This is a genomic window from Rhodococcus sp. NPDC019647 (assembly GCF_044389235.1).
GTDB lineage: Bacteria > Actinomycetota > Actinomycetes > Mycobacteriales > Mycobacteriaceae > Rhodococcus_F > Rhodococcus_F oxybenzonivorans.
Genome location: NZ_JBIRXS010000028.1, coordinates 55,494 through 102,328, shown reverse-complemented (window position 1 = coordinate 102,328; position 46,835 = coordinate 55,494). Strand labels below are relative to the sequence as shown.

Annotated in this window: 38 protein-coding genes; 18 read left to right on the top strand and 20 right to left on the bottom strand. The window is 62.6% G+C overall.

All coding sequences use genetic code 11. The features are described 5' to 3' along the window. Nucleotides 1-235 precede the first annotated feature (235 nt). The 12 genes from ACH49N_RS31785 to ACH49N_RS31730 all read right to left on the bottom strand — a co-directional run bounded on the left by ACH49N_RS31785 (nt 236) and on the right by ACH49N_RS31730 (nt 15,465). Nucleotides 236-1,210, bottom strand: coding sequence for a DUF4192 family protein (locus ACH49N_RS31785; protein ID WP_317747459.1), 975 nt, complete (start codon nt 1,208-1,210; stop codon nt 236-238). 225 nt (nt 1,211-1,435) lie between these two features. After that, nucleotides 1,436-2,410, bottom strand: a complete 975-nt coding sequence (locus tag ACH49N_RS31780) for a DUF4192 family protein (RefSeq protein ID WP_317747458.1) — start codon at nt 2,408-2,410, stop codon at nt 1,436-1,438. A gap of 222 nt (nt 2,411-2,632) precedes the next feature. After that, nucleotides 2,633-2,848, bottom strand: coding sequence for a hypothetical protein (locus ACH49N_RS31775; RefSeq protein WP_358276617.1), 216 nt, complete (start codon nt 2,846-2,848; stop codon nt 2,633-2,635). Between the two features lie 128 nt (nt 2,849-2,976). After that, nucleotides 2,977-3,975, bottom strand: coding sequence for a DUF3560 domain-containing protein (locus tag ACH49N_RS31770; protein WP_397504833.1), 999 nt, complete (start codon nt 3,973-3,975; stop codon nt 2,977-2,979). A 201-nt stretch (nt 3,976-4,176) separates the two neighbouring features. Beyond that, the gene (locus tag ACH49N_RS31765; protein ID WP_317747456.1) at nt 4,177-4,710 is read right to left on the bottom strand and encodes a hypothetical protein; all 534 of its coding nucleotides are present in this window, start codon (nt 4,708-4,710) and stop codon (nt 4,177-4,179) included. A gap of 32 nt (nt 4,711-4,742) precedes the next feature. Beyond that, nucleotides 4,743-4,904, bottom strand: a complete 162-nt coding sequence (locus ACH49N_RS31760; RefSeq protein ID WP_317747455.1) for a hypothetical protein — start codon at nt 4,902-4,904, stop codon at nt 4,743-4,745. After that, nucleotides 4,901-5,386 (bottom strand): hypothetical protein, encoded by a 486-nt coding sequence (locus ACH49N_RS31755; protein WP_397504832.1) that lies wholly within the window; start codon nt 5,384-5,386, stop codon nt 4,901-4,903. Before ACH49N_RS31755 ends, ACH49N_RS31760 begins: the two co-directional genes overlap by 4 nt. 150 nt (nt 5,387-5,536) lie before the next feature. Further along, nucleotides 5,537-6,268 carry a terminal protein gene (locus tag ACH49N_RS31750; protein ID WP_317747452.1) on the bottom strand — a complete coding sequence of 244 codons (732 nt, stop codon included), beginning with the start codon at nt 6,266-6,268 and terminating at the stop codon, nt 5,537-5,539. Next, the gene (locus tag ACH49N_RS31745; RefSeq protein WP_317747450.1) at nt 6,268-11,646 is read right to left on the bottom strand and encodes a telomere-binding protein; all 5,379 of its coding nucleotides are present in this window, start codon (nt 11,644-11,646) and stop codon (nt 6,268-6,270) included. Before ACH49N_RS31745 ends, ACH49N_RS31750 begins: the two co-directional genes overlap by 1 nt. A 192-nt stretch (nt 11,647-11,838) precedes the next feature. After that, nucleotides 11,839-12,096: a hypothetical protein gene (locus ACH49N_RS31740; RefSeq protein WP_317747449.1), complete on the bottom strand. Its 258-nt coding sequence runs from the start codon at nt 12,094-12,096 to the stop codon at nt 11,839-11,841. Between the two features lie 1,213 nt (nt 12,097-13,309). Next, a complete protein-coding gene (locus ACH49N_RS31735; protein ID WP_208964440.1) occupies nt 13,310-14,278 on the bottom strand; it encodes a ParA family protein in 969 nt (322 codons plus the stop codon). Between the two features lie 902 nt (nt 14,279-15,180). Further along, entirely contained in the window at nt 15,181-15,465 is a 285-nt protein-coding gene (locus ACH49N_RS31730; RefSeq protein WP_397504831.1) for a hypothetical protein, read from the bottom strand. Between the two features lie 1,204 nt (nt 15,466-16,669). Between ACH49N_RS31730 and ACH49N_RS31725 the strand changes: the two genes are divergently transcribed. After that, on the top strand, nt 16,670-16,966 hold the full coding sequence (locus ACH49N_RS31725) for a hypothetical protein (RefSeq protein WP_317747447.1): 297 nt from the start codon (nt 16,670-16,672) through the stop codon (nt 16,964-16,966). Nucleotides 16,967-16,978: 12 nt separating this feature from the next. On the opposite strand, the gene ACH49N_RS31720 is transcribed toward ACH49N_RS31725, so the two are convergent. After that, the gene (locus ACH49N_RS31720; RefSeq protein WP_317747446.1) at nt 16,979-17,200 is read right to left on the bottom strand and encodes a hypothetical protein; all 222 of its coding nucleotides are present in this window, start codon (nt 17,198-17,200) and stop codon (nt 16,979-16,981) included. Between the two features lie 7 nt (nt 17,201-17,207). Beyond that, complete coding sequence (locus ACH49N_RS31715; RefSeq protein ID WP_317747445.1) at nt 17,208-17,735, bottom strand: hypothetical protein; 528 nt, start codon at nt 17,733-17,735, stop codon at nt 17,208-17,210. A 531-nt stretch (nt 17,736-18,266) separates the two neighbouring features. Between ACH49N_RS31715 and ACH49N_RS31710 the strand changes: the two genes are divergently transcribed. From ACH49N_RS31710 to ACH49N_RS31700, 3 genes are all read left to right on the top strand, one after another. Beyond that, a complete protein-coding gene (locus tag ACH49N_RS31710; protein WP_317747443.1) occupies nt 18,267-18,578 on the top strand; it encodes a hypothetical protein in 312 nt (103 codons plus the stop codon). Nucleotides 18,579-18,789: 211 nt separating this feature from the next. Then, complete coding sequence (locus ACH49N_RS31705) at nt 18,790-18,957, top strand: hypothetical protein (RefSeq protein WP_317747442.1); 168 nt, start codon at nt 18,790-18,792, stop codon at nt 18,955-18,957. A 10-nt stretch (nt 18,958-18,967) separates the two neighbouring features. Further along, the gene (locus ACH49N_RS31700; protein WP_317747441.1) at nt 18,968-19,552 is read left to right on the top strand and encodes a Shedu immune nuclease family protein; all 585 of its coding nucleotides are present in this window, start codon (nt 18,968-18,970) and stop codon (nt 19,550-19,552) included. 249 nt (nt 19,553-19,801) lie between these two features. On the opposite strand, the gene ACH49N_RS31695 is transcribed toward ACH49N_RS31700, so the two are convergent. From ACH49N_RS31695 to ACH49N_RS31685, 3 genes are read right to left on the bottom strand one after another with little or no spacing between them, the layout of a single operon-like run. Next, nucleotides 19,802-21,829 (bottom strand): cutinase family protein, encoded by a 2,028-nt coding sequence (locus ACH49N_RS31695; protein WP_317747440.1) that lies wholly within the window; start codon nt 21,827-21,829, stop codon nt 19,802-19,804. Between the two features lie 16 nt (nt 21,830-21,845). Next, on the bottom strand, nt 21,846-22,109 hold the full coding sequence (locus tag ACH49N_RS31690) for a hypothetical protein (protein ID WP_016880439.1): 264 nt from the start codon (nt 22,107-22,109) through the stop codon (nt 21,846-21,848). Next, on the bottom strand, nt 22,109-22,795 hold the full coding sequence (locus tag ACH49N_RS31685) for a sigma-70 family RNA polymerase sigma factor (protein ID WP_317747439.1): 687 nt from the start codon (nt 22,793-22,795) through the stop codon (nt 22,109-22,111). The genes ACH49N_RS31690 and ACH49N_RS31685 overlap by 1 nt, the downstream gene beginning before the upstream one ends. A 491-nt stretch (nt 22,796-23,286) precedes the next feature. Between ACH49N_RS31685 and ACH49N_RS31680 the strand changes: the two genes are divergently transcribed. The 13 genes from ACH49N_RS31680 to ACH49N_RS31620 all read left to right on the top strand — a co-directional run bounded on the left by ACH49N_RS31680 (nt 23,287) and on the right by ACH49N_RS31620 (nt 45,002). Beyond that, complete coding sequence (locus ACH49N_RS31680; RefSeq protein ID WP_317747438.1) at nt 23,287-23,550, top strand: hypothetical protein; 264 nt, start codon at nt 23,287-23,289, stop codon at nt 23,548-23,550. Beyond that, nucleotides 23,547-24,755, top strand: coding sequence for a conjugal transfer protein (locus ACH49N_RS31675; protein ID WP_317747437.1), 1,209 nt, complete (start codon nt 23,547-23,549; stop codon nt 24,753-24,755). The genes ACH49N_RS31680 and ACH49N_RS31675 overlap by 4 nt, the downstream gene beginning before the upstream one ends. A gap of 6 nt (nt 24,756-24,761) precedes the next feature. Next, nucleotides 24,762-25,112 carry a hypothetical protein gene (locus ACH49N_RS31670; RefSeq protein WP_317747436.1) on the top strand — a complete coding sequence of 117 codons (351 nt, stop codon included), beginning with the start codon at nt 24,762-24,764 and terminating at the stop codon, nt 25,110-25,112. A gap of 135 nt (nt 25,113-25,247) precedes the next feature. Next, nucleotides 25,248-25,868, top strand: a complete 621-nt coding sequence (locus ACH49N_RS31665; protein WP_317747434.1) for a hypothetical protein — start codon at nt 25,248-25,250, stop codon at nt 25,866-25,868. A 14-nt stretch (nt 25,869-25,882) separates the two neighbouring features. Beyond that, nucleotides 25,883-28,393: an ATP-binding protein gene (locus ACH49N_RS31660; RefSeq protein ID WP_317747433.1), complete on the top strand. Its 2,511-nt coding sequence runs from the start codon at nt 25,883-25,885 to the stop codon at nt 28,391-28,393. Next, nucleotides 28,390-30,669 carry a hypothetical protein gene (locus ACH49N_RS31655; protein WP_317747432.1) on the top strand — a complete coding sequence of 760 codons (2,280 nt, stop codon included), beginning with the start codon at nt 28,390-28,392 and terminating at the stop codon, nt 30,667-30,669. Before ACH49N_RS31660 ends, ACH49N_RS31655 begins: the two co-directional genes overlap by 4 nt. Beyond that, nucleotides 30,669-32,315, top strand: a complete 1,647-nt coding sequence (locus tag ACH49N_RS31650) for a M23 family metallopeptidase (RefSeq protein ID WP_317747431.1) — start codon at nt 30,669-30,671, stop codon at nt 32,313-32,315. Before ACH49N_RS31655 ends, ACH49N_RS31650 begins: the two co-directional genes overlap by 1 nt. Before the next feature lie 887 nt (nt 32,316-33,202). Beyond that, the gene (locus ACH49N_RS31645; protein WP_317747430.1) at nt 33,203-33,967 is read left to right on the top strand and encodes a TnsA-like heteromeric transposase endonuclease subunit; all 765 of its coding nucleotides are present in this window, start codon (nt 33,203-33,205) and stop codon (nt 33,965-33,967) included. After that, nucleotides 33,964-36,045 (top strand): Mu transposase C-terminal domain-containing protein, encoded by a 2,082-nt coding sequence (locus ACH49N_RS31640; RefSeq protein WP_317747429.1) that lies wholly within the window; start codon nt 33,964-33,966, stop codon nt 36,043-36,045. The genes ACH49N_RS31645 and ACH49N_RS31640 overlap by 4 nt, the downstream gene beginning before the upstream one ends. After that, nucleotides 36,036-37,094, top strand: a complete 1,059-nt coding sequence (locus ACH49N_RS31635; RefSeq protein ID WP_397504830.1) for a TniB family NTP-binding protein — start codon at nt 36,036-36,038, stop codon at nt 37,092-37,094. Before ACH49N_RS31640 ends, ACH49N_RS31635 begins: the two co-directional genes overlap by 10 nt. A 59-nt stretch (nt 37,095-37,153) precedes the next feature. Continuing rightward, nucleotides 37,154-38,008: a TniQ family protein gene (locus ACH49N_RS31630; protein WP_317747427.1), complete on the top strand. Its 855-nt coding sequence runs from the start codon at nt 37,154-37,156 to the stop codon at nt 38,006-38,008. Between the two features lie 1,209 nt (nt 38,009-39,217). Beyond that, complete coding sequence (locus tag ACH49N_RS31625) at nt 39,218-41,575, top strand: FtsK/SpoIIIE domain-containing protein (RefSeq protein WP_397504829.1); 2,358 nt, start codon at nt 39,218-39,220, stop codon at nt 41,573-41,575. A gap of 550 nt (nt 41,576-42,125) precedes the next feature. Beyond that, nucleotides 42,126-45,002: a TIR domain-containing protein gene (locus ACH49N_RS31620; RefSeq protein WP_317840518.1), complete on the top strand. Its 2,877-nt coding sequence runs from the start codon at nt 42,126-42,128 to the stop codon at nt 45,000-45,002. Between the two features lie 29 nt (nt 45,003-45,031). Here the strand turns inward: ACH49N_RS31620 and ACH49N_RS31615 are convergent, their stop codons facing one another. Genes ACH49N_RS31615 through ACH49N_RS31605 form a run of 3 tightly spaced genes read right to left on the bottom strand, consistent with a single transcriptional unit; the run spans nt 45,032 to nt 46,159 of the window. Then, nucleotides 45,032-45,325: a hypothetical protein gene (locus ACH49N_RS31615; protein WP_317840517.1), complete on the bottom strand. Its 294-nt coding sequence runs from the start codon at nt 45,323-45,325 to the stop codon at nt 45,032-45,034. Further along, a complete protein-coding gene (locus ACH49N_RS31610; RefSeq protein ID WP_317840516.1) occupies nt 45,322-45,795 on the bottom strand; it encodes a hypothetical protein in 474 nt (157 codons plus the stop codon). The genes ACH49N_RS31615 and ACH49N_RS31610 overlap by 4 nt, the downstream gene beginning before the upstream one ends. Then, nucleotides 45,785-46,159: a TIR domain-containing protein gene (locus ACH49N_RS31605; RefSeq protein ID WP_397504828.1), complete on the bottom strand. Its 375-nt coding sequence runs from the start codon at nt 46,157-46,159 to the stop codon at nt 45,785-45,787. The genes ACH49N_RS31610 and ACH49N_RS31605 overlap by 11 nt, the downstream gene beginning before the upstream one ends. Before the next feature lie 385 nt (nt 46,160-46,544). Between ACH49N_RS31605 and ACH49N_RS31600 the strand changes: the two genes are divergently transcribed. Further along, nucleotides 46,545-46,820, top strand: coding sequence for a hypothetical protein (locus ACH49N_RS31600; RefSeq protein ID WP_317840515.1), 276 nt, complete (start codon nt 46,545-46,547; stop codon nt 46,818-46,820). Nucleotides 46,821-46,835 lie beyond the last annotated feature (15 nt).

The following is a 46,835-nucleotide window of genomic DNA, read 5'->3' as shown; positions in this document are numbered from 1 at the left end:
CCGTCGGGGAGGGTACCCCGGGCTGCGCCCGGGGCCTGAACCGACTGGGCAGCAAGCCGCCCAATAACGGAATTCACCCACGCGCTGCGCGCTGGGTAACGGGTTAGGTTGCTGTATAACGGAATTCGGAACAAGCAAAATGATCACTTCGGAAGTGCTCATTACCAACAGGATTGACCGAATCCAGCGGTTGCGGAACCGTCCCCGTTCGATCACCGCACCGCTGTTTCGTTACCTACTGGTCCTGATGGGCGCGCACCGCCGCAGCACGCAGCTGCTCCCACAGTGCCGGGTTCATCCCGTGGTTGAGAAACTGCTCGAACAGCTTCCCGAAGGAGTGCGCGGGATCGAGCGCACGGCCCACGTTCACCGCCTCACGTGCCAGCGCGGCGTGACGGCTCACCCAATGAAACACTCCGGCAAGAATGATCACCGCACCGGCGAGATCATGGGGCAATACCGCCCCGACCTGGCGCATTACCTCGGCGGCGGCATCGGCATTGTGTGCGTCGATCCGGGCGAACAGCAGATCGCGCACCGGCACATCGTGCATCGCGGCCGCGATGATCGCGGCGTGCTCGTCCGTGACACTGATGCCCCGCTCCCCCGCTCCCGCGGTTCCCCCGACGTACGGTGCCAACGCGAAATCGTAGGCACGGTCGGCGGCGTTCTGCGGGTCCCTAGCGGCCAGAATCACGCGCTCGCGCCCGAAACCAGCGGCCACCATAGCGGCGCGGTCTCGACCATGCTGGGCCGGTGCGAAACTCGCTCGCATCTCGGCGCGGGTCATGAGCGTGGTGGAGCCGACCACGAGTGCCTCGGCGATGATCGGGTGCGCCGCCAGATCGACCGGCATGCCCGGCTGCCCGATCAAGGACCCGGCCCCGTGCCACTGACGCACCAGCCCATCGGTGAACACGAACACCGGGGTCACCGCATCGGGGCGAAGCTGCTCGAGGATCGCGCCCACCACATCACCCCGCTCGGCCGGGCCGAACACCACCGCCAGCATCGACTGGCTCTCCTCCAAGGGTGCGGCGCTCTCGAGGGCGTCCAAGATGCGCCCCGACTCCCGCTCCGCATCGTCACCCAACTGGACCAGCATCACCGCCGCCGGGTGGCGGTCAAGGCTCATCACCGCCACCTCGTCGACCGGAAGATGACCGCCCAACGCGACCGCACCGGCAACAACATCGGACGGCGAAGACATACGAAAAACACTCACAGCAAACCCCTTTGAGTCGGGTGGGTGAGTTGGTCAGACTCACCCGTGGATTGGACTTACGAACACCTCAGAACCTAGCCGAAACATCCGACAAAAACCCGCATTGAACTGCGCCTATGTCCCCGGCACACCCGGTGCCGGGGACATAGGCGCATACAGCTGTTGCCGGTGGCCGGTCGGGCGCCGGCAACAGCTCACAACAGAACTGGACTACTGGTCGGCGATACCCTTGGCCACACGTACGGCCGCGCACAACTGGTCCCACATCGACGGGTTCAATCCGGCGTCGAGCATCTGCTCCATCACCTGACCGAAGGGGTGATCCGGGAACGCCTCGAGTCCGGCAGAGATCGCCTCCCTGGCCGCTACCGCGTCCCGACCGACCCAGAAGCTGGCCCCGGCCAAGATCAGCGGGGCCGCCGCCGGATACCGCATCGTCACGGCCGCAACCTGCCGCCACATCTCGCCCAGCGCCCGGCCATGCTCGACAGTGATGCCCGACAGCAGCGCATCCCGCACCGGCGTATGCCAGGCCGCCGCCACCAACCGCGCCGCGTGCTCATCGCTGACGCACACCCCACGAGTCTCGTACTCCTCGAGATACCGGGTGATGACATCACGGGAGAGCTCCTCCGCCGCCCTGAACGCGTCCGCACGGCCCAGTCGGGTCACTTCCGCTGTGGCGGACTCGGTGACCGCCTGTGCTCGCTCCTCGCCGAGCTGAGCCGGTGCAAACCCTGCACTGATCTCCCCACGCGTCTGCAGCCGTACCTTGCCCTCCGTCAAGGCCAGCGTCACGACCGGATGCGACGCCAGGTCGCCGGATTCCCACTCCCCCGGCAGCGGATGAAACCGCCGAGCCTGGCCCTGGAAGTACGCGAAGACGTGAAACGCCCGATCAGGCGCAGCCTCGCGCAGCGCCTGCACCACCAACTCGGCGTGAGCCGGTGAGCCGAACACCACCACCAGCAGCACCTCGATGTCACCGACACGCTCGCGTGCGACCTCGACCCACTCCTCACGATCGGCCTCCGACACAACCTCGGGAAGCTGGGCAAGCAGCACCGTCCCGAACGCCTTCTCATCGAGCGGAGCCACCACAACCTCCGCCGTAGGCAAGTGCCCCGCCAGACTCACCGCCAACGCGGCCGCATCCACTGCCGAACTGATACGAATCGGTTCCATCACACAAACCCCTTTGGGCCGGTGGGTGAGCTGGTCAGACTCACCCGCTGAAATTTGGACTTACTGCACCTCGAAAACTAGCTGAATCCTCCGACAAAAACACCCTGGAACAGCGAAAACGTCCCCGGCACACCCGGTGCCGGGGACGTCGGCGGAAACTGACTCGGCGGCGCCCAGCGGTCGGCCGCGGCTACACGCTGGACACCACCAAGTGACGCTCAATCAGGCTGTGCAACTAAGCCATTTCCAGTGCGGCATGCGCGTGAGCCGAGCAATGCTCGCGCGCGCCCGATCGATCCACTCCGATTGCGCGTCCGGCGCCAGCGCTGACCAGTCCCGCCCGGTCAGCGTCGAGCAGTCCAGCGCAGCGACCGTCTCGATCGGCACCAGAAGGCGCCAGGCCGCCAGCCGGAAGACATCGGCGAACTGAGTGTTCACCGGAGGCCACTCCGAACCAGGCAAGCACTCGATAAACGCTTGTGCTGCGGCATCTTCCACCCGCCGCGAAACCGGGTAGTGCCGTGAGCACCGAAACTCGCCACTGTGGATCTCGGATCGGAACTGATTCATGACCGGGCGTCCTCCACGTCGACAAAGGTCTCCGCCGGCTCTTTCTGAGCCTCGGCACGGATATGGCCGCTGAGCTCGTGATACGCAACCTTGTCCGTCCAGCCCCCACCCACGATCGAGGGGATGCTCACGGTCTTCCTGTTCACACGAACGACCCTGTACCACTGGCCACGACGCTGAACCTGATCACCCTTCTCGATGTCTTCGGGCCCGTAGTTCGTTGCTTGCCCCGATGAGATCTGCTCCGCGCGAATCCCCTCCCAATACGAGATCTGATCTGCGCGTTCCTCCATCCGAGCAATAACCGATTCCCGGTAAGCACCCTCGACCGGCGCAGTCTTCTCGACCTGCTCCCGCACGACGAACAATGTCCGTTCGTGCCCGTCCAAAAGCCGCTGATCTGCACGCTGGCTCGCCTGCAGCGAGTCGATACGATTCTTGACCGTCTCCGGGTTGTACCGAGCCGACGTCGTCACCGCCGCCGACTCAGCCCGCCGCCGAGCCGCCTTCGCATCCTCCTCGGCAGCCACGGCCTGCCCGAGCGTGCGATGCGCGGTCTCGATAGCTCTCCGGTGTCGCCTCTGCGAATGGTGCCCCACGTGAATCGGCTCGCCACCCTCCGGAAGCGCATCGTGTGCGCGCCGGTCAGCCTCCCACGCTTGGTCGGCCTGATCGGCTCGTCGCTGTGCCTTGTTTTCGAGTGCAGCGACGCGGCCGGCCTGACGCTCAATCCGATCGGCCTCGACCTCGGCAGTTGGCCGCGCGGTGGCATCGATCTCAATCTGTACCTCGAACCCAGCAGCGCGCAACGCCGCCGCGGTGCTCTCGATCAAGTGCAACTTCGGCGCCCGATCCCGGCTCCCGCGGATTCCCCAAGTCCCGAGCGAACGAAACCACCGCCACCCCAGTGCTTTCAACGCCTCGTTCGTACCATCGCCGCGCGACGTCCCCTCTATCAAGGTCCCTTCGGCCGCACTATGTGAAATCGTCACCATGCCAGAACAACTCCCAAAACAAGGGGGCAGATGGTCAGTCCGCCCTTCAACAGGACAACACCGAATCTACCCCCACGCACCGTCAAAAACAGTCTCTGAACAGTGAAAACGTCCCCGGCACACCCGGTGCCGGGGACGTTTGTGTCTAGCGACTGACTGACGTTGTAACCGACTGACTGACGTTGTAACCGACTGACTATCTCAGCGTTGAGATCGGCGTTTCCGCGGTCCAGATCCGCCCAGGGACTGCTTCCGGACGCTGTCGAGTGTCGCCCACAGCGCTTCGTTGTCCAGATCGCTTCGGTGCTTCTCGATGGCAGACACGAGCTGGTCAATCACTACCCGAGCCGGCGGATTGAACGTCATGGCTGCCGCACCCGCCCAGGCGAGCGGTTCGTCCTCGCGCTTCAGGATCCGATCGAGCGCACCCTCACACCGGTCGAAGAACTTCTCGGTGCGCTTAGTCTGATTGTCATCCTGATCGCTGGCTTCGAGCGCTCCCTCAGCAAGATCGAGAAATCCATTGATGATCCCCGTCGCGCGGTCACGCAGCACCGGGTCGAACCCGACAGATGACCAGAATCCGTTCCACCGCGTGCGGTAACTGCGGTCCGAACTGAGCGGCACAAGGTGATCGCGTAGCAGCCGGCCGAGGCTGTTCGCGTCCAGCTCACGCAGCTGACGCGCCAAGAGTGCTGGCTTCGATGCCTCGGGCAACGGCTGCGGATCGTTCACGCGCAACCATGGGCGCGGCCCCACCGAATCGATCACGGCAGTGAGCGGCCCGACGATGACCACGAAAGATCGACCTCACGACGGTGCGCCCCCTCGGCGTTGTCATCGAGCGCGAACTCCGAAAGCAGCGCCTTGGCTCGTTTCTGGACAGAGCTAGCTTCGTTGTCCATGTTCATACCCTTCTCGTTTGTCATCTCAACTCCTTCGACACAGCTAACACCGACAGATCTACCGCCGGCGCGTCGTTTGACCACACATGCGTACGACCATGAGGAAGCAACTCCGGTAGCGGGTGCAACCTCCACGGCTCGATCTCATCGAGCACTTCCTGAGCAAGCACGACACCATGGAAACGCGTCGGCACCGTCGTGACATCGACAATGGAGCCGCGGCGTCGGAACTCACTCATCGAACGGGCCGAACCATTGCTGATCACAATCTGCTTCCAGGGCTTGCCAGTGATGTCAAGAATCGCCACGACGTGTGGCTCGAGCCAACCTCGCTCACGCCAAACAGGCAAAATTCCTTTGTCCTTCGGGAGAGCGATCTGGGCGATCGCCTCGCGGGCGTAGTCGGCCTGCTGCCGGCCCCGCAACTCAGACTCGGCGGCCGGCAGACGCAGCTGCTCGAGTCGACGATGTGGGACGGCCGCCAACTGTCGGTTGGAGCCGGCCAACCATCGCCTAACGGTGCGCGACGAGACATGCATAGCGTCCGCGACCGCCTGAACGTCAACACTTCCACGCGCAGTTTCGCCGTAACAGGTCCGGAGCATCGCCTCGAGACGTTTGCGCGTCCAGCGAGGCCCTCGATGGCCGACCACAACTTACCGTTCCACGTCGAAGCTGTTAATTTGAAAGAACTCCCACCCACCGAGGTAGTCCTGCGCTCGCGTGTTCATCCAGTCGGTCATTCCCTTGTCGCCACCGCGTTCATACGCACTCCACATCGCCTCGACCTGGTCGGGCGTCAGCGCCAAGGTGATCAACCGATCGCGGGCATACTCCCGCGGTCCCGGACCCTGAACAGCATCGATCCTGATCTTGCCGCCGTATTTGGCCAGCGCCTTACCTTGCTTGCTGCTTCGCATAATCGACATCGCCGCGCGACGTGCGCTCTGCGTAGATGCCGCTCGTTTGGCCTTGTGGGCTAGGGCCTTGAGGGTCTCAGCTCGTGGTTTGGCGATTCGCTGCCGACCTTCCGGGGCCAACCAGCGTTCCACGGTGCGTCGAGAGACCCCAAGATCGCGTGCTGCGGCGGCAGTGTTGATCTCGCTCCGTTTGCCGGGCCCGTAAGCGGCAAGCAGCTGAGCCTTCAGGTTGGCGGATCCAGGTCGACCGGAAGTGTCGGCGCCTCGACGTCCGGTCAGCTTGCCGAAGAATTCCGATTGCATCTTTCCGCGCTCAGCGCGCAGCACTTCACGCACCGCTGTCTGGGTAACACGAAGTTCCTTGGCAGCTCTTACGACATTGATCTGGTTGTCCACCACCGAGCCGTAGTCCGCCAGACTGTCGGCGATCCGCGAATAGGCAGTGCGGCTGAGGGGCTTCCGTGCCATCACGAGTCACTTCCCGCGCTGATGTCGGCAGACATCCACTCAGCCGGTGCGATCAGTTCCGACTTGCCCCGGTAGCCCTTGCCGTCCAGGTACTGCTGATGTTCAGCGAGAAGTGCGGATCCTTCCGGCTTGTACTGGCCGAAACCACGCCCGAATTGCTTCGGTCCTCCAGGCCACGCCAGCTGGGGATCGGATTCATCCGACACGTAGAGCACGGTGTCCTTGGTGACTGCGACGGGCCATTGTCCGGTGTCTTCGCCGATCTGAGCTATCCGGTACATGATGTTGGCCCGCGACTTGGCGACGATGTGGTGGTGACGCTCTGGTGAATATCCTGGACGTCCTGCCAAGTGCAGATCGGAATTGAGAATGCCGATCGTGTGCGTATAGATGACTTTGTTCTGTTCGCGAGCCAACTGCGCGTCGAGATCGTCCTTGACGTCCAAGGCGGTGCGCGCATCCCGGATCCGTTCGTACCACGGGACGAGGACCCGTCCGTGGTCAGGCCACACGTAGGCCTCCAGAATCTCTGGTTCGTACCCGAGACTGCTGGCGCGTTCGAGGGTGGGTGTAGTCACCCACTTTGGCTCAGAAATTGACAAGCCCATCGGGTTAAGTGGATTTGGGAGCCGCCAGTCCGCGCACTCGGGGATCTCCACGAGCCAGTACCCGGGGAGCTTGCGATCGAACGGTAGTCCATTCGAATGATGCACAGGTTCGCCGATCGGAAGTTCGAGGCCGGCGATTCCTGCCGCGTACGAACCGCCGCGGTCGAAGGCATGGACGTAACGGCACTTCGCTTCGTCGTCAGACAAGGTCCGTGACCAGTCGATATCCGCTTCGAAGATCTGGAACTTCTTGGCGAACTCGGCATCGGAGGATGCGAATACGCGCTTCCACTCCTTCGGCCGGGCGGCGATCATCAGGTCGATGCCCGTCGATGCCGGGCTCACAGCCCAGGGGAACCGCAGAGCACCTGCAAGCAGTGACAGGCGCCGCGCCAGAGTGGCGGGTGCCGGCGAGTCACCAAGGATGGGCATCTCCTTGGGGTCTTGGCTCATGCCGGAGACCAGTGCCACCCAGACACCACGCGTCTCGCCCTTCCACACGCGGGTCCAAGTGCCGAGCCGGTCCCCCTCCTTGCCGCCGAGCTGCCAGCCCTCGGAGAGAGCCTCTGTGACGAACGGAGATTGTGCGGTCAGTTCCTTGATCCGGTCGTTTCGGTTGCGCTTGCCCAAACTGCTGGTGTCGATTCCCACGTGCTGCGCCATCGCGTCGGTGATCCAGATCTGCCCAGGCACTGACCATTTGTCGGACGTCCACGTGCCGAGGTTCAACGTCGCTACGAGTTCCGCGACATCGCCGACATGGGTGATCGGCGCGGCAAGGTCGTGACGGGTGCCATCGGGTAGCCATGCGCCATCGACGTCGAGTACTGCCGCGGGTGCGGTGAAGGTGGTCGGTGCTTCTCCTGCTGCAGGATTCGGCGCCGGGGTTGTCGTGGTCGGCTGCTGCGTGGTCTCCGCCGTCGCGACGATGGACGGCGTTGCGGCAGCAGTGTCAGGAGACGTCGTTTCGACGGGAGCCGCCACCGGCTCGTCCACCATCATTGGCGAAACCTGGCCGACTGTGTCGCCGGTTGCTGCAGCTGCAGATCGGGTGGCGGCGGTGCTTTGCCACCAGCAGGGGAGGTGCATCACCAAGCCGTCGATCTGCCATCCGGCGTCCTCGCCGCCGCACAGGGCGCAGGTGGAAACCGGCGAAATCTGCACTCCATCAGCGGAATGCCCCTCGGCATCGGTCTCGATAGCCATCTCAGGCTCCTGTTCGGAATGAGAGCTGGTCAGGCTCATGACTTCGTTGGACGAATCACCCGAAGCTACGCCGGGGCCTGGACTGTTCAGATCGGCGAGCCAACCGTCGAACAGAGCCGGACTACCGGTTACATCAGGCGTGGACGAGTCGCTGGATTCGGCGCCGGGCGTCGGGTCACTTGATCCTGCATCGCTGGTTACTTGGTCTTCCGGATCATCGCTACCGAGTAACTTGTGTAGCCGCAGTGCAACCATGCGCTGCCTGCGGTTTTCGCACTTGACCATCCGCTGCACCGTGTACCGCGGCATCCGGCCTTTCCGTTCCTCCGCGATCAGCACGCCCTCGTCATAGAGAGCCCTCAAGGCGGTACCACGATCGATCTGCAAGGTATCGGTCATCGTCTGACCAGTGGCCTTCAACACCTGTTCGAGGGCCATCGGGTCCAACAAGACTTGTGGTTGACCATCGCACGGCCGCGGGTTGGCCACGACATATCCCAATCGAACGCCACGACCTTCCGCACGCCATCGAGGGGTGCCGTCGGATGTTTCACCCACCACACTGCGCCGCCATCCAAGACATGCAGCCATCGACCAATCCGCGGGAGCTTGCCCGGTGTCGACGTCCTCCACGTAGGCGTGGCCATTTCTCAGTGCGTGTACCAACAACTCCCGTACTCGCGCACCGGTCCGCATGGGCAGATCTGGGTCAGTCGCCGCAGCAGCGGCATCAGACAAGCCCATCGTGACCAGGTCTCCGACCTGCGCGACTTCGTTCTCTGTCAACGCCCCCACATCAACAAGGAAACGAGACATCGCATGCCAGCCCGCCCACAGAGACCCCAAAGCGTCTGCCTGACGAACACTTTCGCCACTCGTGCGCAAACGCTCGCTATACCGCTCACCTTCGGCAAACGCCTCAGCGCGGACACTGTCCAACCGAGGACATAACCACTGCAGGTACGTGGCCATCAACAAGGCACGGCCATGACGGGAATGCGCAGTATCGAGTTCCTTCAAAACGTTCAGTTCGATTTCCCGCGCCTGCAACGGCACCACGAGCATCCGCTGAGCTGCAGATCCTGGCCGCGGCATGATCTCGGAGGTGACCAAGGCAGACGCGCGGGGTGGGGTTCCGTCCAGAACACCGAGACCATCACGTGTGCTTCTCGAGCGTTGCTCACCGTTGTGCACCATGCGAGCGAACTCTTCGAGTGCCTTCTGCGCAGTCCCGAAGTCTCGGGTTGGTGCGACATCGTCCGCCCAGTACAGAGCATCTTTTGCGGCGTTAAGCTTGATTCGCAATGCATTCAATGTGTCGCCGTTGCCCGACATCGATGTCGCCGGTCGCCGGCGATCCCATTTCTCTCCCCAGTGGTGCATCGCCAATGATGCGAGTGATGTCTTGTAGCTGTTAGGCGATCCGACCAACGTAAGAACCCACGGGTTCGGACCCAATGCGGACCTGAATACCTGCCCAAGTAGAGCGGCCGAAACCCGCGTCGGGGTGCGTTCGAGCATCGAGCCGGAATGAAGAAGGAATGCTTCTCGGATCCTTACTGGGTCGGGCGTCGGTGCGGGAAGGTCATACATCTTCAGGGGGCCGGTCAGCAGAACGGGGGCTACCCGTCCGCCGTTCTCGTCGATGGCTCCCCCAGCATGAACGAAGAACCACTTTCCCTGATCATCGCGGCGCCACCCTGTGGAGCGGTATCGCACCACCCGTTGGATTTCGCGCCCACCTGCGCCCTTGAGTGCATCTCGCAGCTTCGCCACTCCGCTGGGGCGAGAGTCGTAGGCAGGCGGACCTGGCAAGGTATCGACCCAGCCGCAATCCCGGTACTCCTTCGCCGGGATCCGAATCCGCAGAAACTCTCGGCTCTCCGGATGGGTGTAGCCGATAACCACTGCGGTGAGTTCTTGAGGTGCGGCGGGGTTGACTTCACTCTGACCGGCCATCGGCGCTCGGCCCATCAACTCCGGCTCGTCGACGTCAATACCCGCTTCGGCAACCTCGAGATACTCCATCTCAACGATCCGGGCATCGAGGTCCAGTACGAGTTTCGCCTGTTGATCACCGCTCTTGGTCGTGACGATTTCGACCAAGTTCCCGTCAATGATCCGATACACCGGAGCAATAAAGTTGCGCCCCCGGATCGTGTTCAGTGGCGTGGCCAGGCTTTCCGAGCCGGACCGGACCGACTGTAAATCAACTGGGCTGAGCGATTCCTGAACCGCACCCGGTACGGGCTCAAGCTCGGGATCTTGCAGAATCGGCGGAATAGGAACTCGCGCGACATCGTGTGCCGCTCGCGCTGCAACACGCGCAGCACGCCATGCGGTCATGGCATTCTCGACCGCTTCTCCCGCCCAATCGGTGCCTTCAGCCGCGGCCTGCTGTCGAACTTTGTCCAGAAGTTCAGTCAAATCTTCGAAACGTCGCTCCGATTCGAGCGCCCAACGTTGTGCGCGTCGGAACTCTTCGTCTCCGTCCCGCCCATCTGCACGATCAGCTCTGGCGGTCGCCTCTGCCAGCGCAAGTTCGATTAGTGCTTGCTTCTCGATTACGTCGGCAGCAAAGCCGTGGGCAGCGACCTCCCCAGGCCGAACAGGGAGGAGACCACCCCACGTCGAGTCGGCCAACCAATGGCCGGCATCGACGTGGTCAGTGAAATCAGATTTAGGTGCCGCCGGTGCGGACAGCAAGAGCTGGACCTGGGCACCACTGCCACCCAACAGAGATGCGAGTTCGATACCCCGCTTCCATCCGACGGAGTCACGATCAAGCACGACGCGAACCTCAGCGCCTTCGAAAAGGTCAGCACACGAGAGAGGGAAGTTCAGTCCGCCTTGAGCATTGGTCGTGGCAACCAGTCCAAGCGACTCGGCTGTCTCGACATCCTTCTCCCCCTCGAGTAACCACACAGGCGAATGGCTCGAGATTGCCGACAGCAGTTCCGGTAGTCGATACAAGACCGGTTCAAAACCCTCCGGCTTACGCTTGAGCCGGGTCCCAGTGGCATCCACGAAAACCTGTCGGAACTGCTTGTGCCGGCCAGCTTCACAGCTCGTGCATTCCTCTCGGATCACTTCCTGCACCAAGGCACCGTCGGCTGATACGTACGGGTAGACCTTGACCCGATCCCACCGGTGGTGCGCGTCCGGTGTTACGTCTGGAAACGCGATTCGGGCGGGTAGCCGACCGCCTTTTGGCCTACGCCGCCCAGCACCACGTCGGTGCGGAGATCGGCCTACGCGTGTGAGCGCGTCACGACCGAACAGCGGTTCGTCGAAGAGATCGGTCATCGACAACCCCAGGCCGTCGGCGATCTCCGAGACGGGAGCTTCACAGCCATGGCAGTGAAGCAGCACCATTCCTCCCCGATGCCCATCGACCCAGGTCACGGACATCGACGCGTTACGATCGCCATGTATCGGGCACCGCGCCATCAGCTGGGTAGAGCCGCGTTCGTTCACCCCGCCATTGCGTTCGGCAGCAGCACGAACCCGGTCGAATGACGACATCCGACCGTTCTCGTTGGCCCCAGCAGTGATAGCAGTCACGAAGCCGCCTCAGACACACGCACCAGGAGATCTGGCAAGCGCGGTGCGGCCCGGGTTAGTATGGGCACAGGTCCCCTCCAGGACTCGTATTTATGAACCAGGTCCCCTCCAGGACTTCAGTTCGTAATCAACGGATCGAAGGACCCCCGCAGGCCGCCAAGCAGTGGGGGTCTTTCGCTATCTATGGCCAGGTCATGCCGAGATTGAAAATTCGCTATCGGACGAATCGCAGACCGTATAGCGCTCGTCGTGGGCCCGTAGTTTTTCCGGGTCCAACTTCTTGAGGATGTAGTCCGGGACATCCAGGTTGTACGCACGGGCCATGACGAGCAGGGCGTAGTCGCCGAGCTCAAGTCCGAGCTCTTCGGCGCGTGCTTCGTAGAAGCTGTGCTGTTGAAGGGGTGCACGAACTGATATGCACTTGCGCGTTCCCTTATGTGGCCGTCCCATGCGATGAGCCTAAACAGAAACTGCTTCGGAAACGTCGAAGGACGTGTTGTCGGTGTGTCGCCGTTCATCGTGCATCCCCTCACCTTCACCAAAAATCCGCTTCTGGTTAGAGGAAGATCCTTCGACCCAACGCTGTGTGACAGATGGGAAACAAGATCTTCGTCGCCGCATCATGCGGCGGAGCATGGACTGTTTCACCAAACTCGCCCGACCGCGGTTTCAGATGAACAACTACCCCTACGTGTGACCTGCGGGGCCAATCGGTGGGGAGTGGGGGGAGTGGGAAGAAATACCTGATCAAACGGTAAAAACCACTCCCCACGACGGTGGGGAGTGGCGTGGGGAGTGGGGTGGGGAGTGGGTTCAAAGACACCCGAAGTGCCTTCGCGTGCACCACCGATGAGCTGTCGGGAATCGACTGAGAGGTAGGCGGCGAGGTTCTACTCCCCCGTCGCCCTACCCCATCGTCACTAGCGAGACACCGTCCGAAGATGTAGCGACAAGACACCAGCAAGAAGCCGGCTCCTGGACTTCGACCCGACCACCTTCACCTGAGCGTCAAGCCAGTCCCGCTGAGCCGTCGTGAACCGGAACCACGTCTCAACGGGACCCTTGACCGCAAATGGCTCCTGATGCACCGGGATCCCGGCTGCGGATCGCCCGGCCACCGGCTGGAACAGGCTACGAAGTCCCGCGATCCCCACAGAATCGAAGGCCTCGATAACGACATCAGCGTGATCACATCTACGTTCGGCCGCGCGGCTCTGCAGTGCATCACGCGTGGCGCGATCCAGGTAAGCCGTCACGGTCACCTTCCCAATTTCCGTCGGAGGTTCGACATCATCGTCGGTGACCGGGGTCGGGTCCGGGGCCGGCTCGTAAATGGGAGCCTGCTTCTCGGTGGGTGTGGGTGTGGGTGCGGGTGGTGGGGTTGGTTCTGGCTTACTGACCGGCTCGGAGCGAACGGGCACGGGCACCGTAGTAGTAGGCGCGGGTGATTCGGCCTGAGCTTCTGGCGGCTCCTGCGCTGCAGGCGCTTTCTCGACAGGCCGAGACTTCTCCGCAGCTGGTTCTACCTCGGTGACCGGGGTAGAGCGCCGCGGCTGGGTGGGGCTGCCAGCAGTCGGAAGGAGGCCGGCCAAACCTTCCGCTCGGTTACCTTTCGGAGCGAAAGCACTGGCAAGGCTCTTGCGACGGGGAGTGCTGGTTTCGGTCATGCCGAAGCCACCTCCTCGCTGATGGTCGACAGGCGCACGAGGATTTCGCGTGTCAGTTCTGCGTAGTCCTCGGCCAATCCGGACGCATTGCGCGAAAGTATCTGATCCGTCGGTTTGGCGCCCTTCTTCAAAGCGGCGAAACGTGCGACTTTGGCGACTTCGGTCTGCTGTTCCAGCTCATGGACCAACAAGCCCTCCCGGCGGGCATCATAGGCAGTAGCTTCCATCGTCCGGATCCGGGATTCGAAGATCGGGGCGGCATCCCCGATCATCTCGTTGACGGATTGACGGATCTTCGCCGTGAGCTTGGTTGAACGCGAGCCCACACCGAACAAGCAAATACCTGCCAACTGCAGCCGCGGGTTGACAGCCGGCAGATTACGGTCTGGATCACCATCCCGTGTCGCCGAGAACTGGCCGGCAATAGTTTCCAACCCGTCGAGGCTTGCGTCGTCAGCCCTGACCGGGATGACCACAGCCTGGACGACCTCCATCAGTGCCTCCATGATGGTCAAATCACCGGGCGGGGTATCGAAGATGATCACGTCATAGTTGTGCGCAACCTGTAGGAGCATGGCGCGAACGAGCTGTCCGAGCCGCTTACCACCCTGACGCTGCTGCCGGGAAACCATGACGGCCGCCAGGTCGAACATCGCGGGACCACCCGGTACCACGTCGAGATTCTCGCGGCCCCCGACATTGTGGACGATCGGAGGCGCGGACCCTTGCAGGAGCGCGGTGAACAGTTCAGATCCGTCTCGCTTGTCGTAGCCCAGATCGCGGCACAGGTTCCCCTGGGGGTCGAAGTCACCGATCAGAACTCGGTATCCGGCGGCGGCAAGGAGTCCGCCGCAGTTGGCGGCACAGCTTGTCTTTCCCACTCCCCCCTTGCCGTTGAAGAATCCGAACGACACCGGCAGTTCCTGCTGCTCCGCAGTTGAGGTCTCGACGACATGCATGGACATGGCAGTTCTCCCATTGGACTTTGGTTGTGACGAGTGGTTCCCCAGTGAAGCTAGCAGGATTCCTGGACAACTTGCTGTATGCCACGCGGGGTGAACCGTAGGTAAATCTGCGTGAGCAAACGCGTGAGATGCGACGGGGTCAACCGTATGAGGTAAAGCGGGTTGTCAAGCGTGGTTTTAAGCGTGATGACCGGCGTGCGTACAGGCAAGGCTGCCAGTGTGAAAACAAGCGCGGGAACAGGCATGGCATACGGCGTGAGAACAAGCGTGAGAACAGGCCTATAGGCAGGTGGGAAAACACGCGGATCTAACTGCAGCTAGCAACGCGTGTATGCATGCGTGTGAATGCGCTTGGCGACAAGCGTGAAACACGACGGGACGTAATACGGTAGGTAATGCGTGTGAAGCTGCATGAATAGCTACGGGACCTTATACGTGAAGCACAACGTGAAGACACGCATGATGTCATGCAGGATGCGAAGCAGGACAACCTACGTGGAAGTAGGCGGGATTAACCGCGATGGATTGCACATGGCTGCATGCCAGTAATCACGCGTGTTGGAGTAAGTGATCAGACACTGGGAGGCGATGCCGGTACGTGCGCGTGAACTTGACCCTGTCGTCAATGCGGGCAACACCACTGGTTGTAAGACGTGAGCAGTTCCGTGCGCTGCTGCTGGTTTGAGCGCGAGGGGGTGAACTGAATCAGATGCGTGATGGGGTGCCGCAGTTCGGTGCTAGGCACAGTGCGTGAGAGCACGCTGGTGCCCGAGCGGAAGACTCTGCGGATCGAACGTCGAGTGCGGCACAGGGCAAATGCCCCGTTGGGATGGGTCTATGCGCGTGAACGTATGGGGAAGCCTTTGCGTGAACACATGCGTGAAGTGGTGCAGACTTGCGCTCTACCTGTACTGATGCGGTGTTCTGCGGGGATCGCCGACGACGCCGCGCTGGCTTCTCTGGAGGTCTACCCGATGACTGAGGCCCGCCACAGTGAAGACGCCGATCGCATCGGCAATGTCCTGAGCTCGACGATGTCCGTCGAGCTCGACAACGAGGTCGATCAAGGTGTCCTCGAGAATGTTCTCGGCGGCCGTGTACAGGTCCCAGAGCTGCTTGAGCTCCCAGGCCCGGATCAAAGGGTTCGAGAAGTAGAGGCCGTCGACAATCCGTTGAACACGATCCACCTGGGTGTTTGTTCTATCTGCAGGGCTCGACCAGGTCGCGAAGTGAGAGCTGGCCGAACAGTCGTCGACTGTCGAGTCCAGTTCGATGGCGACAGCGACCCAGGAAGTTGGGCAGATGGACCGACGCGCCTGCCTTGCAGCCTCTCCGAACGCGCGTTGGCAGACTGCGGCGTACTCAGTGGCAGCACGCCGGCATAGATTCAGCTCGCGCAGATCCATCAGTGAGGTGAAGTCCTGGCGCCCGTGGGTGAATTCTGTAGCCGCGAGGAGCGCCTCACTGCCACTCCATTGAAAGCGAGACTGTCTGTATTGATCGCGGTGCCAGCGCAGATCTTCGATCCACGGACGGCCAAGCTCGAGGCCCTCACCGTTTGGCACCGTCATACCAACATGATGACATCGGGCGATGGGTGTGTCATCCATAGTTATGCAATCGTCCCAAACGTTTTTAAGGCGTAGCTCAAACGCACATCACATAGATACCGAGCATGAAGTCAAAGCATCTAGGCAGGCATGCAACTAGTGCTACAAATCTCTCCCTAGATCGTCCAACGAGCGTCCCAGCTCCATCCCAGATTCGACTATCAATACAAGTTGATTTGATTGCAGCTCACCCTAAACCGCTAGCAGAGCCAATAAAAAACAAATCTGGGACGATTATGGTACGAGTTTGGGACGCTGTTGATGTCGATTGCACAGCGCCAGTCGATACCGCTCATGTGAAGTTGCGCTACGCTCTTCGGCGTATGTCATTGTTGGTCTATGTTCTTCTTACAACGTCACGTTTAACGTTGAAAGCGCGCCCTTCATGCAACTGTTTGTCGTATGCACTGTTGGTCGAAGTAGTCCAGGGCGGGCTGTATAAAGCACATCAAGATCATTTGGGTTCGAGCGAGCGCGCCTCGCTCCCTGTTCAGCATCGGAGTACATCGTCGTGACGCAGGAACATGGTCAACCTCGAGCCACCGGGGGACACCGTCCGTTAGCTTCGACCTTTCGGTCACCGGCTGCTCGATCGGTCGAACACGTCGCATCCCAGTTCATTGAGGGTGGGGAGGATTCGGGAGTTGACGAGCCGTCTCGAGAAGCGCCACCCGAACGAGGGCCCGTGGTGACGGATCCGGACAGCGGAGGGAAGTCGTCCAGCGTTCGAGTGCCGGCAAAGTGCCACGCGAAACTCGAGCAGCTTCGCGAGCAGACAGGAATGACCAACGGTCAGATCTTCATTGTCGCGATCGAGGCGACGCACGACAGTCTGCCCGAGTTGTTGTATCCCGGTGGCCGAATCGGGGGAGGGCTCTTCGCACCCCGAGGTATTCGCGCCAAAACGTCACGTGACGATGCCGAGACGCAAGTGACATACCGCCTGTTCAAGGCGGACTTCGATGTCATCGATCAACTTGTTATCGATCTTGCCGCGAAGTCGCGGTCGCATCTGATCACAGCGGCCCTGACGGGGTACTTCTTCGGGGACGACGAACGCACACAGGCGGCAAAGTAGCGCCGACGAGCCCTACTTCTTGTTCGCGACTACCCAGAGCGCAAGGACAATCATCGGCGCAACAGCGACGGGGACGGCGAGAAGTGAGTGGACGGTCGTCCCGGTTGCGGCGGCACCATCGATCGCACTGACGAGAAGGGCCGCAAGAACCCACAACCCTGCAATATGACGGCCGCGAAGGCGCCGGAAGATTCCGAGGATTCGCGGTGGGATCTGGAGATCGCGTCGGAGCATCTGGCTTTCAGTTCGTCATCGGGTCGACACTGGCAGTCCGACCCCCAGCTGCGAAATGTTCGAGCGCGTCGAAGCAAGCGGCGGCCGCCTTTGCCATCTGAGCGGCGCTGTGGCGGGCGTTCCTGACCGAAACGCCCCAGAGGTTGCACGTCTGTTTGGCAGTGGGTGTGTGAGTCGGTGGTATCCCTAGGGCGCCAGCTGTCAATTGCCGGATATCAGCGCTCTGATACCAGGTGGGGGAGAGGTTGACCTCGGCGAACAGTCGGGTGAGCAATTGCGCGTGCTCGTCGGGGTGGAATCCGCCGGCGATGTGCCCCTCCATGCTCCTCGCGAGAGTCCGGAGACCGAGTACCGCAGTTGCGTCCTCTGTGAGCTCGCTGTGACTCGGAGAGGTGATGTTCCAGTACCTTCCGGTGCTCGTGTCGATGGCAGCGATGTTCCCTACCTGGGGAATACCGTCACCGCCTACTGACGTCGTCACGTGTACGACGAACAGATCGCGACCACGGTATTCGAACTGTGAAGGGGGAGCCATGGCGTGCAGGGTAGGTGCGGGCTTGGACTGCTTCGTTCTCGATGAGTGTCCTGCCCACCGGGGCCCAGAGGGGTCTGTGCCCGACTAGCCCGTCGTCTTCGTCCGATTAGTGGGAAAGTCCGCAAGAACTGCTTGGACGAACGCCTCGTATTGAGTCTCGGCGAATCGAGCGAAACGAGAAGTTAGGGCGACTCCGTCGTATCGTTGTCCATCGATCTCGATCGAGGTGGTCGGCTGATCGCTGCCGACGATTGAGTACTCCGAAATCGGTCGATGGGTGACGATGTCACGCGTCCGCTTTAGAAGGCTCCGAGCCGCCGATCCAGTGACTTCCGCGCGCCAGCATTCCTGTTCGGCGTGCAGCAGAACACCATGGCTCTTAGCATCACGCAGGTGATCAAAATCTGATTCCCTGCCCCCGTGGGCGTCGTATTGGCCAGACTTTCGCAGCCGATAGGCCGCTGCGGCACAGAGGTCCAGACATGTCATCGCTGTACGTGAGGCGTAGTCGACCGGCGCCATGACAATGAGGTGGACGGATTCTTCGTCCCGCTCGATCCTCCCGACGACGACCCAAGTGCTGCTGACGGGACGCGGATACTCACCTTCTCGGGTGACAGTTCGGAGCTGCGTATCTTCCCTATCTACACGTTTCCGGACAACGAGAAGTATCTCGAGCCGAAGTATCCGCAGATTCACACGTTGACGATGAGCGTGCCGGATATGGACGTCGGCGTTCTTGATTCAGGGAGCTTCTTCTCGATTGGCTGCCGAGCGGTTTCGTCACGGACTACAAATTTGGTCTGGGGCTGGTCAAGGACTGCAATCGCCTCGTGCGACTGATCGAGAAGCACACCGAGTGCGACGAAATCTACTTCATGGGAAGAACGAACGTCGCGGTGGCCGGAAAGCAGCTGCTACTCGGCCGGGGGCGCTTCGAGGCGATTCTTCAGAGATCCGGCGAATCAACAGCCGCGGTTACGACGGTGCTGCGCGCGTCAAAGATGCATTCGTTCATAACGAACTGGCCGCTACCCTCAGCCTGGAGCCGGCGGTGTACAGCCTCGGCCGCCACCCGGTGTCGCAGGTGCTGACGAAGGCCGCTGATGGCGTCAAGGAACTGACCGAGCAAGAGCAGGACGCGCTGATCGACACCTTCGCATCCGAGTCCGCTGCACTGGCGCGGACACGGCCGGAGGCGGTTTCTGAAGCTCCACCGTGACGTCGAGCTCGTGAACCTTGATCGACTCATTCAGTCCTACGACGATGCCCTGGCTAGGGGCAAGAAGGAGGGGTTCTGGCAGAACTTCTTCGATAACAACGCCTTTGCACTCCAGCAGGTGTTCGGCACGCCAATGGTCAGTTTTCAGTCGAGTGCCTCTGTCAGTGGTGTCGGATTCGCCGGTAGTGGCGGCAAGGTTGCCGACTACCTCCTCATGAACCCACTGACCAATAATGTTGCGCTGGTGGAGATCAAGAAGCCGTCGACGTCACTGCTCAGCACTAAGGAGTATCGAGGGGGTGTGTACGGTCCGTCCAATGATTTCGGCGGCGCCGTGACGCAGGTGATGGATCAGGCGTATCAACTGATGACTTCCTTCGCGGGCCTGAAACTGGCTTCGCGGGCGGATCTGGAGGCATACGCGGTGTCGTGCTTCGTCGTTATCGGGCGAACTCCATCCTCGGATGACGAGCAAGAGTCGTTCGAGATGTACCGAGCAAACTCACGGAACGTGAAGATTGTGACGTACGACGAGATCCTGGAACAGCTCAAGCTGCTGCGTGAATTCCTTCTCCCGGAAGACAGCGAGCGCTAGCGGCGAGGGACCCCGAGACGCCGAGAACGGCGGACCCCCGAGGCGGGACGGTATCGAGTGATCGTCTGTCTGTCTCGGAATCGATTCGAATGAGAGACGACTCGAACTAGCGCATATCCCTGTACTTCACGACTGATCCCATGCGTTTGACCGGACGAGGCGGGACGCAGCGACGCAGTGTCGGGGTGGTCGGCCATTGTTCTCTCGACGTATATCGGACGACCGCCGTTTCGATAATGAACGACCGACTTAGGCCACGGCCTTAGCGATCGGATCGCGGAAGTGGTTGGTCATGTCCTGTATGGCCGTTGTGCCTGATGAATCGACGACGAACTCCCCGTAGTTCTGGTGAGTTCCAGAACCGATGAATGAGGCGAACTTGAGCCCTTCTGAACCGATCTGGGAGAGGGCGTCTGCACCGTCAGAGCCTGCCAATGCGGTGAGGCTCGAGGCGAGCCCTCCAAGGTCCCCAGCCTGTGACCGCTGGGTGATCTGCTGTCCGGTCCTCATGGACGCAGACACTGAACCGAGCTTGGACGCGTCGGTCCTCTGGCCACCGTTAAGTGTGGCCAACGCGATCTTCGCGAAGTCGAGGATGTGAGGGAGTGTGCCGAGGCCGGCTCCGATGATGTCGCCGGTCTCGATGGCGTGCCAGAGCTGCTTTTGGAGTTCGCCGGCGGTGTTGGCCAGACCGATGATGTCGAGGTTCCCGACGAGGCTGACGATCATCGAGATGATTTGTGCGGCGCCGGATGGGTCGGGAATCATCGCGATCAGGGCCGCCGCTGTCTTGTAGTCGAGTCCGGCGGCGAGCTTGATGAGTGGCTCGAATAGGAGGTTGATGCGGTCGAACTCGGCGTGGACTGCCTTGACCTTGGCCATTGGATCGAGACCCGGATCGAGAACAATGTGCGGGATCCGGTTGAACAAGATATCGAGGACTGCAGGGATGTTGTTGGCGAGGTCGAATGCGTTCGTCCCGATGTGCGTGACCTGGTTGATGAGAACGCTCGGCTTGATGATCGAGAGTGCGTCCGCCGCGAGTGACAGACCATCAGCCGGAGTGGTGGCCATGGGCGAGACCTGAGTGGACAAGGTGTCCACCGATGTCTGCAGCTGCTGCACCTGATCTGGCGTGGAGGCATTCTGAACCGTCCGCGCGATGGTGTCCGCGGCCTGAAATGCACTCCTCAGGTCGATGCCTTTGACCTTGTCGACGATCTGGCCGGCGGCGTATGCGGGAGTCGAAGCGTCCGCGGTCATGAGCGTCTGTTCCACGGCCGGATTCTGGGTAACCCAGCTGGTCGTATCGGCCACCGGAACAAGGGTGTTGGCTACATCTGTCGCCGCCGATTCCATGCTCTCAAGGTCCGGAGCGCCGGACTGCAGCTGCTGCTGCAGGGTCTCGATGTTGCCGGCCAATCCCGGAAGATTGACCTTCGAGTAGTCGGACACCAAGGCGTTCTGCAGACCCGCGGTGGTGGGCTGAGGTCTATCGCTCTGCTGCGGACCGGAAGCAGTCGGAGGCTGGGCAAGCACTCGACCAAGTCCTGCGAGCAATCCATCCTTGCCGGCGTTGGTCGAGCAGTAGAGGTCGTCGGGGGCGCAGTACGAACGCGTGACTGCAGCTGTCTTTCCGAACCCGCCCGGCCTGGCCCCCGCGATCCCGGCACCGTCGACGGGAGGACCGACGAGAGTGTTGTCGCCATTCGAACTCTGCCGTGGGTCGGCAACAAGACCGACAGCGATCAACTTCTCTGCCGGGATTGGACCTTTGTCGTGTCCGATCAACCATGCCAAGTCGCCGGCCACGTCCGCACCCTGGCTGTAGCCGCCGAGTGCGAACACAGTGTTCGGGCATTGCGTTGCACGAGTCTGCATCACGCGCGCGCCGGCTCCGATGCCAGTTGCCTTACTGGCGCCATAGGTCTTGCCCTTGTTGAAGGCGGACGCTTCGTACGCCGGATAGGTGATCTTGATGGAGCTACCGAACAGCTGGGAAAGAGGATCGGTGACCTGCTTGAGCAGACCCTTCGCGACGTCAGGATTAGCGGTCGAGTCCGTTTCGAACGTTCCCGGCATCATCACCACTTCCACTGCCGGGCAGCCCGAGGATGCCGGTGCCGCCCCGGCCTGACTTGGCGACACAACCGCGATGAGCGAGGCGAGGAGTGCAGCGAGCAGGGAGGCGACGAGCAGGGAGGCGACGAGCAGGGCAACCCGGCCGCTGTAGTTGGCGCGACCGTCCTTAGATGTTGGTGCGTGGAGGTTCGTCATGAGTGTTCTCTCTTCGTCAGCGATACAGCGCCGGCACGAGGACCCGACCGCTGTCGATATGAGTGGTGATGTCGCGGGGGAGAAAGTCAGCGACAGTGAGAGCGACTCTGCTCATCACATGCGAGGACTCGGCGAGCAGTCCGGGACGAGCGATTGTGGGGTGGGTGAGTGCAGCATCGAATCCTCGCGTCGCTTCGAGGAGCAAGGACGTTTCGGTCAGAAGAAACGCCGCCGCGATGAAGACCATGACGGTGAACAGAGGCGCGAGACTACGCGTCATCAGATCGCCGCAGTAGTCGTTGCAGCCCGACGACGACCACGTGCAAACCGGGGTCGAGGAGTCGGCTGGTTGGAGGCGACGACACTTTTACGAATGCGTATGACCGCGCGGTAGAGCCGCTGGCGAAGCGCCGCCGGAGTCATTCCAATCTCCGCGGCAATCACAGCCAGGTCGCAATCGGTCTGCTCAAGGTATGCCCGCTGAATCAGGGTGCGATCGAGGTCGTTGATGACCTTCTTTTCGACCGCCCAGGAGAGCAGCGCCGGAGCAGAGATGTCCGCTTCCGGCTCGTTCTCAGCACTGTCGGACTCGTCCATGACATCGGAGGCGGGGATCTCCTGGGCGAAGGTTTCCTCGCGCGTGATCTTCTTCAGCGTATGCAGGAAGAGCGCCGCGTAGACGTTCTCACCGGAGGGCCTGTAGGTGGCGATAAGTGACATGAACGTGGCCACAGTGGAGGCCGCTCTCTCATCGCACGCGTGATACCGATCGTGTCCACTGACCCGTGCGTGGCGCGTCAGGGAGATGAGCTTGCCGAGCATCAGCTGCAGTAGCGCTCGCCCGGCAAGGGAGCTTCCTTCCTGATGCAGTGTCAGCAGCGCCAGAAGCACACCATCACGATCTCGGCGGTGCGCCGCGGCGACATCGTTGAGATCCGCGACCTCACGGAGCGCGTCCTGGCTCACCGACCACGTCAAGACTTCGGCGGCGGCTGCGCGGCGAGCGCAGAGGTACATCCACTCGGTGTTCAAGCGGCTGTACAGATTGCTCTGCGCGGTGCTGCGAACCGGCGTTGCCGATGAAGCTGTGGTGGCGGTGGGTGCGTGGGTGGACGTTTCCACGATCGGTCTCCTCTGGGGCGCGGGCGAGGTGGTCTCGCGCCCAGTTCAGCAACCGGATATTGCCTCTGACCTGCGTGTTTGTTGTTGCCGGAGGCGTTGTCGTTATTGCCAGGGCGTTGTTGCCGTGAAGGTTCCGGCTGTGCGGCGGTGGGCCGGGAGTGCCCCTCACGTGCGCTCTTTCGGCTGAGGCAATAACCCCTTGGTGACTGCAGAAAAAACTTCAAGAAAGTTTCGCGAGCGATGTCACTCAAGCCCCGGACCCGGATCTTCCTCCAAGTAGAAGCCCACTTTTTCTGTGCGGCGCTCTTCCACACCCCAGTCGCCAGGAGGACCGGATGCACGAGCTCGACAACTCGCTGCAAGCCCAGCTGCACGATCTCGGCTACGTGCACGCCGTCACCGAAGAGATCCGCCGAGTCGCGGCAGCCCTGGCGGTGAACCCTCTCGATGAAGAGGCGAGCACTTCGCTGTGGCTGTTGGTGTTCGTCGAAGCGCCAGCCGCGCGCGCCACGCTGTCGCGGGCGTCCGCATTCGACATCGCGGATTCCGTCCCCGATTGCAGAACGTCCGACCCGACGACAGAAGCCGGCATCCGATGAAAATCGACCTCGCGAAAATCAACAGCTTCGGCCGCAGCCCCAAGAGCAAGACCGATCCCGCATCTGAAAATGTCGTCGACTCCGTTGTTGACGAAGCCGAGGAGTTGGCGCGCGCGGAGCGTGCACAGTGGGGCCTTCGGCAGGTGTGGACCACCCGACTTCTCAAGGCAGGAATCCTCGCCGCACTTGGCGCCGGAATAGTTGCGCTGATCCTCGTCGTCTTCGGATCCTCGCCCACCCCGAGCCTCACCGACAATGCCACCGAAGGCACCGCGGACGTCGACACAATCGGTCAAGCGAAAGCCGAAGATCTTGCTCGGCAGTTCGTCGTTGCCTGGCTCCAGGCATCGCGTGGGAATGGGCAAGAACTCGATCATTTCGTCTCGGGAAGCCCCAGCCTTCCGACCGCGCCGTTGTTTGCCGCGACTGATCCGGCCGTCGCGTCGATCGACTACGAGCAGAAGTCACTGACATACGCGGTGACGGTCTCGGTGTCAGTTCGAGCCGCCTCGGACGCGAATGCGGCCACAGTTCGTCGCTACTTTCAGGTGCCGGTTGTGGTCACCGAAGCGGGCGTCAGGGCCGCCGCACTCCCCGCCGAAGTAGCTGCCCCTTCAACGTCGATCGACGTCAAACTCGGCTACAAGTTTCGGGTCGCCAACCATCCCATCGCCACGTCCGCTCACGAGTTCCTGTCCGCGATGTTGACCGGCAACGGGGAAGTAGCCCGCTATCTCACGCCGGGGGTTTCGATCGCACCGATTGTTCCGGCGCCGTATCGCAGCGTGGCAATCACCGATGTCTATTCGTCGGAAGACCTGAGTGCTGCCAGTGCATCGGCACCGCTGCCTGACGGTGATGTGGTGCGCCTCCTGGTGACGGCAGCGCAGAAAGTCACCGAGGTCGATTCGGTCAGTGGGCAGTACGCGCTGACGATGACCTCCCGCGGTGGTCGGTGGGAGATCAGCGCAATTGACGCAACGCCGTTGTACCCGCCGGCGGCACCCCGAACACCATCCTCGTCAACGACCGCACCGAGCTCGACCACACCAAGTGCGAGTGCCCCGGAGCCGGCTTCATCTGATTCAGGTCGGGTTCCCGCATCGTCTGAATCAGGGCAGACGCCCGCACTTTCAGTGCCGTCTGCCGGCGACGTGCCGTTGTTTTCCCCGTCAGGAACCGATCCTCATTCATCCGGAAGGTAACCCATCATGTCCATTGCGCTCGCAGCCACCGATTCCAACAACGCGGTACTTGCCGTAGGGCTTTTCGACAAGGCGCAGGAGTTCACCAGCGATGGCAAGTTGCTTCTCCAGTCGGCCGCCGGCTGCCTCGTTTTGTTCTTCCTTCTCAAGAATCTGATGGCCTCATTCACAGTTGCCCGGCTCATCACATCAGCGCTCATCGGTGGTGCAGCACTGTGGGTCGTCTTCAACATGGACGTCCTGAAGGACTCGACAGGTGAGGAGTTGGAGAGCGCTCCCGCCGCGGTGCACCTCGTGGCCGAGCCGAGCGCCGGCTTAGACCTTCCGGTGTGGTCTCCGCTCGTTCGCACCGGCTGAGAGACGCCTTGTCGGCAATGACCTCATTGCGCGACCGACCTCTACAAGGAGGGCTCCAATGTTCGATGTAGCTAGCACTGTGGATGCGGGTTCGCGGCTTCGCCGGCATGAAGTCACGAGTGGGACGGTGCTGCGATGAGCGACGATGGCACCACCGGGGAAGTCATCAAGAACTTCACCCGCGCTCGCAAGGTGCCGCAGCTGATCGGGCGTACACCTGACGGAAAGAAGCTGCCGTTCGGTCCCTATACCGTTCCGCAGGCCGTCAGCGGCGCAATCGTCGGTGGGCTCCTGTGGCTCCTGCATCCACTGTGGCTTCGGGACAGCATTTCCTGGAACGTCGGTTTCTTCGCCTTCTGGTCACTGGGCACCGTCTTTGTCGTCGGCAAACTCCGGTTTGCCGGCCGGAGCCCCGCCTCAGTGGCACAGGGAATCTGCGCCGCAACCTTCGCGCCGGCCGGTGCCAAGATTCAGATCAACGGCCGCCGGGTGACCATCCGGCCACCCCACCTCGTGCGTCCGAGTGGCTACATCACTGCCGACCCCACGGCCGCCGAACTCAGCGCCACGGTCGTCCCGCAGGCAGTGCACATCGCCACCGCTGAGGTCACTGAAACCGCATCGGCGGAACCTGTCGCACCACGACCGCAGACCTCCGCTCCGGTGCTCCCACCGGCAAGCGGGCCCACCCATCGCGCCTCCCGATCGAGCGTCAAGGAACTCCTCGCTCTGGCTGCTGCAGGCACCTCCGAGTAGAAAGCACCGCCACTATGGAACAGCAGACACTGTCAATGGCCGCGAATATCCGGTGGACGAAGTCTGGCGTTGTCTGGGCGGACTATGTGCTCACGGGCATCGACTACGGTTACCGCCCCGACGTGGACAAGCGCACTGCTCGTACCCTGCACACGATGCTCGTCCGCGCCCTGCCGGGCGAGTCACTGTTGATGGGCATCGCAGCATCGTTGAGCGCCGAAGCCATCGTTTCCCGAATGACCGAAGGCGTCGATCTCGATGCACACCCGGACTGGGCAACCGAATGCGAAGCGACTCTCGACTCGATCGAGCTATACCGCCCGGGGCAGCGGATCTACTGGCTGAGCATTCCGCTGACCACACCCAAGGTCGTCGATCAGGTCAAGGTCGCGGCTCATTCGGCCTGGACCACACTCGCCGACTACATCGGGCTGCCGCGGACCGCAATTGACGATGACGAGATCCGGGCCCGTGTCCGGCAGGCCAACCGGATCATGGCCGACATCCCCGGTGTCTTCGATGCGCAACCGGCCACTCCCGCTCAGATGGTGTGGCTGTGGCAGCACGCGATGACGCGCGGACTGCAGGCCGACCCTGACCTGCCGGACGCAGCCGTGACGCCAGGAGCAAAGTCAGGTGCAGCCCTGTCCGCATGCCGGATCGACGAGGGCGCCCAATCGGATCGAGAGAAGGCTTCGGGTTGGCGAGGCAAGGTCCCGACGTTCAGTCGGGTCCTGAAAGTCGACCAGCCGTACGAATTCGTCGACCACCCTGCCTCCTACCAAGTGCTCCTCGCGCTCGCTGACACCCCCGCCGGTGGCGTCTATTTCCCCGGCTCGGAGTTCTTCACCCTCGCTGACGACTTCGGCGATATCGATGTCGATTTCGCCGTACGGCTCAAGGTCACCGCCGGTTTCGATGTCATGCGAGCGAACAAGCGCGCGCTTGAGAACCTGAAGGAGCAGTACGAACAGCGGGAAGGAGAGTTGGCCGGCGGCCAAGGTGTTCTCGACCTCGCTGCCGCCGCGTTGACCGAATACACCTCGTTGCTCGAGACGAACCGCGATGAGGTCGAGGTTTCCTGGACGGCGTTGTTCGCGGTAGGAGCTGATTCCGAGGAGCGTGCACTCGCTGATGCGAAGGCATTGGTGAAAGCGTTCGAACAGCAGGAATACAAGGTGGTCGCGCCGGTCGGCTACCAGGAAGACCTGTGGTGGGCGATGTTGCCTGGCGTTCCCACATCGAAGATCGTCCGCGAGTTCGCTCAAATCACAACGTCGACGCATTTCGCGGCGTACATGCCGTTCATTCGCAACGATCTCGGCGATGGCAGCGGTCCGCTGTTGGCACTGAACATCACCACTTCTCGGATCGGTGTGGTTCACCACGACGTCGCCGGAAAGTCCCTGCGCGACCAGTCCGGATCCTTCGCGGTCACCGGTGAGCTCGGATCGGGCAAGTCGGTCACCATGAAGGTGATCGCCGGCCAGGTCGTCGACTGCGGGGGGCAGGTCATCGGTATCGACCAAAGCGATCTCGGCGAGTACGCCAACTGGGCCCGCGCCGTCACCGAGGCAGTCGTGGTCGACCTCGTCGAACCCGAATACAGCATGGATCCACTGAGGATCTTCGAGGCCGGGGTCGCAGCAGAAATGGCTCAGTCCGTGTTGCTGACACTGCTCCGGATCCAGCCTTCCTCAGACCTGGGAATCGCATTGGCGAAGGTGCTCGAGCCCGTATACCGCGCAGAGCACCCCTACCAGGGTTTGGGCGATCTGACCGAACACCTCCTGTCCGGTGCTTGCCCGATCGCCCACGCCCAAGATCTCGGCGAAGCGATGAACGTCTACGCCCGCCGCACCTACGCGGCGGCACTGTTCGGTAAAGATCTACCCCCGCTGCCCATTACTGCTCCCGGCATCATTTTCCGCACCCACAAGGTCGACTTGCCGACCCAGCTGCAAACCGAGAAGCAGCACCTCTACGAGAACCTGCCGCTGGAGAAGCGGTTCGGTCACGCGGTGTACACCCTGATTGCGAAGGTCGCCCGCGGACAGTGCTTCGCCGACCCCGACCAGATGGCGTTGTTCCTCGTCGACGAGGCACACCACCTCCTCAACGCCGACGACGGAGTCGACATCGTCGAGGACTTCGTGCTGCAGGGCCGCAAGTCCTCTGCCGCGGTGGGACTCGGCGACCAGGACTGCGCGTTCGGCACCCCGAAACTGCGCGGACTGATCAAGACCCGCATCGCGCACCGTCATACAGACGAAACCCTCGCCAAGCGCGCCATTGAATGGCTTGGCCTCGACCCGGACGACTACGGACTGGTCAAGCAATACATGGAGCAGACAGCTCCGGTAACCGGAAAAGACAAGTACGTCGAACCTCACCGCCGCGGTGAAGGTTACATGCGTGATGGCGGCGGAAACGTCGGTCGTATCAAGACGCTGCTGCCGGCAACCGAGTCTCGCCGAATTGCAGTGTCGACCACTCCGAAGGACAACAAGCTGGTGAAAGCATGACCGCGGCCGCGGCGTCCTCCCGTGAACGGGAGGTGGTCGGCGCCCCCGAACCCCGGGAGTATTTCAGTGTTCGCGCCGCGGCCAAACGCTCACTGCTGTGGCTTGTCACCGCATGGATTCCGCAATCCTGGTTGACCGCACTGATACACCTGACCCGTCCAGTAACCCGCTGGCTGTGGGCACGCTGGTGGAGCCGGCTACTCATCCGTCTCATCGCTGGCTGGCACGCGGCCGGCGCCCTCTTGATGATCGTGGCCACCCCGGCTCTCGCCGATCCCGCCGGCGGCGGCGGTGCGAGCCCGTTCTTCGCCTGGATGAATCTGAAAGATTCGCACGGCATCGACGCGTGGGGCTACTTCCTGTCCATCGACAAAGGCAACGCCTCGGTGGGCGGCGGTTGGCGCATGATCTGGGCGTACATCATCACCCTCGAGTACGAGGTCTTCCGCTTCCTGATGGCAACGGCCATCTGGTTCATCACCTGGGTGCTCTCGTTCGAATGGCTCGAGTTGATCCTCACGCCCGTGCGCACCATCGCCGACTCGGTCACCTCCATCACCGACCAGTTCGCGCTGACCCCGCTGATGCTCACAGTCGCCGGACTCAGCGTTGCCATCTGGATCATCCGCGGCCGATTCTCCACCGGAATCTACGAGCTCCTCATGTCCTGCGTCATCGCGGCCGCGGCCGTGGGGGTTCTCTCGAACCCGGTCGATCGCGTCCTCGGGGACGACGGACTGGTGCTGTCGGCGCGAGATGCAGGCCTGGAAGTCGCCTCAGGGCTCGCGAACGGCGGTGATACCAGCGGAAACCCGCAGACAGAGATCGAAACGATCGAATCGAAACTCATCGATACGTTCATCCGCCAACCAACGCAACTGATCAACTTCGGAGTCGTTCTCGATGCCCCGGAAAACAACGGGAAATGCGTCAAAGAGTTCGACGCCGCGTACCTCGCGAAGCCCAAGGAGCCTGGACTCGCGGACAAAGCGCAGGACGTCGTCTCCGAGATCGCCCCTGGGGCAGGCGTAGCCCTTGACCTGATCAATCCCGACGCGAAACCGGAAGACCGCGTCAAAGATGCCATCGCCACATGTGAGGGGGAGGAGGGGCCGATGAAGGCCTATGCCGACAACCCCGGTCCCGGACAAGCGATGGGCCTGTTTTTCCTGATCTTCGCCGGCGCACTCCTCATGGCCTTCGCGATCTACCTCGCCGGCCGATTGATCATCGCCGCAGGTGTCTCGATCGGCAATGCCATCAAATCGATACCAGGAGTCGTCCTCGCCATCGCACCCTCGATGCGCGGGCAGTTCTGGCGGACCATTGCCAACGTCGCAATGGCGTTGCTGCAGATGATCTTCGCCATCGTCTTCCTCGTCGGATACGTCATGGTCGTCGAGGATCTCTTCGCTGCAGACGAATCGAACCTGATCCGCACGGTGTTCTTCGTCGACATCTTCCTGGTCATCGCACTTCTCCTCTTCCGCCAAGCGGTCAAGGGAATGAAGCGAATGTCGGACAACCTGGCAACAATTCTGGCTAAACGGCCTAACGCCGCACCGACCGCCATTAGTCGCTCAACGCCCACCACAGCGCGCGACATCGCTGCGATGGCCGCCAACGGACGCCACATGTACCAGGGTGGAAAGACCGTGGTAAAGGGGGCAGGAGCACTAGCGAAGAAGTCCGGCACTGCCGCGGCAACGACCGGAAAAGTCGCAGCCGGAGCCACGTCGACCGCAGCAACCGGCGGGGCAGCTGCCGTGCTGGTTGCTGGACGGGTCCTCTCCTCGACGGCGAAGAGAGCGAAGAACAAGGTCGACTCGATCGCCGATCCCGACAGCTACCCGAAGTCCACCTCAGGCACGATCGGTGCCCAGTCCAGTCGTGGAACCGCCGCTACGAACGCTGCTGCCGACGCTGTCCGGAGTCGACTGTCGAAGACGGCGGTGTCGGACAAGGCCGGCATCAAGCACCCCATTGGGGTCGCCCCGTCATTGCCGGTTGCCAACCCTGGCCAGGTCCGCGCCTCGGCCACGACAACAAGTGGTCCTGACGGTCGCCGATTCCGCGAATTCACCACCACATCTGGGGCGCCGGTGATGTTGCCGACTACACCGAGCCGCACCCCGCGACCAGTCAAACCAGCCTCTCCTGAAACAGGGATCCCCAACGGTTCAGGGTCGAAGACTGCTCAGCTGCTCGCTGCCGCCGCGCAGTCCGGATCCGCGCCGGTAGTCAAGCCGAGCGCACTGGCCCACCGAGTTCGCTGATGACGCTCCTCGACACACCACCGTCGACCCCGGACACACAGGAAGGCAGCCCGAAAAGGTGGTGGTGGCTGCTCGCCGGAATACCCGCCTTCGCCATGGTCATCATGATGGCTCCGATACTGGTCATCCTCGCGACGACCGGTAGTGACACGAACTGCGGTCAACCTGTGCCAGACGCCGGCGGCCTCATGGGAATCAAGCCCGGATCCCTCGCGGTCCCGATGGCCGAAGGCACCTACACAATCAGTTCACCCTTCGGTATGCGCGAGACAGGCATGCACGACGGCCAGGACTACGCAGCACCACTGGACACCCCGTTCTACGCCGCCGGTGACGGCGAAGTCATCGCCGCCGAGCCCGCCGCCGGCTACGGACACTGGATTCGGATCCGGCACACCATCGATGGCCAGATCGTCGAATCCCTGTACGGGCACATGCAGGGGGCCGGGGTCCTCGTCCACACCGGAGACAAGGTCACAGCGGGCCAACTGATCGGCAAGGTGGGGAGCGAAGGACAGTCGAGCGGACCGCATCTTCACTTCGGCATCTACCCCGGAGGCTGGTCACTGGGCGGCGGCGTAGATCCCATTGCGTGGCTCAAGCAACAAGGAACCATCTCGTCGAGTGGAGGACCAGCAGAGCTGGTCGCACATACCGATTCCACCGGTGGAGATCTCCCGCCGCTGCCCGCTGACAAAGGCAGCGAAGCGCACATGCAGGTCGACTCGATCCGCGTCATGCGCACAATCGCGGCGGCCTTCCCCGAAGTAAAAACCATCGGCGGATGGCGCCCAACGGACGACGTCGCCCAGGACCACCCCGACGGGCGCGCGGTCGACATCATGATTCCCGACTCCGCGAGCGCCCAAGGGAAGGCGCTCGGCGACAAGATCGCCCGGTACCTCCAACAGAACAAAATGGCCCTCAATGTCGAGTACGTGATCTGGCAACAGCGTTACTGGGATGGCACCGGTGACTGGTCGCTGATGGAGGACCGCCACGGCTACACTGCAAACCACTTCGACCACGTACACGTGACACTCAAGGGCGGCGGGATGCCGACTGGAGACACCAAGTACGGCAGCGCTCCGGGCGGTACGACCGCCGCTGAGCCGTGCCCGCCAGAGATCGGCGATCAGACCAAAGTCGCCCCTGGCAGCATCCCGCCTCAATACACCAACGCAGTCTCGGCTGCTGGGTCTCTGTGCCCAGAGGTGAGCCCGGTTCTGGTTGCCGGCATCGTTCAACAAGAGTCCGGGTTCAACGAAAAGGCGGTCAGCAAGGGCGATGGCGTAAACCAGGGCGGCGCCGAAGGAATTAGTCAGTTCATGCCGGAGACCTGGAAGGCTTTCGGTACGGATTCAGGTCTAGATCGAAGCGGAAAAGCGGAACCACCGAACGCTGCCGACACGTTCAATCCGTACGACGCGATCGCCTCGGAAGGGCGCTATCTCTGCCACATCGCCGACTACCTTCGACCGCATCACGACAGTGGAGCCGTCAAGGGCGACTTCACCGATCTGATCATCGCCGCTTACAACGGCGGGGAGGGTGCCGTCGTCACCTACGGCGGGATTCCGCCATTCGGCCAGACTCAGGCATACGTACCGGCCGTGCGTGAGCACATGAAGAAGTTGGCGGCCTGACACTCGCTCGGACGTGATTGCCACACCGAAGATCGGCGCCCGGCACTAAGGCCGGCCACCCACCGCTCGGTAGTAGTGGAAAGTGCGCACTCGGGCAGGGTGAGGCGAATTCATGCCCGTCCCGGGTGAAGTCCGACCCCTTGGCAATAAGGGGGTAAGCGGTCCCGCCTCGGGACATCAGCGCAGACCTTCAGAGACACGAAAAAACCCCTGGCGGGGGGTGTTTTCGCGAGGAGGACTTGGCAGGTCCTCCGCTTATGACCTTGGCCGGGCCGTCACTTTTCTGAGGTGAGGTCGAAAGTTGGCGCTTTCGAGAACTCGTGAAACTCGTACTGCAAACCCAGGCCCAGGGTAACTGACTGCTGCCCGGCCGGCAGCGTTACTCGGACTGGCGGAGCAACCATTTCTTCCGCCCCTGCCGCGAGCGAGCGGCGACGCCGAGCTGTTCGTTCAGAGGAGCCCTGCCGGTTGACCCCGTTAACGGATGCCGGCGGTGGCGGGACGGCGTTGGGACGGGTTCGCGATCGTTGTGCGAGACCAGCGAGATCAGTGGCATGGCGCCAAGGACAGGTACGCAAGCGAGGCTCAAGGAGGAACGGATCAACACGCGTGAGATGGGTTGTTGCCTGAGCGGAAGTATACCCCTACGCGGGGGATTCGCTCCATCCATGCTCTCTTCGTTGCGCTGTTTGGAGCGTAAACCACGTGTCAAGGGGCGGTGGTGCAAATCGGGGATTTTGTCCTGTCTCGGCGAAGTTGGCGACGACTCAGTGAATCTGGCGAGTGGGACAGACTATCTGGCGCATGACTCAGTGAATCTGGCGAATCTGGCATGATCACCCGGGCGGTGGGGGCACCGGTGTACCGAGGCGAACGGGTGGTGATGGGTGGCTGACGCGGGAACAGCGCTGCGCGCCGTGTCGGGTGGTGTTTCTGGAGGGGAGCTGCGGGGTTTCGAGGTGGCATTCACGGACCCCGATGGCGACGAGGTGCGTGGGCCGTTGTCGGCGGCTGCGGCTGTGGCGTTCGAGAGGGTTTCACCGGTTCGACGGTTCCCGTCGTATCGGGGGCAGCGCAGCAACCCGGGTTTCTATTACTCGGAGACGACCGGCGCGCATGTGCCGTTCGAGTCATGGCTGGAGCGGGACGAGGCGATGGCGCTGGATTTCGACGAGAATGTGGTGGGGTTTGCTGCGCAACCGTTGTGGCTGTTCTGGTCGGATGGGGTGCGAGCGCGGTCGCATGCGCCGGACTTCTTTGCCCGCATGTCCGGCGGCCGGGGCGTAGTGATCGACTGTCGTCCTGCAGAGCGGATCAAGCCGAGGGATGAGGCCGCTTTCGCCGCGACCGGGCGTGCCTGCGAGCAGATGGGGTGGGGGTATCGACTGGTGACCGGGCATGATCCGGTGTGGTTGGCGAATGTCGTGTGGCTGGCCGGGTATCGACATCGCCGGCACCGGATCGAGCCGACTGTGTCGGCGCTGCTGGCAGCATTCACCGAACCGCGGCCGTTGATCGAGGGAGCCCGCTCGGTGGGTGATCCGATCGCCGTCCTGCCTGCGCTTTATCACCTGCTGTGGTCGAGGGAGCTGGTCGTGGATCTGGCGGTCCGTCTGGAGGGGTGGTCGATCGTGGCGGGGGTGGGCCGATGACGCGGGTGCTCAAGGTCGGTGACCGGGTGGTGTTCGACGATGACGAGTACCAGGTAGCTGGTGTGTCCGGAACGATGGTGCGGCTGGTGAATTCGGGCGGGGAGCCGTTGGCGGTGTCACTGGTGCACCTGGTCGCGTCCGACGGGTTCCGCATCGTCGGAGGGGGCGGTGCGGCGCGATCTCCGGGCGGCTTGGCCGGTCACGGGCTCGATGATCTGCCCCGGGAACAGGCTGAGCTTGCCCGGTTTTGGGAACGTCACCTTGTCGAGTTGGAGACTGGGCTGCCGCCGGGTGGCGCCCCGGATGGCCGACCGCGGCCGGAATACGATCCTGGATCGCGGCCCCTGAGCGAGCGTGAGGCAGCCAAGGCCGCCGAGCTCACTGCCGCCGGGACCCCGACCAGCGTGAGAACCGTGCAGCGGATGCGGGCACGCTACCGATCCGGTGGAGTGCGTGGGCTGGTCGACGGCCGTTCCGCGCGGTCGACGTCGGTCTACGGGCGCACCGATGAGCGGGTGGTGGACGCGATCCGGGACGCGCTGGACGGCGAGACGAGGCGGTCGACCGGCACCCGGGACCGGCTGCGCCTGCGGGTGGAAGCGATCCTGGCCGAACGGCACGGGGACGGGGTGGTGGGGTTGCCGTCGAAGGCGACGTTCAATCGCCTGGTCGCGGCGATGTCCACGGGCCGGCACACCTTCGGTGCCGCCACGACGCGGCGGTCGGCGGCGAATCGGCCGGCCGGACCGTTCACGGCGACGTGGGCGTCGCGTCCGGGCCAGCACGTTCAGATCGACACCACCCCGTTGGATGTGTTGGCGGTGTTCGACGACGGGATCGCGCGGCGGATCGAGCTGACGGCTGGGGTCGATGTCGCGACCCGCACAATCACCGCCGGGGTGTTGCGGCCGATGGGAACGAAGGCCGTGGATGCGTCGTTGCTGCTGGCGCGGATGCTGGTGCCGGAGCCCATGCGCCCGGGTTGGGCGGAGGCGCTGCGGATGTCGGTCTCGCGGCTGCCGCATCGCAGCCTGGCCGATATCGATGCCCGGATGGAGCAGGCCGCGGCGAAACCGGTGATCGTGCCGGAAACGATCGGCTGCGACCGTGGCAAGGTCTTTCTGTCGGAGACGTTCGTGCGGTCCTGTGAGACGCTCGGGATCTCGCTGCAGCCGTCGCATCCGCGCACCCCGACCGACGACAGCGTGATCGAGCGGACGTTCCAGTCGATCAACACCCTGTTCTGCCAGCACGTCGCCGGCTACACCGGCCGGGATGTGACCCGTCGCGGCGCGGCGGTGGAATCGGAGGCGGTGTGGTCACTGGCGCAGCTGCAGGACCTGTTCGACGAGTGGGTGATCCACTGGCAGCGCCGACCACACGAGGGGCTGCTCAGCCCGGACACCGGACGGGCGTGCTCACCCAACGAGATGTATGCGGTGCTGGTCAGCGCCGCCGGTTATCTACCGCTGATGCTGACCGGTGAAGACTATCTCGAACTGTTGCCCTCACACTGGCGCACGATCAACGACTACGGCGTCCGGATCGACCGGCGCACCTACGACGACCGCGCACTCAATCCCTACCGCCGGCAGCATTCCGGTGTCACCGCCCGAGGCGGCGCCTGGGAGGTCCGCTACGACCCCTACGACCTGACCCAAGTGTTCGTCCGCAACCACCATGACGGCGGTTGGATCCGGGCGGCCTGGACGCATCTGCCGATGGTGTCGGCGCCGTTTGCGGACTTCACTTGGCGCCATGCCCGTCAGATCGTCGCCGACTCCGGGCGGACCGAGGAACCGGTGGAGACGGCGGCCGCGCGGGCGTTGGCTGACCTTCTGGACCGCGCGTCAGCGGGCCCAGACACCGAACCGGCGGCCGGGACCAAGGCGGATCGCAAGGTCGCCGCCCGCACCCGAGCAGCGACCCCTCACCGGCCCTCTCCTGAGCCGGTCGATCTGCGCGAGCTCGACGACGATGACGACTTCGACGAGGACGGCGGCGATGACGGCGAGTTGGGCACGGTGATCCCGTTCGGTGTCTTCGACGCCGCAGCGGAGGCGGAGCGGTGGCTGTGACCAGGAGGAGTGAATTCGACCCGCCGCCGGACGCACCGCTCACCACCAAGGAGGGCTGGACGCGTTGGGTCGGCCGCGACCGCACTGCCCCTGAGCTGCGTGAAGACTGCCGCGAGTTGGCACCGCCCGAACGCGCCGACTACGACGACAGCCGGCTGGATTATCACTCCGATCTGATCGTGGTGAACACCCCGACGATTCAGGACATCACGAAGACCGTTCGGCGACTGTTGATCCTCAATCGCCGCCAGATCTCGGCGCGGCGCGGGTTGATCGTCACCGGCGGCGCGGGCACCGGAAAGACCACTGCGTTGACTCAGCTCGGGCTGGCGCATCAGCTTCACACCCGGCTGCGCAATCCGGTTCGGGGGAAACGGATTCCGGTCGTTTACATCACCCTGCCCCCAGCCGCAACCGCACGGATGGTCGCGGTCGAGTTCGCCCGGTTCCTCGGCCTTCCGGTCACCGGCCGCTCCAACCTCACCGATATCACCAACTCCGTCTGCGCGGTCCTCTGCGACGTCGGCTGCGACCTGGTCCTCGTCGACGAGATCCACAACATCTCGCTGACCACCCGCGCGGGCGCGGAAGTCTCCGATCAACTGAAGTACTTCTCCGAACGCATCCCGGCGACATTCGTCTACGCCGGAATCGACGTCGAGCACGCCGGCCTGTTCTCCGGCATCCGCGGCCGCCAGATCGCCAGCCGCTTCGCCACCATCTCCACCCACCCGTTCGCCTACGGCAGCAGCGGGCAGCGCGAACACTGGCGCGCCCTCGTCGTCACCCTCGAACAGGCGCTGCGCCTGCACCAGCACAAATCCGGCACCCTCGCTCGCCAGGGTCAGTACCTTTACCAGCGCACCCACGGGATGCTCGGCAGCCTGTCCCACCTCATCCGCGGCGCCGCCATCGACGCAATCCTCGACGGCAGCGAGAAGATCACCAAAGCCCACCTCGACGCCCAGCGACTCGACCGGGCCGCCAACATCCAGCCGGAGTCCGCGCCGAAGAAGCGTTCACCCAAACGGCGAGGCAGCGTCGCGTGACATCGCGACGGCCCGCGCTAGGCCAAGCACGGCAGTTACCCGTTCCCATCCCACCCGCAATGAACGAGACGATCGAGTCCTACCTGCGTCGCCTCGCCGTCATCAACCACATCAGCTACGAGACGCTGACGGTTCATCTCGGGCTCACCCCCGACCGGCGGGGACCGCGCATCCGGCCCGACAACCTCGCCAGGCTCGTCACGATCACCGGCTACTCGCGCGAACACCTCACTCGCGCACTTCCCCAACTGGCGAACCGGCACACCGACTCGTCCCTCCTCGCCGACTGGCCGAGACCGGCATGCCCAGCCTGCACGAACCGACACCGCGGTGGCCGAGTCACCCGCTACTACCCGTCCTACGTCCACGCCTGCCCGAAACACCGACTCTGGGTCAGCGGCGGCGAATTCCAGCGCGCCCATCGCCGCGACGTGCTCGACATCAGCGGCACACCCGCCGTCCTGGCCGCTCATTCCAAACACCGCCGCCTCGCCCTACAGCGCGGACCACAACCAACCCAATACGCCTTCACCGTCGCCCGCGCATTCTGGAACAACCTCGCCTCCATCCCCACCCACAGCGGCGTCACCGAAAGACTCGGCATCCTCAAACCGGTTACGCGACCTGTCATCGCCCTCGACGACCTCGAATACCTGGCCGCCAGCTACCCCAACGTCGTCAACATCGCCGCACTACTCGCCTCGCCGCACTGGCGTCAGGTCGCCTCCAGGCAGCAAACCTGCACCCGATTCCTCACCGAGCTCGGATGGCGGACATCCGGCGAACGGCATCCCTACTGGCCACGCCACAACAGCGACCCCATCGCACAATGGATCGACCGTCTCACCCACGCCAGCATCGACTGGCCCAAGCGCCGACCACCCCGAAACTTCTACGCGCCTCAAATACTCTGAGTCACGAAGCCACCCATCAGCCCGACCGGAATGGGCCGACTGCCGTCCCGACCGACGCAACGAACAACACAGCACCAGTTCCACGCTCGCCAGATTCTTTGAGTCACCGGCCACCGCGGCGACTCAATGAACATGGCGAACAGCAGGTGAGAGACTCGGTCATCTCGCCAGATTCACTGAGCCAGGACAGATTTGTCCTGACTCAGTACAGTACATCTGATGCCGACTCAGCAGATCTGATACGGCTGGCGGTCTATCTGATGCGGGTCCCCCAGGTCACGGCCGACGTCCTCGTGCGTCGGACTATCGGCCGAGTGCAATCGGTCAGGCGGCACGCCAAACAGATTCCACGCGCATCAGATTCAATGAGCCGGAGTCGAACATTGCGACTCAGACAATCTGACGCACCGCAGGTCGGAGCGTCGTTGCGGCATCAGTTTCACTGAGTCGGGACAGGATTGCCGTACCGGCATGGCGGTGTCGCAAGGTCGGGTCATGTCCTGTGACAGTTGATCGTCCGCTTTGTCAGTGAATCTTGCTCGTTCTCGTGTTTCTGCCAGTACAGTTTGCTCCTTTCGAGATCACTTCATCTGCGAGGGGGAGCCTGGCGGCCAGGGCGCTCTCGCCAACAGCGCAACCCACCTGGCGCGATCGGCCTCACTGCGCTCAATTGGGATGCCCGAGCAACCGACTGCTCCGAACGATGTTCAAGCAACATCCAATGGCGAAACCCTCCGGATCCCTCCGGTTCAACAGCAGCGTTGACCAGGTCCCCGTTCGCCACTAAAAATTGCTCACCCCAGGTCCAGGCGTCGGCTTCAAGGACGATTCGCTGGCACAGGACAGGTCAATGGGATGAGGATGGGACGCCTCCCAGAGGACTCCACCATGAGGCGATCAGCACACCGCTTCCAGATGTGGAGCGAGCACGGACCAGAAAACTTGGCCAGCGCGTGTCACACAAGCTCCCTTACCGAGATCTTCCTCCGAGTAGGAGAGATCAATCAGCGGCGAGGTGGTGTGCTCGCTCGCGCAGGAGGGAGCAGCGTGAAAATGCGAACTGATCAGCGAACTGCGAACGCAAGGTGGCCGCGGCACGGATCGGCAGTTGGATACGCCGAGTCAGGAAGTACGAATCGGCGAGCGGAAGGCCATCGCAGTGCCGGCACGCTCGATCTCCGCGCCGACTGGTGAAGGGGAGGCCTGGCGATGACAACCACCACACCTCCGCAGCAAATTGGTGCGCGGTTCGCACGCTCTCCCCGAATCAGTTCCTTGCCGCCGCGGCCGCACACCTGGCTTCGCGACAGTTTCTGCTTGGGTACCACCGCGGTTGGTGCCAGCGCCGCCGCTCCGCTGTTCGGATACAGCGCCCTCGCGATGCCCGCCGCGGCGGGCTTGTCGATCGCTGCCGTCTACGCCGGAGTAGCCGGCAAACGTAAGCAGCTTCGCGATGTCGACGTCGACGAGGTGATCGAAAGGCTGTGCCCGATCGTGGGACTGCCGGAGGCCACCCGGGCGGTGCTGTCGACGTCGAAATGGAGTCGTGGATGGCCGGGACTTCCGGGGAAACTCATCGTGCACTACGACTCGACACAGGCACTGAATGACGAGACGTGGCTCGCTGATATCTGCGGGGTCTTCGAAGATCAAGGGTGGGGTTTCTTCGAACTCGACAAGCACGACCCCGCCCGCCGGCGCCTGATCTTCACGCCTGCTGCCGAGCCGGAACGAGAAGTCTCCGACACCGACCAGGTTGTGCGCGCGAAGCGGATCATCGCCCAGCTGTTGGGCCCGACCGCGACCGTAACCGCGATCGACGTCGCCGCCGAAACCGGCGAAGTGACCTCAATGGAAGTACGTCACGAACTTGGTCCGAAACTGGAATCGGATGGCTACCGGACCCGCGTCGAACGAGGAATGAGTGCGACGTTGCCCGGTCGCTGGCGAGCACGGTGGAACCTTGAAACGGATTGGGTTCGATTCGAGCAACGCACAGCATTCCCGGACAGCGTCTGGTTGCCGGCGCCGGACCTCGATCCCGGTGCCGATCTCTTGGCCAGTTACGACTCGGTGGAAATTCCGTACGGAATCGACGAAGACGGCAACGAGGTTGTGTGGCGGCCGGCGATCGACCCGAACCTGATGCTGATCGGCCCACCCGGAAGCGGTAAGACCGTGACCGCACACAATCTGTTGGTCAACTTCTCGCGACGTGGATGGCCGATCTGGGTCCTCGACGGCAAGTACGTCGAATTCCTGGGATTCCAGGACTGGCCCAACGTACAAGTCGTCGCGACGACCATCGAGCAGCAAGTGGCGTTGGTCCACCGCGCCCGCGATCTCATGGAGTTCCGCTACCAGAAGATCGTTACCGGCGAGGCGACAGAAGCGGACTTCGAACCAGTACTGGTCTTTCTCGACGAATGGGCGGAGTTCCGCGGCAACGTCGAAGATTGGTACTCCAGGGTCAAACCGAAGGGCGGCGCCCGACAGCCACCGGTGCTCAACATGCTTGCGTCGATGGCACGCAAGGCCCGCACCTCGCGAGTGCATCTGGTCTTCGGAACTCAGCGTCCCGACGCGCAGTACTTCCTCGGCGACATGCGTGACAACTTCGCCATGCGTATCTCCATGGGCCGGCTCTCACCACAAGGGGCGCTCATGATGTGGCAATCACCGACGATCGGTACCAGCGTGCCCCGCAAGTGCCGCGGCCGCGGCACCACCGTCACCGACAACTATCAGCCCATCGAGATCCAGTGCTACCGCGTACCCGACCCGCGCAAGACGCGCGCCGGCACCTTCGAGTCCGATCTGCTCGACACCCTCCGACCCTCGATAACACGCCATCCGCGATTGCTGATCGTCCCGCCGGACGAACTTCCGGACATCGACGCCACCGATGACACGTCCGAACCGGCGCCGCTAACGTACTTCGACTACATCGAGGCCGAATGGGTACTGGCCAGCGACCGGCCCGACCTCGATCCGGTACTCAGAAGAGCGAAGATGACCCACGAAACCGATCGGCGTCTCGCGTCACCGACGGCGCTTCTCGGGCTACTCGGGGGCCGCGCCGAGCCCACCAACGAAGCGACGGTAGAGCTCGACGACTACCGCACCCCGACAGCCGCCGGCGCGACCGATGCCGCCTCGTTCCTCGATCAGCTCTCTGCTCCACAACTCGGTGAATCCTCCGCCGCGCGAGGGGAGTCCTCACGCGCTCGACTAGCCCTGGTCAAAGAACGGGCAGCAACCGAACCAGAGATACCGGCGGACGGCGGAGCCGAGGGCTTCGACATACCGGACGATTCACCTGACACCTACGAGGACCAGTACGGGTCGGTCCGCGATGTTCGCGCTGCCGATGTCGCACTCGGAGACCTGTTGCTGATGGAGGACATCGACGAATGGGTCGTCGTAGACACCGATCCCGAACCGGACATCATCGAAGACTCATTGCTGTCACTGACCTGGCGCAGCGACACCGATGAGTACGGCGACCTCGCCTTACCTGACAGTTCCTACGTATCAATCCGCAAACCCATCCAGATATCAGGCTGAAGGGGGTTCAGCGAATATCTCGGCCGACCGACAACTTAGAGCAGCGAACCATTGGTGACACCGGCACAGACGGGGGAGCACGATCGAATGAACCGACCAGTCTTTCCTGTGAAGAAGGTGGAACCGATGGTTGACCTGGCAGTTGGATCGAAGATGGCGGTTCTCGGAAGGTGTGGAGGAGGCCAAGAGGGTGTTCGCCTTCGCTCGGCGGGGCGGCGACCAACCTCGTCCCCTTCCTCCCGTCCACCCCCGCAACGACGACATTAACTGTCCGGCCCCGACGATATTCCGAGCGGCGCACCGCAACGGATTGCCGCATTCAAGTCGATAGCGGCCAGGGAATTACAGGCAGTACTTCGAGGACAGAAGCGAGCGATGCTGCGGGAAATATCTAACACCGGCACGCCCCCAAAGTCAGTGTGACTTCTTGTTCTTCTTCACTCGGTCAACGGTCGGACTGGGGTCGAGAAGCCCTGGTGCTTCCTCGTTGGGAGTAAGGGAAGGTCGTACGATGACCGTAAATCGGGTGACACCCAAACGGACTCGGACAGTGAGGCGTTCGGCTTTACCGACACCGCCGCGGAGCCGAGAGACCGAACACCTAGGGGAGTTCGACTACGACGCCTTCATCTCCTACACCCACCATGATCGGCCTGTTGCTGCTGGTATTCAGAAAGGCTTGCACCGTATCGGTCGGAAATTGGGCCGATTGAATGCTCTACGGGTGTTTCGTGATGCCACGGACGTCACCGCCAGCCCCGACTTGTGGGGCAAGGTCTGTGAGGCGATGGATCGTTCCCGCTACTTGATTGTGGTGCTTTCCCCGGACTCGGTGGCCTCCGTCTGGGTCAACAAGGAGGTCACGTACTGGCTCCAGCAGCGAGGGCCGGATCAGTTGATGTTTGTCGTGGTTGCTGGCCACCTCACGTGGGATGAAACGACTGGCAGGTTTGATCCGGACAAGTCCGATGTTGCTCTCCCCGTGCTGACGCAACCGGGCGCCCTTGCCGCTGAGCCCTTTTACGTCGATGTCACTGAGGATTCGCCGTGGGATCCCCAGACAGCGATCTTCCGCGAGAAGGTAACGGACCTGGCCGCCCCCATCCATGGCAAGCCTAAGTACGAACTGGCGAGCGATGATCTGCGAGAGTTGCGCCGGTACCGCCGTGTGCGGCGCGTCGCGGTCGCTGGTCTCGTTGTACTGACCGTCATCGCTCTTATCGCTGCAGCGGTCGCGATCGTTCAACGACAGTCCGCGATCGATCAGCGGCAAGAGGCAATACACCAGCGCAATCAGGCGATAGCTCTCGCATTGGCGGCCGAGTCGCAGTCCATGCTCGCTGGCATCCGTCCCAGCGATGCCCGCGGGCTGCAACAGGTGCTCGCCGCCCAGGCCCTCGCGCCGAGTTCGAATGAGGGCGCCCTCCTTGATGCTGTGATCGCTCGCCGCTACCTACTCAAGGTTATCGAGCCGGTTGGACGTCCGACGAATGCGGTATTCAGTCCGGATGGGAGGCGCATAGTCTCCGGCAGTAACGACAAGAGCGTGCGCCAGTGGGACATTGCCACCGGCCTGCAGATCGGTTCGGCGATGACCGGACACCAGGGGATTGTGGGCAGCGTGGCGTTCAGTCAGGATGGGAGGCGCATAGTCTCCGGCAGTAACGACAAGAGCGTGCGTCAGTGGGACGTCGCCACCGGGCTACAGATCGGTTCGGCGATGACCGGACACCAGGGTTTGGTGTACGACGTGGCGTTCAGCCCTGATGGGAAGCGCATAGTCTCCAGCGGTGAGGAGTACATCACGGGTCAGGGTCCGTATGACCCAGACACCAAAGACGCCGTGCGTCAGTGGGACGTAGCCACCGGCCGGCAGATCGGCCCGGCGATGCGCTGGGGGGGCGGGAGTGTGGCGTTCAGTCCGGACGGGCAACAAATCGTCGGAGCTGCTGGCCGCACGGTGCGTCAGTGGGACGTTGCCACCGGCAACGCGGTAGCCCTTCCAGTGCCCGGGCGCCAAGGACCAGGTTGGAGCGCGAAACTTAGCCCAGACGGGCAACGCGCCCTCGGAACTGACGACGTAGATACGAGGGACGAACGGTCGGTGCAGCTTTCGAATACGGCGGTGCGGGTGTGGGATACGGCTACCGGTCAGCCTGTTGGTCCACCGATGGTGCATCAGGAGCCAGTAACCAATTTCGCGTTTAGTCCGGATGGGAAGCGCATAGTCTCCGGCAGCCGCGACCGTACCGTGCGGATTTGGGACGCGGCCACCGGCGAGCAGATCGGCCCAGCCATGATTGGGCACGGAGACTCGGTGGGGGGTCTGGCGTTCAGCCCGGGTGGGGAGCGCGTCGTCTCGACGAGTTACAACGACCGCACAGTGCCTGTATGGGATGCAACACCCGAGCCGATGGGTGTACCCATGACCGGGCACCAGGGACCGGTAGATGCTGTTGCATTCAGCCCGGACGGGCGTCGTGTTGTCTCCGGCGGTAGTGACGACACCGTGCGGGTGTGGGATCCGGCCACCGGCCAGCAGATCGGTCCATCGATGACCGGGCAACCGGAATCGGTGACCAGCGTGGCGTTCAGCCCGGATGGTCGCCGTATTGGCTCTGGCAGTTACAAAGGCATGCAGATGTGGGATGCGACCACTGGCCAGCAGATCGGTCCACAGGTGGCCCGCTCTCCCAAAATCGCATTTAGCCCCGATGGGCAAACCTTCGTCTCCGGCGGGGTCGACGGCACGGTTCGAGTGTTGGGCGCGACTACCGGTCAGCAGGTTGGCCCGACGATGACCGGACACGAGAATGAGGTGACCGGTGTGGCGTTCAGTCGGGACGGTCAGCGCATTGTCTCGGGTAGTTATGACGGCACTGTGCGGGTGTGGGACGCGACTACCGGAGCGCAGATCGGCCCGCCGATGGCTGAACACGCTGGCCAGGTGTGGAGCGTGGCGTTCAGCCCAGATGGCCAGCGCGTTGTTTCCGGCAGCCGAGACAACACGGTGCGGGTATCGGACGCCACGACGGGTGAGCAGATCGGTCCGACGATGGTTGGGCATCAGGAGAGGGTGGTAGGGGTGACGTTCACCGCGGACGGTAACCGCATCGTCTCGGGGAGCTGGGACGGAACCGTGCGCGTCTGGGATGCGACCACTAGTCAACCAATCGGCCCACCGATGACCGGACACGCGGGAGCGGTGACGAGCGTCGCGATCACCTCTGATTCTCGCAAAATTGTCTCCGGTGGCGTGGATGGCACCCTTCGGGTCTGGCCCGGCCCCGAGACATGGCCAGAGGAATTGTGCGCCAAGCTCACTTACAACATCAGCCACCAACAATGGGACGACTGGGTCTCGCCAGACGTTGACTATATGGAGGTATGCCCCGGCCTTCCGGTCGCGCCCGATGGTTCTCGTTAAGCAGGAGCGGAAGTCCGCCTCGTGAACCCCTACTCGTGAGCTAATTGTGACGAGACCTTTCGGATCGCGTCGAGAAAGGGAGCGTCTTCGCTCTGCTTTTCCTCGGAGAGTTCGTCAAAAGGGACGATCGCTGGGTGCTCGGGTTTTTGAGTGATCATCCATACGGACCAGGCGTTATGGACGTCTGCGAGCCTGGTGTTTATGCCTTGTCCGAGAGCGAGGATCGCGTACAGCCGGTAGAGGTCGGCGCCGTGTGTGTCCGGCCTGTAGGAAGGATCGAGCGTGTCTTCGATCATCGCGGCTACGCGGTCGATGTAGTTCACGTCCGGGCCGCCAACACGAGTACTGCGAGGTTCATCGCGGCGAAGATGCCTGGAACAACCCGTTCAACAGTTCCGAGTTCGGCGTAACGCGGCCTCCACCTCTCCACGTGGTCCGATTTCAGGGACTTCCACTCGTCCGAGAATATTCGGATTGTCATGTGCTCGCCCTCGATGCTGTTGATGACATCGAACTTTGCCTTGTTGAGCTGCCGGTAGCTGCGGAGTTGGAGCCACCATACGAGTGCGACGACGATCCCGAGTATCGACAGGATCGATGCGCGTCCTTCCCCGAGAGCGGGGCCGTTGTCCGAAACCTGTAGCAGTGCGGGTACACCAAGGATCAAGGTCTCAAGAGAGAGATAGAACTGGTTCGCCAGACCTCGCCGTGCCGATACCCGGTCCGCCATCTCCACTGCGAGCTTGTATACATCGAGAAGCTCTGAGGGAGGGAGACTATCGCTACCGGGCACCGTTGATCAAGGCTTTCAAATTGGGCCATGTCCAGTTGTAGAGCTTGTCGGTCGATAGTGCGGCCGATGGCTTGAGCGAGCCTGTCTGATAGCCGGCGAGGAGGAAGTAAGGTGTTCCTTCCTCACGCGTGATTCTCATCTCGACGTCGATACCCGTGGCGCTGCTGGTATTCCTTCCGCACAACACGATCACCTGATCCGCTCTCCGGATCCGACTCCGAGCATCGTCGCGCCATCCGGGACTTGCTGTCTTGATGGACCAGTCCGCCACCTCGAACGGCGAGTCATCGTGTCGGGCCTGCCCGATTAGTAGATCCTTCAGTCGCGCGTCGTTGTCGTAGTCGAAGCTGACGAACACATCCACTGCCATGCCGCAGTATCCCCTCTTCCATTCATCCGCCGCCCGTACATACGCGTGGCGTCCTGGAGCCTACGAACCTGCGGCCCGGCCTGTCTACGCGGGCGGTCGAGTCGTACGAGTGGTCGCGGTGCAGGGGTCTTCCCTCCGTGTTTTCCCTCCGCCGCTTCCCCCAGTCTTCTTGGGATGAGTGGCACGGGAACTCATGTATCTGGGCATTTCGAAAAAGATGCCTACGTCTGTCACTCAAGGCTGCTCGATCGGATCTTCCTCCTGATAGAAGCCCATTTCAGGAGGAGATTTTTCTATGCACCCGACTCAGCCGCAGCGGTCCGTTCAACCTGTACAGAGTGCCGCAGGCCTTTCTGACCAGGATCAACTTTCTTTGTTGATGGTGGCCCCATTGATTCTGGGCCTCCTTGTCGCGGCTCTTCCAGCGATGTCGACCAAGGCAACTGCGTGGCTGCTCGCTCACGATCTCATCGTTGCGGCCTCGGCATCACCGCTGGTGACTATCCCTGGCACGGAAGGTGCCGGCCTCGACTTCCGCCGGCTGATCATCGTCGCGGCAGTTCTGGTGCTCGCTGCGACTCTGGCTCTCAGCGGAGCGCGGCGCTCGCTCGATCGTCGCCGGCAGCAGCGGTTGCGCCGCGGGGACAGTGCATGAGTACGGGGGTGATTG

Excerpts from the sequence above, each read along its gene's own strand:
- ACH49N_RS31600 (WP_317840515.1), top strand. The coding sequence starts at position 46,545 with ATGGTGGCCCCATTGATTCTGGGCCTCCTTGTCGCGGCTCTTCCAGCG.
- ACH49N_RS31680 (WP_317747438.1), top strand. The coding sequence starts at position 23,287 with ATGCACGAGCTCGACAACTCGCTGCAAGCCCAGCTGCACGATCTCGGC.
- ACH49N_RS31695 (WP_317747440.1), bottom strand. The coding sequence starts at position 21,829 with ATGACGAACCTCCACGCACCAACATCTAAGGACGGTCGCGCCAACTAC.
- ACH49N_RS31770 (WP_397504833.1), bottom strand. The coding sequence starts at position 3,975 with ATGGTGACGATTTCACATAGTGCGGCCGAAGGGACCTTGATAGAGGGG.
- ACH49N_RS31725 (WP_317747447.1), top strand. The coding sequence starts at position 16,670 with ATGACCAACGGTCAGATCTTCATTGTCGCGATCGAGGCGACGCACGAC.
- ACH49N_RS31675 (WP_317747437.1), top strand. The coding sequence starts at position 23,547 with ATGAAAATCGACCTCGCGAAAATCAACAGCTTCGGCCGCAGCCCCAAG.
- ACH49N_RS31650 (WP_317747431.1), top strand. The coding sequence starts at position 30,669 with ATGACGCTCCTCGACACACCACCGTCGACCCCGGACACACAGGAAGGC.
- ACH49N_RS31740 (WP_317747449.1), bottom strand. The coding sequence starts at position 12,096 with ATGGGACGGCCACATAAGGGAACGCGCAAGTGCATATCAGTTCGTGCA.
- ACH49N_RS31660 (WP_317747433.1), top strand. The coding sequence starts at position 25,883 with ATGGAACAGCAGACACTGTCAATGGCCGCGAATATCCGGTGGACGAAG.
- ACH49N_RS31715 (WP_317747445.1), bottom strand. The coding sequence starts at position 17,735 with ATGGCTCCCCCTTCACAGTTCGAATACCGTGGTCGCGATCTGTTCGTC.
- ACH49N_RS31785 (WP_317747459.1), bottom strand. The coding sequence starts at position 1,210 with ATGTCTTCGCCGTCCGATGTTGTTGCCGGTGCGGTCGCGTTGGGCGGT.
- ACH49N_RS31780 (WP_317747458.1), bottom strand. The coding sequence starts at position 2,410 with ATGGAACCGATTCGTATCAGTTCGGCAGTGGATGCGGCCGCGTTGGCG.
- ACH49N_RS31655 (WP_317747432.1), top strand. The coding sequence starts at position 28,390 with ATGACCGCGGCCGCGGCGTCCTCCCGTGAACGGGAGGTGGTCGGCGCC.
- ACH49N_RS31625 (WP_397504829.1), top strand. The coding sequence starts at position 39,218 with ATGACAACCACCACACCTCCGCAGCAAATTGGTGCGCGGTTCGCACGC.
- ACH49N_RS31665 (WP_317747434.1), top strand. The coding sequence starts at position 25,248 with ATGAGCGACGATGGCACCACCGGGGAAGTCATCAAGAACTTCACCCGC.
- ACH49N_RS31630 (WP_317747427.1), top strand. The coding sequence starts at position 37,154 with ATGAACGAGACGATCGAGTCCTACCTGCGTCGCCTCGCCGTCATCAAC.
- ACH49N_RS31735 (WP_208964440.1), bottom strand. The coding sequence starts at position 14,278 with ATGTCCATGCATGTCGTCGAGACCTCAACTGCGGAGCAGCAGGAACTG.
- ACH49N_RS31670 (WP_317747436.1), top strand. The coding sequence starts at position 24,762 with ATGTCCATTGCGCTCGCAGCCACCGATTCCAACAACGCGGTACTTGCC.
- ACH49N_RS31750 (WP_317747452.1), bottom strand. The coding sequence starts at position 6,268 with ATGGCACGGAAGCCCCTCAGCCGCACTGCCTATTCGCGGATCGCCGAC.
- ACH49N_RS31640 (WP_317747429.1), top strand. The coding sequence starts at position 33,964 with ATGACGCGGGTGCTCAAGGTCGGTGACCGGGTGGTGTTCGACGATGAC.
- ACH49N_RS31760 (WP_317747455.1), bottom strand. The coding sequence starts at position 4,904 with ATGACAAACGAGAAGGGTATGAACATGGACAACGAAGCTAGCTCTGTC.
- ACH49N_RS31690 (WP_016880439.1), bottom strand. The coding sequence starts at position 22,109 with ATGACGCGTAGTCTCGCGCCTCTGTTCACCGTCATGGTCTTCATCGCG.
- ACH49N_RS31720 (WP_317747446.1), bottom strand. The coding sequence starts at position 17,200 with ATGCTCCGACGCGATCTCCAGATCCCACCGCGAATCCTCGGAATCTTC.